Source organism: Pseudomonas sp. YuFO20 (assembly GCF_035064975.1).
Classification (GTDB): domain Bacteria; phylum Pseudomonadota; class Gammaproteobacteria; order Pseudomonadales; family Pseudomonadaceae; genus Aquipseudomonas; species Aquipseudomonas putida_AE.
The window spans coordinates 1-56,316 of the sequence record NZ_JAXDEO010000016.1; the positions used below are offsets into that span (position 1 = coordinate 1).

Annotated in this window: 55 protein-coding genes, 1 tRNA gene and 2 pseudogenes (1 of these 58 only partly in view); 24 read left to right on the plus strand and 34 right to left on the minus strand. The window is 60.3% G+C overall.

Annotated elements, in window-relative coordinates; translation table 11 throughout:
- The 5 genes from gcvP to SOP85_RS10960 form a co-directional block, all read left to right on the plus strand.
- A partial coding sequence (gene gcvP / locus SOP85_RS10940) for an aminomethyl-transferring glycine dehydrogenase (RefSeq protein ID WP_323626952.1) occupies window positions 1-2,595 on the plus strand: 2,595 nt, incomplete at its 5' end.
- Between the two features lie 212 nt (window positions 2,596-2,807).
- Complete coding sequence (locus SOP85_RS10945; protein ID WP_323626953.1) at window positions 2,808-4,184, plus strand: L-serine ammonia-lyase; 1,377 nt, start codon at window positions 2,808-2,810, stop codon at window positions 4,182-4,184.
- Between the two features lie 36 nt (window positions 4,185-4,220).
- Window positions 4,221-5,345 (plus strand): glycine cleavage system aminomethyltransferase GcvT, encoded by a 1,125-nt coding sequence (gene gcvT / locus SOP85_RS10950; protein WP_323626954.1) that lies wholly within the window; start codon window positions 4,221-4,223, stop codon window positions 5,343-5,345.
- 402 nt (window positions 5,346-5,747) lie between these two features.
- Window positions 5,748-5,960 (plus strand): cold-shock protein, encoded by a 213-nt coding sequence (locus tag SOP85_RS10955; RefSeq protein WP_003175786.1) that lies wholly within the window; start codon window positions 5,748-5,750, stop codon window positions 5,958-5,960.
- Between the two features lie 95 nt (window positions 5,961-6,055).
- The gene (locus SOP85_RS10960) at window positions 6,056-6,544 is read left to right on the plus strand and encodes an RDD family protein (protein ID WP_323607804.1); all 489 of its coding nucleotides are present in this window, start codon (window positions 6,056-6,058) and stop codon (window positions 6,542-6,544) included.
- Between the two features lie 137 nt (window positions 6,545-6,681).
- Here the strand turns inward: SOP85_RS10960 and nadA are convergent, their stop codons facing one another.
- The 19 genes from nadA to SOP85_RS11055 form a co-directional block, all read right to left on the minus strand.
- On the minus strand, window positions 6,682-7,740 hold the full coding sequence (nadA, locus tag SOP85_RS10965) for a quinolinate synthase NadA (protein ID WP_192410366.1): 1,059 nt from the start codon (window positions 7,738-7,740) through the stop codon (window positions 6,682-6,684).
- Window positions 7,741-8,004: 264 nt separating this feature from the next.
- Window positions 8,005-8,080, minus strand: a tRNA-Lys gene (locus SOP85_RS10970).
- A 63-nt stretch (window positions 8,081-8,143) separates the two neighbouring features.
- Window positions 8,144-8,836: a 7-cyano-7-deazaguanine synthase QueC gene (queC, locus tag SOP85_RS10975; protein ID WP_323626955.1), complete on the minus strand. Its 693-nt coding sequence runs from the start codon at window positions 8,834-8,836 to the stop codon at window positions 8,144-8,146.
- Between the two features lies 1 nt (window position 8,837).
- On the minus strand, window positions 8,838-9,485 hold the full coding sequence (queE, locus tag SOP85_RS10980; protein WP_056726033.1) for a 7-carboxy-7-deazaguanine synthase QueE: 648 nt from the start codon (window positions 9,483-9,485) through the stop codon (window positions 8,838-8,840).
- A gap of 167 nt (window positions 9,486-9,652) precedes the next feature.
- Window positions 9,653-10,501, minus strand: coding sequence for a tol-pal system protein YbgF (ybgF, locus tag SOP85_RS10985; protein ID WP_274074368.1), 849 nt, complete (start codon window positions 10,499-10,501; stop codon window positions 9,653-9,655).
- A 6-nt stretch (window positions 10,502-10,507) separates the two neighbouring features.
- A complete protein-coding gene (pal, locus tag SOP85_RS10990; RefSeq protein WP_003178634.1) occupies window positions 10,508-11,005 on the minus strand; it encodes a peptidoglycan-associated lipoprotein Pal in 498 nt (165 codons plus the stop codon).
- Window positions 11,006-11,057: 52 nt separating this feature from the next.
- Window positions 11,058-12,338 (minus strand): Tol-Pal system beta propeller repeat protein TolB, encoded by a 1,281-nt coding sequence (gene tolB / locus SOP85_RS10995; protein WP_406592123.1) that lies wholly within the window; start codon window positions 12,336-12,338, stop codon window positions 11,058-11,060.
- 17 nt (window positions 12,339-12,355) lie between these two features.
- Window positions 12,356-13,453, minus strand: a complete 1,098-nt coding sequence (tolA, locus tag SOP85_RS11000; protein WP_274074366.1) for a cell envelope integrity protein TolA — start codon at window positions 13,451-13,453, stop codon at window positions 12,356-12,358.
- Window positions 13,453-13,905: a protein TolR gene (tolR, locus tag SOP85_RS11005; protein WP_162279067.1), complete on the minus strand. Its 453-nt coding sequence runs from the start codon at window positions 13,903-13,905 to the stop codon at window positions 13,453-13,455. Before tolR ends, tolA begins: the two co-directional genes overlap by 1 nt.
- A gap of 24 nt (window positions 13,906-13,929) precedes the next feature.
- A complete protein-coding gene (gene tolQ, locus SOP85_RS11010) occupies window positions 13,930-14,625 on the minus strand; it encodes a protein TolQ (RefSeq protein ID WP_007995636.1) in 696 nt (231 codons plus the stop codon).
- Window positions 14,615-15,082, minus strand: a complete 468-nt coding sequence (ybgC, locus tag SOP85_RS11015) for a tol-pal system-associated acyl-CoA thioesterase (protein ID WP_274074365.1) — start codon at window positions 15,080-15,082, stop codon at window positions 14,615-14,617. The genes tolQ and ybgC overlap by 11 nt, the downstream gene beginning before the upstream one ends.
- 127 nt (window positions 15,083-15,209) lie before the next feature.
- A complete protein-coding gene (ruvB, locus tag SOP85_RS11020) occupies window positions 15,210-16,271 on the minus strand; it encodes a Holliday junction branch migration DNA helicase RuvB (protein WP_046818807.1) in 1,062 nt (353 codons plus the stop codon).
- Complete coding sequence (gene ruvA, locus SOP85_RS11025) at window positions 16,272-16,880, minus strand: Holliday junction branch migration protein RuvA (protein WP_046818808.1); 609 nt, start codon at window positions 16,878-16,880, stop codon at window positions 16,272-16,274.
- A gap of 114 nt (window positions 16,881-16,994) precedes the next feature.
- Window positions 16,995-17,519, minus strand: coding sequence for a crossover junction endodeoxyribonuclease RuvC (gene ruvC, locus SOP85_RS11030; protein WP_008015799.1), 525 nt, complete (start codon window positions 17,517-17,519; stop codon window positions 16,995-16,997).
- Window positions 17,520-17,653: 134 nt separating this feature from the next.
- Window positions 17,654-18,400: a YebC/PmpR family DNA-binding transcriptional regulator gene (locus SOP85_RS11035; protein WP_323607805.1), complete on the minus strand. Its 747-nt coding sequence runs from the start codon at window positions 18,398-18,400 to the stop codon at window positions 17,654-17,656.
- A gap of 126 nt (window positions 18,401-18,526) precedes the next feature.
- Window positions 18,527-20,302, minus strand: coding sequence for an aspartate--tRNA ligase (gene aspS / locus SOP85_RS11040; protein ID WP_274074363.1), 1,776 nt, complete (start codon window positions 20,300-20,302; stop codon window positions 18,527-18,529).
- Window positions 20,303-20,411: 109 nt separating this feature from the next.
- Window positions 20,412-20,633, minus strand: a complete 222-nt coding sequence (locus tag SOP85_RS11045; RefSeq protein WP_007977333.1) for an FmdB family zinc ribbon protein — start codon at window positions 20,631-20,633, stop codon at window positions 20,412-20,414.
- A 136-nt stretch (window positions 20,634-20,769) separates the two neighbouring features.
- Window positions 20,770-21,108 carry a ribbon-helix-helix domain-containing protein gene (locus tag SOP85_RS11050; RefSeq protein ID WP_274074362.1) on the minus strand — a complete coding sequence of 113 codons (339 nt, stop codon included), beginning with the start codon at window positions 21,106-21,108 and terminating at the stop codon, window positions 20,770-20,772.
- A gap of 255 nt (window positions 21,109-21,363) precedes the next feature.
- Window positions 21,364-21,834, minus strand: coding sequence for a Dps family protein (locus SOP85_RS11055; RefSeq protein WP_180205182.1), 471 nt, complete (start codon window positions 21,832-21,834; stop codon window positions 21,364-21,366).
- Between the two features lie 307 nt (window positions 21,835-22,141).
- Here SOP85_RS11055 and SOP85_RS11060 point away from each other — a divergent pair, with 307 nt between their 5' ends.
- The gene (locus SOP85_RS11060; RefSeq protein ID WP_274074361.1) at window positions 22,142-22,744 is read left to right on the plus strand and encodes a cold-shock protein; all 603 of its coding nucleotides are present in this window, start codon (window positions 22,142-22,144) and stop codon (window positions 22,742-22,744) included.
- Window positions 22,745-22,821: 77 nt separating this feature from the next.
- Here SOP85_RS11060 and SOP85_RS11065 read toward each other — a convergent pair whose 3' ends face one another.
- From SOP85_RS11065 to SOP85_RS11075, 3 genes are all read right to left on the minus strand, one after another.
- Window positions 22,822-23,028: a SlyX family protein gene (locus tag SOP85_RS11065; RefSeq protein WP_007977339.1), complete on the minus strand. Its 207-nt coding sequence runs from the start codon at window positions 23,026-23,028 to the stop codon at window positions 22,822-22,824.
- Window positions 23,029-23,031: 3 nt separating this feature from the next.
- Complete coding sequence (locus SOP85_RS11070; RefSeq protein WP_323607807.1) at window positions 23,032-23,457, minus strand: HIT domain-containing protein; 426 nt, start codon at window positions 23,455-23,457, stop codon at window positions 23,032-23,034.
- A gap of 140 nt (window positions 23,458-23,597) precedes the next feature.
- A complete protein-coding gene (locus tag SOP85_RS11075; protein ID WP_323626956.1) occupies window positions 23,598-23,912 on the minus strand; it encodes a hypothetical protein in 315 nt (104 codons plus the stop codon).
- 452 nt (window positions 23,913-24,364) lie between these two features.
- Here SOP85_RS11075 and SOP85_RS11080 point away from each other — a divergent pair, with 452 nt between their 5' ends.
- Complete coding sequence (locus SOP85_RS11080) at window positions 24,365-25,693, plus strand: OprD family porin (protein WP_323626957.1); 1,329 nt, start codon at window positions 24,365-24,367, stop codon at window positions 25,691-25,693.
- 203 nt (window positions 25,694-25,896) lie between these two features.
- Here the strand turns inward: SOP85_RS11080 and SOP85_RS11085 are convergent, their stop codons facing one another.
- Complete coding sequence (locus tag SOP85_RS11085; protein WP_274074357.1) at window positions 25,897-26,739, minus strand: mechanosensitive ion channel family protein; 843 nt, start codon at window positions 26,737-26,739, stop codon at window positions 25,897-25,899.
- 135 nt (window positions 26,740-26,874) lie between these two features.
- Window positions 26,875-27,360, minus strand: coding sequence for a YajQ family cyclic di-GMP-binding protein (locus SOP85_RS11090; protein WP_007990750.1), 486 nt, complete (start codon window positions 27,358-27,360; stop codon window positions 26,875-26,877).
- A 142-nt stretch (window positions 27,361-27,502) separates the two neighbouring features.
- On the opposite strand from SOP85_RS11090, the gene SOP85_RS11095 reads away from it, so the two are divergent.
- The 3 genes from SOP85_RS11095 to SOP85_RS11105 are packed head-to-tail and all read left to right on the plus strand — an operon-like array spanning window position 27,503 to window position 31,086.
- A complete protein-coding gene (locus SOP85_RS11095) occupies window positions 27,503-28,420 on the plus strand; it encodes a putative 2-dehydropantoate 2-reductase (protein ID WP_323626959.1) in 918 nt (305 codons plus the stop codon).
- Between the two features lie 45 nt (window positions 28,421-28,465).
- Complete coding sequence (locus SOP85_RS11100; RefSeq protein WP_323626960.1) at window positions 28,466-30,502, plus strand: sensor histidine kinase; 2,037 nt, start codon at window positions 28,466-28,468, stop codon at window positions 30,500-30,502.
- A gap of 2 nt (window positions 30,503-30,504) precedes the next feature.
- Window positions 30,505-31,086 carry a cob(I)yrinic acid a,c-diamide adenosyltransferase gene (locus SOP85_RS11105; protein WP_274074354.1) on the plus strand — a complete coding sequence of 194 codons (582 nt, stop codon included), beginning with the start codon at window positions 30,505-30,507 and terminating at the stop codon, window positions 31,084-31,086.
- A 117-nt stretch (window positions 31,087-31,203) separates the two neighbouring features.
- Here the strand turns inward: SOP85_RS11105 and SOP85_RS11110 are convergent, their stop codons facing one another.
- The 4 genes from SOP85_RS11110 to secA all read right to left on the minus strand — a co-directional run bounded on the left by SOP85_RS11110 (window position 31,204) and on the right by secA (window position 36,984).
- Entirely contained in the window at window positions 31,204-32,148 is a 945-nt protein-coding gene (locus SOP85_RS11110; RefSeq protein ID WP_323626961.1) for a Nudix family hydrolase, read from the minus strand.
- Window positions 32,145-32,777: a glutathione S-transferase family protein gene (locus SOP85_RS11115; protein WP_323607814.1), complete on the minus strand. Its 633-nt coding sequence runs from the start codon at window positions 32,775-32,777 to the stop codon at window positions 32,145-32,147. The genes SOP85_RS11110 and SOP85_RS11115 overlap by 4 nt, the downstream gene beginning before the upstream one ends.
- 132 nt (window positions 32,778-32,909) lie before the next feature.
- Window positions 32,910-34,127, minus strand: coding sequence for a bifunctional glutamate N-acetyltransferase/amino-acid acetyltransferase ArgJ (argJ, locus tag SOP85_RS11120; RefSeq protein WP_323626962.1), 1,218 nt, complete (start codon window positions 34,125-34,127; stop codon window positions 32,910-32,912).
- A gap of 121 nt (window positions 34,128-34,248) precedes the next feature.
- Window positions 34,249-36,984: a preprotein translocase subunit SecA gene (gene secA, locus SOP85_RS11125; protein WP_274074350.1), complete on the minus strand. Its 2,736-nt coding sequence runs from the start codon at window positions 36,982-36,984 to the stop codon at window positions 34,249-34,251.
- Window positions 36,985-37,291: 307 nt separating this feature from the next.
- On the opposite strand from secA, the gene SOP85_RS11130 reads away from it, so the two are divergent.
- A complete protein-coding gene (locus tag SOP85_RS11130; protein ID WP_274074349.1) occupies window positions 37,292-37,747 on the plus strand; it encodes a DUF721 domain-containing protein in 456 nt (151 codons plus the stop codon).
- A 126-nt stretch (window positions 37,748-37,873) separates the two neighbouring features.
- Here the strand turns inward: SOP85_RS11130 and SOP85_RS11135 are convergent, their stop codons facing one another.
- A complete protein-coding gene (locus SOP85_RS11135) occupies window positions 37,874-39,361 on the minus strand; it encodes a helicase HerA-like domain-containing protein (protein ID WP_323626963.1) in 1,488 nt (495 codons plus the stop codon).
- A 189-nt stretch (window positions 39,362-39,550) separates the two neighbouring features.
- Here SOP85_RS11135 and SOP85_RS31355 point away from each other — a divergent pair.
- From SOP85_RS31355 to SOP85_RS11155, 5 genes and pseudogenes are all read left to right on the plus strand, one after another.
- Window positions 39,551-40,582: pseudogene (locus SOP85_RS31355) on the plus strand (cache domain-containing protein); the annotation flags it as partial.
- Window positions 40,583-40,675: 93 nt separating this feature from the next.
- On the plus strand, window positions 40,676-41,440 hold the full coding sequence (locus SOP85_RS31360; RefSeq protein ID WP_406592124.1) for a methyl-accepting chemotaxis protein: 765 nt from the start codon (window positions 40,676-40,678) through the stop codon (window positions 41,438-41,440).
- Between the two features lie 187 nt (window positions 41,441-41,627).
- Window positions 41,628-42,749, plus strand: coding sequence for a glycosyltransferase family 4 protein (locus SOP85_RS11145; RefSeq protein ID WP_323626964.1), 1,122 nt, complete (start codon window positions 41,628-41,630; stop codon window positions 42,747-42,749).
- The gene (locus SOP85_RS11150) at window positions 42,742-43,518 is read left to right on the plus strand and encodes a polysaccharide deacetylase family protein (protein WP_323626965.1); all 777 of its coding nucleotides are present in this window, start codon (window positions 42,742-42,744) and stop codon (window positions 43,516-43,518) included. Before SOP85_RS11145 ends, SOP85_RS11150 begins: the two co-directional genes overlap by 8 nt.
- A complete protein-coding gene (locus SOP85_RS11155) occupies window positions 43,515-44,510 on the plus strand; it encodes a lysylphosphatidylglycerol synthase transmembrane domain-containing protein (RefSeq protein ID WP_323607820.1) in 996 nt (331 codons plus the stop codon). Before SOP85_RS11150 ends, SOP85_RS11155 begins: the two co-directional genes overlap by 4 nt.
- 78 nt (window positions 44,511-44,588) lie before the next feature.
- Here SOP85_RS11155 and SOP85_RS11160 read toward each other — a convergent pair whose 3' ends face one another.
- Both SOP85_RS11160 and purU read right to left on the minus strand, forming a co-directional pair.
- Window positions 44,589-44,765 (minus strand): hypothetical protein, encoded by a 177-nt coding sequence (locus SOP85_RS11160; protein ID WP_323626966.1) that lies wholly within the window; start codon window positions 44,763-44,765, stop codon window positions 44,589-44,591.
- 86 nt (window positions 44,766-44,851) lie between these two features.
- The gene (purU, locus tag SOP85_RS11165; protein WP_323626967.1) at window positions 44,852-45,700 is read right to left on the minus strand and encodes a formyltetrahydrofolate deformylase; all 849 of its coding nucleotides are present in this window, start codon (window positions 45,698-45,700) and stop codon (window positions 44,852-44,854) included.
- A 337-nt stretch (window positions 45,701-46,037) separates the two neighbouring features.
- Here purU and mvaT point away from each other — a divergent pair, with 337 nt between their 5' ends.
- A complete protein-coding gene (gene mvaT / locus SOP85_RS11170; RefSeq protein ID WP_008058684.1) occupies window positions 46,038-46,415 on the plus strand; it encodes a histone-like nucleoid-structuring protein MvaT in 378 nt (125 codons plus the stop codon).
- Window positions 46,416-46,510: 95 nt separating this feature from the next.
- Here the strand turns inward: mvaT and sbcB are convergent, their stop codons facing one another.
- Window positions 46,511-47,941, minus strand: coding sequence for an exodeoxyribonuclease I (sbcB, locus tag SOP85_RS11175; protein WP_323626968.1), 1,431 nt, complete (start codon window positions 47,939-47,941; stop codon window positions 46,511-46,513).
- A 184-nt stretch (window positions 47,942-48,125) separates the two neighbouring features.
- Between sbcB and SOP85_RS11180 the strand changes: the two genes are divergently transcribed.
- The 6 genes and pseudogenes from SOP85_RS11180 (at window position 48,126) to SOP85_RS11205 (ending at window position 54,846) form a co-directional block, all read left to right on the plus strand.
- Window positions 48,126-48,851 (plus strand): RDD family protein, encoded by a 726-nt coding sequence (locus SOP85_RS11180; protein ID WP_323626969.1) that lies wholly within the window; start codon window positions 48,126-48,128, stop codon window positions 48,849-48,851.
- The gene (locus tag SOP85_RS11185) at window positions 48,848-49,825 is read left to right on the plus strand and encodes a stage II sporulation protein M (protein WP_323626970.1); all 978 of its coding nucleotides are present in this window, start codon (window positions 48,848-48,850) and stop codon (window positions 49,823-49,825) included. Before SOP85_RS11180 ends, SOP85_RS11185 begins: the two co-directional genes overlap by 4 nt.
- Window positions 49,812-51,359 (plus strand): DUF4129 domain-containing protein, encoded by a 1,548-nt coding sequence (locus SOP85_RS11190; RefSeq protein WP_323626971.1) that lies wholly within the window; start codon window positions 49,812-49,814, stop codon window positions 51,357-51,359. The genes SOP85_RS11185 and SOP85_RS11190 overlap by 14 nt, the downstream gene beginning before the upstream one ends.
- Window positions 51,356-52,520 (plus strand): annotated as a pseudogene (locus tag SOP85_RS11195) (DUF4350 domain-containing protein). Before SOP85_RS11190 ends, SOP85_RS11195 begins: the two are co-directional and overlap by 4 nt.
- Complete coding sequence (locus SOP85_RS11200; RefSeq protein ID WP_323626972.1) at window positions 52,517-53,518, plus strand: AAA family ATPase; 1,002 nt, start codon at window positions 52,517-52,519, stop codon at window positions 53,516-53,518. The pseudogene SOP85_RS11195 and the gene SOP85_RS11200 overlap by 4 nt, the downstream one beginning before the upstream one ends.
- Complete coding sequence (locus SOP85_RS11205) at window positions 53,515-54,846, plus strand: DUF58 domain-containing protein (protein WP_323626973.1); 1,332 nt, start codon at window positions 53,515-53,517, stop codon at window positions 54,844-54,846. Before SOP85_RS11200 ends, SOP85_RS11205 begins: the two co-directional genes overlap by 4 nt.
- 40 nt (window positions 54,847-54,886) lie before the next feature.
- Here SOP85_RS11205 and SOP85_RS11210 read toward each other — a convergent pair whose 3' ends face one another.
- Window positions 54,887-55,246, minus strand: coding sequence for a PilZ domain-containing protein (locus SOP85_RS11210; RefSeq protein WP_274074336.1), 360 nt, complete (start codon window positions 55,244-55,246; stop codon window positions 54,887-54,889).
- A gap of 241 nt (window positions 55,247-55,487) precedes the next feature.
- Window positions 55,488-55,862, minus strand: a complete 375-nt coding sequence (locus SOP85_RS11215; protein ID WP_323626974.1) for a tetratricopeptide repeat protein — start codon at window positions 55,860-55,862, stop codon at window positions 55,488-55,490.
- A 172-nt stretch (window positions 55,863-56,034) separates the two neighbouring features.
- On the opposite strand from SOP85_RS11215, the gene pyk reads away from it, so the two are divergent.
- Window positions 56,035-56,316 carry the 5' portion of a pyruvate kinase gene (gene pyk / locus SOP85_RS11220; protein ID WP_274074334.1) on the plus strand. Its footprint extends 1,170 nt past the window's final position, so 282 of the gene's 1,452 nt are visible here — the first part of the coding sequence; its start codon is at window positions 56,035-56,037; its stop codon lies beyond the right edge, outside the window.

Here is a 56,316-nt window from a genome sequence, read left to right on the forward strand (position 1 = left end):
TACTACGGCACCCACACGCCGTCGCCGATCCTGCGCAACCTCCTGGAAAACCCGGCCTGGTACACCGCCTACACCCCGTACCAGCCGGAAATTTCCCAGGGCCGCCTCGAAGCCCTGCTGAACTTCCAGACCCTGATCAGCGACCTCACCGGCCTGCCGATCGCCAACGCCTCCCTGCTCGACGAAGCCACCGCCGCCGCCGAAGCCATGACCTTCTGCAAGCGCCTGAGCAAGAACAAGGGCAGCCACCAGTTCTTCGCCTCCGTGCATTGCCACCCGCAGACCCTCGACGTGCTGCGCACCCGTGCCGAGCCGCTGGGCATCGACGTAGTCGTTGGCGACGAGCGCGAACTGACGGACGTGACGCCGTTCTTCGGCGCCCTGCTGCAATACCCGGCGAGCAACGGTGACGTGTTCGACTACCGCGAACTGACCGAGCGCCTGCACGCCGCCAACGCCCTGGTGGCCGTGGCCGCCGACCTGCTGGCCCTGACCCTGCTGACCCCGCCGGGCGAATTCGGCGCCGACGTGGCCATCGGCAGCGCGCAACGCTTCGGCGTGCCGCTGGGCTTCGGTGGCCCGCACGCGGCCTACTTCTCCACCAAGGATGCGTTCAAGCGCGACATGCCGGGCCGCCTGGTCGGCGTCTCCGTCGACCGTTTCGGCAAGCCGGCCCTGCGCCTGGCCATGCAGACCCGCGAGCAGCACATCCGCCGCGAGAAGGCCACGTCGAACATCTGCACCGCGCAGGTGCTGCTGGCCAACATCGCCAGCATGTACGCCGTGTACCACGGTCCGAAAGGCCTGACGCAGATTGCCAACCGTGTGCATCACCTGACTGCGATCCTGGCCCAAGGCCTGAAAGCGATCGGTCTGAACGTCGAGCAAGAAAACTTCTTCGACACCCTGACGATTGCCACTGGCGCCAACACCGCCAAGCTGCACGAGCAGGCCCACGCCCAGCAGATCAACCTGCGCGTGGTCGATGGCGAGCGTCTGGGCCTGTCCCTGGATGAAACCAGCACCCAGGTCGACGTCGAGACCCTGTGGGCTCTGCTGTCCAACGGCAAAACCCTGCCGGACTTCGCCGCCCTCGCCGCTTCGGTGGTCAGCGCGATCCCGGCCACCCTGGTGCGCCAGTCGCCGATCCTCAGCCACCCGGTGTTCAACCGCTACCACTCGGAAACCGAGCTGATGCGCTACCTGCGCAAGCTCGCCGACAAGGACCTGGCCCTCGATCGCACCATGATCCCGCTGGGTTCGTGCACCATGAAACTCAACGCCGCCAGCGAAATGATCCCGGTGACCTGGGCCGAATTCGGCGCCCTGCACCCGTTCGCCCCGGCCGAACAAAGCGCCGGCTACCAGCAACTGACCGATGAATTGGAAGCGATGCTCTGCGCCGCCACCGGCTACGACTCGATCTCGCTGCAACCGAACGCCGGTTCCCAGGGTGAGTACGCCGGCCTGCTGGCCATCCGCGCCTACCACCAGAGCCGTGGCGAAGACCGTCGCGACATCTGCCTGATCCCGTCCTCGGCCCACGGCACCAACCCGGCCACTGCGCAGATGGCTGGCATGCGTGTCGTGGTCACCGCCTGCGACGCCCGCGGCAACGTCGACATCGAAGACCTGCGCGCCAAGGCCATCGAGCACCGCGAACACCTCGCTGCGCTGATGATCACCTACCCGTCGACCCACGGCGTGTTCGAGGAAGGCATCCGCGAAATCTGCGGCATCATCCACGACCACGGCGGCCAGGTGTACATCGACGGCGCCAACATGAACGCCATGGTCGGCCTGTGCGCCCCGGGCAAGTTCGGCGGCGACGTGTCGCACCTGAACCTGCACAAGACCTTCTGCATTCCTCACGGCGGTGGCGGCCCGGGCGTCGGCCCGATCGGCGTCAAGTCGCACCTGACCCCGTTCCTGCCAGGCCATGCGCAAATGGCCCGCAAGGAAGGCGCGGTCTGCGCTGCACCGTTCGGCAGCGCGAGCATTCTGCCGATCACCTGGATGTACATCCGCATGATGGGCGGCGCGGGTCTGAAGCGTGCTTCGCAGCTGGCAATCCTCAACGCCAACTACATTTCCCGTCGCCTGGAAGAGCACTACCCAGTGCTCTACACCGGCAGCAACGGCCTGGTCGCGCATGAATGCATCCTCGACCTGCGCCCATTGAAAGACAGCAGCGGCATCAGCGTCGATGACGTGGCCAAGCGCCTGATCGATTTTGGCTTCCACGCCCCGACCATGTCCTTCCCGGTGGCCGGCACCCTGATGATCGAGCCGACCGAAAGCGAATCCAAGGAAGAACTGGACCGCTTCTGCGACGCCATGATCCGCATCCGCGAAGAAATCCGCGCAGTGGAAAACGGCACGCTGGACAAGGACGACAACCCGCTGAAGAACGCCCCGCACACCGCGGCGGAAATCGTCGGCGAGTGGTCGCATCCGTACAGCCGCGAGCAAGCGGTTTACCCGGTAGCGTCGTTGATCGAAGGCAAATACTGGCCGCCGGTCGGTCGTGTGGACAACGTCTTCGGTGATCGCAACCTGGTCTGCGCCTGCCCATCGATCGAAAGCTACGCTTAAACGAATGGGGGGCGGGTTTACCCGCCCCCACTTCCACGAACACCGCTCCCCCCCTGTAGGAGCTGGCTTGCCAGCGAAGACGGAATATCAGCCGACACAACTGTTGCCTGACACACCGCCTTCGCTGCGATGCGGCGACCCGACAAGCCAGCTCCTACAGGATCTCCACAAGATTTGCGCCAATTCCTATAACAAGAAACCGGAGAACAACCATGTCGTTAAGCGTGTTCGACCTGTTCAAGATTGGCATCGGCCCCTCCAGCTCCCACACCGTCGGCCCGATGCGCGCAGCTGCGCGTTTCGCCGAAGGTCTGCGCCGTGAAGGGCTGCTGCAAGCCACCGCCTGCGTCAAGGTCGAGCTGTACGGTTCGCTCGGCGCCACCGGCAAGGGCCACGGCAGCGACAAGGCTGTGCTGCTCGGCCTGGAAGGCGAACACCCGGACACCGTGGATACCGAAACCGTCGCCGCCCGCCTGCAAGCGATTCGCGGCAATGGTCGCTTGAACCTGCTCAGCGAACACAGCATTGCGTTCAACGAGAAAGAACACCTGGCGATGATCCGCAAGCCCTTGGCCTATCACCCCAACGGCATGATCTTTCGCGCGTTCGATGTCGCCGGCCTGCAAATCCGCAGCCGCGAGTACTATTCGGTCGGCGGTGGTTTTGTCGTCGATGAAGACGCCGCTGGCGCCGACCGCATCGTCGAAGACGCCACCCCCCTGACCTTCCCGTTCAAAAGCGCCAAGGACCTGCTCAGCCACTGCACCACCTACGGCCTGTCCATCAGCCAGGTGATGCTGACCAACGAAAGTGCCTGGCGCCCGGAAGCGGAAACCCGCGCCGGCCTGCTGAAAATCTGGCAAGTGATGCAGGACTGCGTCGCCGCCGGTTGCCGCAACGAAGGCATCCTGCCCGGCGGTCTCAAGGTCAAGCGCCGGGCGGCCGCGCTGCATCGGCAACTCTGTAAAAACCCCGAATCGTCACTGCGCGATCCCCTGTCGGTACTGGACTGGGTCAACCTGTACGCCCTGGCGGTCAACGAAGAAAACGCCAACGGCGGGCGCGTGGTGACAGCCCCGACCAACGGCGCGGCCGGGATCATCCCGGCGGTGCTGCATTACTACATGCGCTTCATCCCCGGCGCGACCGATGACGGGGTGGTGCGCTTCCTGCTGACCGCTGCGGCCATCGGCATCCTGTACAAGGAAAACGCCTCGATCTCCGGCGCCGAAGTCGGCTGCCAGGGCGAAGTCGGCGTGGCCTGCTCCATGGCGGCGGGCGCCCTGTGCGAAGTGCTGGGCGGCACCGTGCAGCAAGTGGAAAACGCTGCGGAAATCGGTATGGAACACAACCTCGGGCTGACCTGTGACCCGATCGGCGGGCTGGTGCAAGTTCCTTGCATCGAGCGCAACGCCATGGGTTCGGTCAAGGCCATCAATGCCGTGCGCATGGCCCTGCGCGGCGACGGGCAGCACTTCGTGTCCCTCGACAAGGTCATCCGCACCATGCGCCAGACCGGCGCCGACATGAAAAGCAAATACAAGGAAACCGCCCGTGGCGGTTTGGCGGTCAACATTATCGAGTGCTGATGCGCGCTCATCTGCACACTTCTCCAGGAGTTGAATATGTCCACCGAACAACTGTTGAAAACACCGTTGCACGCCCTGCACATCGAACTGGGCGCGCGCATGGTGCCGTTTGCCGGCTATGACATGCCGGTGCAATACCCGCTGGGTGTGATGAAAGAACACCAGCACACCCGCGAGCAGGCCGGCCTGTTCGATGTCTCGCACATGGGCCAGATCCGCCTGACCGGCGCCAATGCCGCCAAGGCCCTGGAAACCCTGGTGCCCGTGGACATCATCGACCTGCCAGTGGGCATGCAGCGCTACGCGATGTTCACCAACGAGAGCGGCGGCATCCTCGACGACCTGATGGTCGCCAACCTGGGCAACGACGAACTGTTCCTGGTGGTCAATGCCGCGTGCAAGGACCAGGACCTGGCCCACCTGCGCAAGCACATCGGCGACCAGTGCACTATCGAGCCGCTGTTCGAAGAACGCGCCCTGCTCGCCCTGCAAGGTCCGGCCGCCGTGACCGTGCTGGCACGTCTGGCGCCAGAAGTGGCAAAGATGACCTTCATGCAGTTCGCCCGCGTGAACCTGCTGGGCGTGGACTGCTTTGTCAGCCGCTCGGGTTACACCGGTGAAGACGGTTTTGAAATCTCGGTTCCTGCCGCCAGCGCCGAAGCCCTGGCCCGAGCCCTGTTGGCCGAACCTGAAGTGGCGGCCATCGGCCTCGGCGCGCGCGACTCGCTGCGCCTGGAAGCCGGCCTGTGCCTGTACGGCCACGACATGAATACCGAGACCACCCCGATCGAAGCCAGCCTGTTGTGGGCCATCTCCAAGCCACGTCGTGCCGACGGTGCGCGCGCCGGAGGCTTCCCTGGCGCTGAAAATGTATTCGCCCAGCAACAAGGCGGTGTTACCCGCAAGCGCGTTGGCCTGCTACCGCAGGAACGCACACCGGTGCGCGAAGGCGCGGAAATCGTCAACGAAACCGGCGAGATCATCGGCAGCGTGTGCAGCGGCGGCTTCGGACCGTCCCTGGGCGGCCCGTTGGCCATGGGTTACGTCGACAACGCCTACATCGCCCTAGACACGCCGGTGTGGGCAATCGTCCGTGGGAAAAAGGTGGCTTTGCTTGTAAGCAAAATGCCATTTGTTCCACAACGCTACTATCGCGGCTGATTGACTGTTCCTATAAGTAACGCGGTTGCGCTTACACTGCACTAATGTGTAACGCAACCGCCATAAAATAGTGCATCGTTTGGATCTAAGCTTCGATTATGAACTTTGCTTATAACGATCGAAAACATTTGAACGCCGCCAGTGCATAAGCCCGGGCTAGTTGTCAGGGGTGGCAGGAACCTGAGCAAATCCGGGGCTTCCAGAGGGCTTGTTTTTTCTCCCGTAGTTGGCGTAGAGTTTGTTCACTGTGTTTGCATGGGTCGCTTGGAATCGTGACCTGGGCAGTAGCCTACAAGTTAGCTACATCCCGTTCGACGTCTTCTTACTCTCCTGCAACCAGCCCCAGTACTCTTTCATGAGAAAGAGACTGTCATTAATTTTTTGCGTCAAAGGAAATAAGAAATGTCCCAACGTCAGAGCGGTACCGTCAAGTGGTTTAACGACGAGAAAGGTTTTGGTTTTATCACTCCTGAAAGCGGTCCGGATCTGTTCGTGCATTTCCGCGCCATCCAGGGCAACGGCTTCAAGAGCCTGAAAGAAGGCCAGAAAGTGACTTTCGTCGCCGTGCAGGGCCAGAAAGGCATGCAGGCTGACGAAGTACAAGCAGAAGCCTAATCTTCTGTAACGAAAAAGCCCCTGATGGTGACATCAGGGGCTTTTTTGTGCGCGTAAATCCGTAAAATGGCTTCTTTTTGTGCCCAGAGGCTGCCATGTCGAAACACCTGCTCAAACCCCAGGGCAACTTCCCCGCCGTCGGCCTGGGTCGTCGCCTGGCAGCGATGTTCTATGACTTCCTGCTGTGCACCGCCCTGCTGATCGTCACCAGCGGTGTCTACAAGATGATCCAGATGGCGATCATCGGCGAAGAGAAAATGCGCACCCTCACCGAAGCGGGCGCGCTTGATGGCGATCCTCTGCTGTCGACGGTGCTGTTGTTCGTGCTGTTCGGCTTCTTCGCCAAGTTCTGGACTTACTCAGGCCAGACCCTGGGCATGCAGGTGTGGGGCGTGCGCGTACAGAATGCCGATGGCTCGTCCATCAGCCTGTGGCAGGCGCTGTTGCGCTTTGTGGTGTCGATCGCATCGTTGCTGTGCGTGGGCCTGGGGTTCTTCTGGTCGCTGTTCGACAAGCAGAAACGCAGCTGGCATGACATGTATTCCAATACCCAGCTGGTGCGGATCCCGAAGAAGACCAAATAATTTCCGGTAAGCACAAACCAATGTGGGAGCGGGCTTGCTCGCGAAGAGGGCGTATCAGGCAACATCAATGTCGACTGATACGCCCTCTTCGCGAGCAAGCCCGCTCCCACAGTTTTATGCGACCTGCCTGATAGATCTCAGGCGTTCCCGGCCAGCTTCATCCGCGCCGCCTGGGTGAAGTCGAGCATCCGCTTCAACGGCCGAATCGCCTGCGGAATCAACGCCGGATCGACAAAGATCTCGTTCGTCCCCTCCTTCAAGCTCTTGAGCGTGCGCTCAAGGGTGTTCATCGCCATCCAGGGGCAATGCGCGCAACTGCGGCATGCCGCGCCGTTACCGGCCGTTGGCGCCTCGATAAAGACCTTGTCCGGGCACAACTGCTGCATCTTGTAGAAGATACCGCGGTCGGTGGCGACAATCAGGGTCTTGTTCGGCAGGCTCTGTGCCGCTGCAATCAACTGACTGGTGGAGCCCACGGCATCGGCCAACTCGATCACCGAGGTCGGCGACTCCGGGTGCACCAGGATCGCCGCATCTGGATACAGCGCCTTCATGTCTTCGAGCTGCTTGGACTTGAACTCTTCGTGAACGATGCAGGCACCGTCCCACAGCAGCATGTCGGCACCGGTCTGACGCTGAATGTAGGTGCCCAGGTGCTTGTCCGGCCCCCAGATGATGGTTTCGCCGTTATCCATCAGGCTTTCGACGATTTCCAGCGCACAGCTCGACGTCACCACCCAGTCCGCGCGGGCTTTGACCGCCGCCGAGGTATTGGCGTAAACCACCACCGTACGCTCCGGATGCTGGTCGCAGAACGCGGAAAACTCATCGACCGGGCACCCGAGGTCAAGCGAGCAGGTCGCTTCCAGGGTCGGCATCAGGATGCGTTTTTCGGGGTTGAGGATCTTGGCCGTCTCGCCCATGAATTTCACCCCTGCGACCACCACGGTCTTGGCCGGGTGGGCGTTGCCGAAGCGAGCCATCTCAAGCGAGTCGGAGACACAGCCACCGGTTTCTTCGGCCAGGGCCTGAATAACCGGATCGCAATAGAAGTGAGCCACCAGCACCGCGTCCTGAGCCTTGAGCTCGGCGGCGATGGCAGCACGGTAATAGGCCTCCTCTTCGGCGGTCAGCGGCTTGGGCTGCTTGGCGTCGAGGTGGGCCTGGACCAGAAGGCGTTCGGAAATCTGCGTCATGTTCGCAAGACCTGCAGGCGCTTAAGCGCGAAAGTCGAGTATACACCCCAGCTCTGGACCCTTGAGGGTACCGCCGGGAGAGTGAGTAATCATCAGAGCTTTGAAGAGGCGCAAGGCTACAGAATATCCGCGGGATGCAAAAGATGATTCTGACCTGAGCCACGCAGTGCTGGCCGGGATCGGCGAACGCACAAATCGCAGGCAAAAAAAAACCCGGAAATCCTCACTTGCGTGGGCCTTCCGGATTTTCTAAACCGCCAAAAATGGTGGGTCGTGTGGGATTCGAACCTACGACCAATTGGTTAAAAGCCAACTGCTCTACCAACTGAGCTAACGACCCGCTGTGTGGTGGCGCGTATAATACTGATTTTTAAGGACTATTCAACACCTATTTTGAAAAAAATCAAAAATAACGTGTTGGGTCGCTGATTCCGGCCGCCGCGAAGCCTTCCGCTCGCTGGCGGCAGCTGCTGCACTTGCCGCAGGCACGGCCGTCATCGTCGGCCTGATAGCAGGAAACGGTCAGGCCATAATTCACCCCAAGCCTGGTACCCGCCTGAACGATCTGTGCCTTGCTGAGATGTTGCAGCGGCGCCTGAATGCGAAAACCCAGCCCTTCTACACCGGCCTTGGTCGCCAGATTGGCCATGCGCTCGAAAGCCTCGATGAACTCGGGACGGCAGTCCGGATAACCGGAGTAATCCACCGCGTTGACACCGCTGAAGATGTCCCGTGCACCAAGCACTTCCGCCCAGCCCAGCGCCAGGGACAAGAACACCGTGTTACGCGCAGGCACGTAAGTCACCGGAATACCTTCAGCCGCGACTTCCGGGACGTCAATGCTGGTATCGGTCAGTGCCGAGCCGCCCATGCCGTTCAGGTTCAGCCCGATCACCTTGTGTTCGACAACACCCAGGTCTTTGGCCACACGTTCAGCGGCGTGTAACTCAGCGTGAGACCGTTGGCCGTAGTCGAAGCTCATGGTGTAGCAGCTGTAGCCTTCGGCACGCGCCATGGCCACGACGGTTGCCGAGTCCAGGCCACCGGACAAGAGGATCACCGCGCGTTTTTCAGCAGTATTGAGTGGTTCAGTCATTTCAGCGCCCCGGCTCGTCATTCCAAAGATATTTATGCAGCTGCAGTTGCAAACGCACTGGCAGGTTGTCCGCCACCACCCAGTCGGCCAGGTCTCGCGCATTGAGATCATGGTGGCTTGGCGAGAACAGGACTTCACCGGCGCGCTTGTCCAGACCGTACTGGATCAGCTTGGACACGGACCAGTCATAGTCTTCCCGCGAGCAGATGACAAACTTCACCTGATCGTTGGGCGTCAGCAGCTCGATGTTTTCGTAGCGGTTGCGATGCGCTTCCTTCGACCCCGGGGTCTTCAGGTCGACGACGCGACTGACCCGGGAATCTACCGCCGAGATATCGATCGAGCCACTGGTTTCCAGTGACACTTCGTAACCGGCATCGCACAGGCGCTTGAGCAATGGAATGGCATTGGGCTGGGCCAGGGGCTCACCGCCCGTGACACAGACGTAGCGCGGGCGAAAGCCGGCGACCTGCTCGAGGATATCGTCGAGGGTGCGGATGGTTCCGCCGGTGAAGGCGTAGGCGCTGTCGCAGTATTGGCAACGCAGAGGGCAACCGGTCAGGCGCACAAAAACAGTGGGCAGGCCAGCAGTCCGCGTTTCACCCTGCAACGAGTAGAAAACTTCGGTAATTCTCAATGTGTCTTGCATAGTCGCCACGGGCGTAACAGCTAAACAGGCTGTCCGCCTCCGTCAGGCACTTCAAGAAGCCCCGGCAATGCGCAGGCCCCAAAAAGCGTGTTTCATAAAAAGGGCGTGAATTCTAACGAAAAAACCCGCGACAAGCGCGGGTTTCTTCGAAAGGGGTCAAGCAGCCCTTACATTTTTTGCAGATCACGCTGGGCCAGCTGAGCGGCAGACGTGCCCGGATACTGGGACACAACCTGTTGCAGAATGCCTTTTACCTTGTCGGGATGACCCAGGCGGCGCTCTACGTCAGCGAGCTTGTACAGCGAGTCAGGCACTTTGGCGTGCTTGGGGTACAGCTGCGAAACCTTGGCAAAGGCCTGACCTGCACCTTGCAGATCGCCTTTGGCCAGGTTCACTTCGCCCAACCAGTACTGGGCATTGCCTGAGTACTGGCTGTTCGGGTACTTGCGCAGGAATGCGGCAAAAGCCTGGCTGGCCTTGTCGAAATCCTTGGCCTTGATCAGGTCGAAGGCAGCATCGTAATAGAGCTTTTCCTTCGCCGGATCCGCCGGCTCGCTACCCGCGGCGGGTGCTTGAGCGGCTGCCGCTCCTGCACCCGCAGCTGCGCCAGCCGCTGCTGCACCGGGGGCGTTCAAGTCGCCACCGGCAGGAGAATTCTCAGGAGTCGCGGCAGGTGCAACGCCGCTTCCTATGCGCCGATCAAGATCCTGGTATCGCTCCAGGCTTTCCTGCTTCATGCGCGCTACATCATTTTGCAGTTCTTCGATCACACCCTGTTGGCGCGAGATCTGATCCTGCATTTGTTGCAGTTGGTTGAACAACTGACCCTGTGCCGAGACAGGGGTCGAAACCCCTCCCCCGGCATAGGCGCCGTTCGTACCGTAACCTGCAGGCGGATTACTGCTCCCGCTATTGTTATAGCCGGAGTCGTTGTCGACCACAGGAACCGCAGCCCACGCCGCAAGCGGCGCGAGACTGAGAGCCAGGACAGTTACAGCACGACGGCACGTTCGCATGACGAATTACTTACGCAGTTCGACGCGACGGTTTTGAGCCCAGGACTGCTCGTCGTTGCCGGTAGCAACTGGACGCTCTTCGCCGTAGGAAACCAGTTCCAGCTGAGCTGGGGAAACACCTTGCAGTACCAGGTAGCGCTGAACGGCTTTCGCACGACGCTCGCCCAGTGCCATGTTGTACTCACGAGTACCACGTTCGTCGGTGTTGCCTTCCAGAACAACGCGAGCGCCGTTTGCTTTCAGGTCCTTGGCGTGAACGTCCAGAGCGCGCATGGCTTCTGGCTTCAGGTCCGAACTGTCGTATTCGAAGTAGAAAGTGGTGATAGCGCGCAGTGCAGCTTCTTCGCTCAGGGAGCCGTCAACTGCACCAGTGTTTGCGCCGTAACCAGCGTTTGGATCTACCGCGCCTTCACCGGCATTGTCGCCGCCTTTGGACGAGCAACCTACAGCTACAGCCATGGCCAGTGCCAGCGCAGCAAATTTACCAAACTTCAGCATTTCCATCGTGAAACTCCTAATGAACCCCAGTGTGTTAAGTACAACGTAAAGCGCCGCGTCAGTTCAGGTAAGGGGACCAGGAAGGTTCTCTGACTTCGCCTTGAGCGGTAGGAAGCGGGAGCCTTACGCGTCCATTGATAGACACGAGCATCAAGACTCCCCGGCCCTGCTGGCGGGTGGCGTAGATTACCATGGTGCCGTTGGGCGCGACAGTAGGCGACTCGTCCAGAGTGCTATCAGTGAGGATTTTTACACTACCGCGCTGCAAATCCTGGGCCGCCACCTTGAAATTGGTGAAGCCATCCTGACGGTGAATCATGACAAGCGTCTTTTCATCGGCCGACAGTTTAGGGTTGGCGTTGTAGTTACCGACGAAAGTCACGCGCTCGGCACCGCCCCCACCCACACTGGTCTTGTAGATCTGCGGCTTGCCGCCACGATCGGACGTGAAGTAGATGGTCGAGCCATCCTTGCCCCAGAACGGTTCGGTGTTGATGCCAGGACCGTTGGTGACGCGGGTGATCTGACGCGAGCCCAGGTTCATCACATAGATGTCCGGGTTGCCGTCCTTGGACAGTACGAACGCCAGGCGATTGCCATCCGGCGACCAGGCTGGCGCGCCGTTCAGGCCTTCGAAGTTGGTGATCTGCTCACGGCGACCGGTGTCGATGTTCTGCATGAAAATGCGCGGACGCTTCTGCTCGAACGAGACGTAGGCGATACGCTTGCCATCGGGCGCGAAACGCGGCGACAGGATTGGCTCACGCGATTGCAGCAGGGTCACGGCACGGGCACCGTCATAGTCCGAACGCTGCAGCGTGTAACGGGTGTTCTTTTCGGAGAAGCGCTCGGCCGTCACGTACAGCAGGCGAGTCGAGAACGCACCCTTGATGCCGGTGAGTTTTTCGAACGACTGGTCGGCGATGTAGTGCGACATGTCGCGCAACTGATCGACGCTGCCCGACACGCTGCCGGTCAGCACTTGCTGCTCGGTGGCGACGTTGAACAGGGCGTATTGCACCTGCAGGCGACCGCCCGCCGGGGCAATGCTGCCGACCATCACGTACTGGGCCCCCAGCGCCTTGAAGTCACGGAAGATGATTTCGCTGGCCTGGCTAGGCTGGCTGATCATGTTCTGCTTTGGAATCGGCGAGTAGTAACCCGAGTTGCGCAGGTCGTTACCGATGATTTCCGCCATGTCGTCCGGCAGCACGCTGCCGCCCTGGTTGCCGAACGGCACGACCGCGATCGGGGTGGCCCGATCGCTGCCGCTGGTGACCAGAATGTTTTTCTCATCTGCCATCGCCATTCCTGCCATGCAGCAGATAGCGACAAGCATTCCTCGTAGAAGGTTTCTCACGGGGCTAAATCCTCAGGCGTGAATGTCATCTTGAATGAACGATACGGAGCAAAATCGCTCGGCTTCATTCCCTGCATTTCTGTCAAACGTCCAATATTCTTGACCGCCGCTACAGCAGACGCATCAAACGGACCGTCACCACTGGACTTGGCCACGCTGGCCGAAGTCACCGTACCGTCCGGCAACATGCCGATTTGCAGCACGACCGTCATGCCTTTGCGGGCCGAAGGTGGACGAGCCCAGCCTTCCGCTGCACGAAGACGAATCAAATCATCAAAACTGCCGGCGACTTCGTCACCGCGTTCATCGGCCAAGGCCTGCTGACGCTGCGGCGTATCGGAAAGCAAATCTGCCAGGGCCTGGGCCTTTTTGTCTTCGGCGGATTTACGCGCCGCGTCCTGCGATTTTTTCTTCGCAGCATCGGCAGCAGCTTTCTTCTTCGCTTCCTCGGCGACTTTCTTCTTCGCCTCTTCAGCTTCAGCTTTCTTCTTGGCGTCTTCGGCGGCTTTCTTCTTCGCGTCTTCGACGATCTTTTTCTTCGCTTCTTCAGCAGCCGCTTTCTTGGCCTCTTCTTCAGCAGCCTTCTTGGCTTCTTCTTCCGCTTTCTTCTTGGCTATATCAGCCAATTGTTTCTCTTCTGCCTTCTTGGCTTCGGCGGTCTTCTTCGCTTCGTCGGCTTTCTTGGCTTCATCGGCCTTCTTGGCCTCATCAGCCTTTTTCGCCTCTTCCGCTTTCTTCGACTCGTCGGCCTTCTTGGCTTCCTCGGCCTTTTGAGCCGCGTCTTCTTTCTTTTGTTCCGCAGCCTTTATCGCTTCCTGCTCGACCTTCTTCTGTTCCAACTGCTCGACTTCGGTCTGGCGTGCGGCGGATTTCTTCGCCTCACCCGCAATCTTCTGATTGGTCTGGGTGGTTGCCTGACTTTTCGATTTCAGCTGGTACAGGGTCGCCTGGACAATCGGCTTGGCCGGCGGCAACTCCGGAGTAAAGGCAAAACTGACAAACAGCATGCCGAACACCAGCACGTGCAAGCCAATCGCCCAGACACTAGGCCAGAAGTAGCTTTCCGAGGCGGACGGCTCTCGCTGTTGCTGCATCAGGGCGCCTCGGTAATCAAGCCAACATTACCGACGCCGGCTTTCTGCAACCCGCCCATGGCGCCCATGACGGAGCCGTAGTCGACAGTCTTGTCGCCGCGAATGAAGACCTGGGTGCGCTTGCCGTTATCGTTACCGGCGGCAATGATCTTGGTTACTGCACTGGTCATTTGCGGCAGGGTCATGGCCCTGTCCTGTTGCTTCTCGGTGTCGACTTCGCTGCCAAGGTTCCAGTAATAGGTCTTGTCAGCCTTGATCGAAATGGTCAGGACCTGGGTGTTGTTGTCCTGCGGCAAGGCTTCGCTGGAAACCTTGGGCAGATCAACTTTCACGCCCTGATTGAGCATCGGCGCGGTCACCATGAAGATGACCAGCAGTACCAGCATCACGTCGATGTAAGGCACTACGTTCATCTCGGCAACCGGCTTGCGCTTTTTGCGAGCTCGAGCGATTAAAGCCATCTGGAAATTACCTGCTTATTCTTCGCTGGTGTGCACTTTGCGGTGCAGGATCGCCTGGAATTCATCGGCGAAGGTGTAGTAACGGCCCAGCAAGGTTTCACTGCGAGCAGCAAAACGGTTGTAAGCGATAACGGCTGGAATGGCCGCGAACAGGCCGATCGCGGTGGCGATCAGGGCTTCGGCGATACCCGGGGCAACGGTGGCCAGGGTCGCTTGCTGGGCAGTTGCCAGGCCACGGAAGGAGTTCATGATGCCCCAGACCGTACCGAACAGACCGATATACGGGCTCACGGAACCGACAGTGGCGAGGAACGGCAGGCTCTGCTCGAGCTTTTCTTCTTCACGGGAAATGGCCACGCGCATGGCACGGGCCACGCCTTCCATGACCGCCTCGGGATCGACCCCAGGCTGCTGGCGCAGACGGGAGAATTCCTTGAAGCCGGCGCGGAAGATCTGCTCGACACCGGAATCCGGGTCCGGGTTGCTACCCGCCTGACGGTAGAGTTTGGACAGGTCGATACCCGACCAGAAGCGCTCTTCGAAGCTCTCCAGGGCGCGTCGACCGGCGCGCAGCAGATTGCTGCGCTGAAAGATCATGATCCATGAGGTCACCGATGCGGCTACCAGGGTCAGCATTACCAGTTGCACCACGATACTGGCATTGCTGACCAGGCTCCACATGGAGGAATGGTCGACGACGTTAGCTTCCACGCTTTATCTCCTGCTTTGAGTGTGTACCCGCGCCGCTCACGGCGGCAAAGGCCGCTCGTAGAGCTTCGGGAATGGCCCGGGGTTTCAAACTTTCAGTGCGCACACAGGCCACCAGAAACTGCCCTTCGCAGAGCAGTGCATCATCCGTGGCCCGCCTGACCTGCTGCTTGAAGCGCAGGCTGGCACGGTTCAATTCGATTACTTCAGCGCTTACCAGCAGCTCGTCGTCCAGTCGCGCCGGCGCGTGGTAGCGCGCTTCGCTGGAATGCACGACGAACAACAGGTCCTCACCGGCAAGCTTGGATTGGGCAAAGCCCAGCTCTCGTAGCCGCTCGGTTCGAGCCCGTTCCATAAACTTGAGGTAATTGACGTAATACACGATGCCGCCCGCATCGGTGTCCTCGTAATAAACGCGACAACGATGTGCGAAAGGCTCAAGCCCGTTTTGCGCGCGCATACTCTAGTGCTTACTCCTCGGGTTGCCAATCCGGCCAGGCAACTGTTTTTCAATGTTCTGCGGCTTTCGCGCAAAAGTACGGTCCTGGGACCACACATTGCCCGAAAAAATCAGCCCGCAAAGTTAATTAATCGTCCACGGCATCAAGGAACTCGTCTACCACGGGCATTTCGCCCAATCGTGACGGAATGTTTAATCCGAAATGCAGGTACGCATGCCGGGTCACTACCCGCCCCCGCGGCGTGCGCATGATGTAGCCCTGCTGGATCAGGTACGGCTCCAGCACGTCTTCAATGGTGTGACGTTCTTCGCTGATCGCCGCGGCCAGACTATCCACCCCCACCGGCCCACCATCGAACTTCTCGATCATGGTCAGCAGCAGACGCCGGTCCTGGTGATCGAAACCACGCTCGTCGACATCCAGCAGGTTCAGGGCCAGGTCGGCAATCGGCTTGGTGATGTGGCCTTTGGCGCGTACTTCGGCGAAATCCCGCACCCGACGCAACAAACGGTTGGCAATCCGCGGCGTGCCACGGGCACGGCGAGCGATTTCAAAGGCGCCCTCCGGGTCCAGCGGCAGGCCGAGGATGTTCGCCGAACGACTGACAATCGTCGACAGGTCGGCGGTGCTGTAGAACTCCAGGCGCTGGACGATGCCGAAACGGTCACGCAACGGGTTGGTCAACATGCCCGCCCGGGTGGTCGCACCGACCAGGGTGAACGGTGGCAGATCGAGCTTGATCGACCGCGCGGCCGGCCCTTCGCCGATCATGATGTCGAGTTGGAAATCCTCCATGGCCGGGTACAGCACTTCCTCGACAATCGGCGACAGGCGATGGATTTCATCGATGAACAGCACGTCGTGGGGCTCAAGATTGGTCAGCAGCGCCGCCAGGTCACCTGGACGCTCGAGGACCGGGCCTGAGGTGCTCTTGATCGACACGCCCATTTCCTGGGCGATGATATTGGCCAGGGTGGTCTTGCCCAGGCCCGGCGGGCCGAAGATCAACGTGTGGTCCAGGGACTCGTTACGCCCGCGGGCAGCCTGGATGAACAACTCCATTTGCTCGCGAACGGTCGGCTGGCCAATGTACTCGGCCAGGCTGACGGGGCGTATCGCCCGGTCCTGGACTTCCTCGCGATCACGGGGGGCACCCGTGGCGGCGATCAGACGGTCAGCTTCAATCACTTAGATCATTCCCTTCAGGGCACGACGAATCAGGTCTTCGCTGCTCAAGCCTTTCTCCTTGATCGCGGAAATCGCCTTGCTGGCTTCCTGTGGCTTGTAGCCCAGGGAGATCAGCGCGCTGACCGCGTCGTTTTCGGCGCTGTTGACCGGCGCTGGCCCGTCCGGCTGGTTCGGCACCAGGGCAAACATGGCCGGCACGGTTTCCCAGGCCTTGAAGCGATCCTTGAGCTCAACCAGCAGGCGCTCAGCGGTTTTCTTGCCCACGCCCGGCACCTTGGTCAGCGCCGAGGTATCCTGGGACTGCACGCAACGCACCAGCTCGTCGACTTCCAGGCTCGACATCAGGGCCAGGGCCAGTTTCGGCCCTACACCATTGAGACGGATCAGTTCGCGAAAAAAGTCTCGCTCGCGCTTGCCGACGAAGCCATAGAGTAACTGCGCGTCTTCGCGTACGACCAGATGGGTGTGCAGCGTCAGTGGTTCACCGACCGACGGCAGGCGATAAAGCGTGGTCATGGGCACTTCAAGCTCATACCCCAGGCCATTTACATCCAGAATCAGGTGCGGCGGCTGTTTCTCAGCCAGTGTGCCGCGTAAGCGTCCAATCACGTTACAGATCCTTGAGCGTTGGCCAGCCCTGGGCCAGCGACTGAGAGAACAAGGGTTTTGCGCCGACAACCCAGGCGCATCACCCTCATTCCAGAAAAATGATTGCTGATGCTATCAGAGACGCAGGCGCCCGCCACGACTGCGTGCGGCGCCCAGGCCATGGGGCAACAGGCTGGAGCGGGTGTGCGCATGGCAAATGGCAATGGCCAGGGCGTCGGAGGCATCGATTTGCGGTTTGCTGGTCAGCTTGAGCATGTGCATGACCATCATTTGTACCTGCTCTTTGTTGGCCGCGCCGGTGCCGACGACCGCCTGCTTGACCTGGGTGGCCGTGTATTCGGCGATCTCCAGGCTTTCTTCCGCGCCAGCCACGATGGCCGCGCCACGGGCCTGCCCCAGCTTCAGGGCGGAGTCGGCATTGCGCGCCATGAACACCTTCTCGATGCCCATGGTGACAGGATGGTAGGTCTGAATGATCTCACGCACGCCGCGGTAGACAATCTGCAGGCGCTCATGCAGCTCGCCGGCACCGGTACGGATGCAGCCGGAGGCCACGTACTCGCAGCCACGTCCGGTATCGCGTACCACGCCATAACCGGTAATGCGCGAACCGGGGTCGATACCAAGAATTAAAGTCATAACGCCTATAACGCTGATGCGAGTATCCGAGGAAATTGTAGGAGCTGGCTTGCCAGCGAAGGCGGCCTCAAGACTTGCAAAAGTTCAAGGGCCTCTTCGCTGGCAAGCCAGCTCCTACAATGAGGGCGTAGCATTCAGCTTAGTTGTGCGGCGACCGACTCTGGAATGTCCGCATTGGAGTAGACGTTCTGCACATCATCCAGGTCTTCGAGCATGTCGATCAGCTTGAGAACTTTCTCGGCGCCTTCCAGGTCCAGCTCGGCGCTGGTGGTCGGCAGCATGACGATTTCCGCGTCATCGCCCTTGAACCCAGCCGCTTCCAGCGCATTGCGCACCGCGTAGAATCCGGTGAACGAGGTGAACACGTCGATAGAGCCGTCTTCGTGGCTGACTACGTCATCGGCGTCGGCTTCCAGGGCCGCTTCGGTCAAGGCATCTTCATCGACGCCTGGCGCAAAGCTGATTTGCCCCTTGCGTTCGAAAAGATAGGCCACCGAACCGTCGGTGCCGAGGTTGCCGCCGCACTTGCTGAACGCATGGCGAACTGCCGCCGCGGTACGGTTGCGGTTGTCGGTCATGCACTCGACCATCACCGCCACGCCGCCGGGGCCGTAACCTTCGTAGGTCAGCTCTTCGACGTTGTCGGCCTCGGTCGCACCGGCACCACGGGCAATGGCGCGATCGATGATGTCGCGGCTCATGTTCGCCCCAAGGGCCTTGTCCAGCGCCAGGCGCAGACGCGGATTCGAGCCCGGCTCGCCGCCACCCTGACGGGCCGCGACGGTCAGCTCACGAATCCACTTGGTGAAGATCTTGCCTCTCTTGGCATCCTGACGTTCTTTGCGGTGCTTGATGTTCGCCCACTTGGAATGACCTGCCATAACTCGCTCCGAATTCTCTTTGAAACATTGCCCGCCACGCTGCATCGCACCGGCCGGCAAACAAAAAATCTTGAACTGCTGTAGGTATAAAGAAAGGGCGCATCCGCAGATGCGCCCTCCTGAGCCTTACTCAGCCTTTGGCGTTTCGCGCAGACGAATGTGCAGTTCGCGCAATGCCTTGGCATCGACCTGGCCCGGTGCCTGAGTCATGACGTCCGCCGCGCTCTGGGTTTTCGGGAAGGCGATCACTTCACGGATCGACTGGGCGCCGGTCATCAGCATCACCAGACGGTCCAGGCCAAAGGCCAGGCCACCGTGCGGCGGCGCGCCGTATTTCAGGGCGTCGAGCAGGAAGCCGAATTTCTCTTCCTGTTCCGCTTCGTTGATACCCAACAGACGGAACACCGACTGCTGCATCTCTTTACGGTGGATACGGATCGAACCGCCACCCAGCTCGGTACCGTTCAAGACCATGTCGTAGGCGCGGGACAGAGCGCCAGCCGGGTTGGCTTCCAGCTCTGCCGGGGTGCACTTCGGCGCGGTGAACGGGTGGTGCAAGGCGGTGAAGCTGCCGTCGTCGTTTTCTTCGAACATCGGGAAGTCGACGACCCACATTGGCGCCCACTTGCAGGTCAGCAGCTCCAGGTCGTGGCCCAGCTTGATCCGCAGCGCGCCCAGGGCTTCGCTGACGATCTTGGCTTTGTCGGCACCGAAGAACACGATATCGCCGTCGACCGCACCGACGCGATCGAGGATCACGTTGAGGTTGGCTTCAGGAATGTTCTTCACGATTGGCGACTGCAGGCCCTCGACGCCTTTGGCGCGCTCGTTGACCTTGATGTACGCCAGGCCCTTGGCACCGTAGATGCCGACGAACTTGGTGTAATCGTCGATCTGCTTGCGCGGCATGCTCGCCCCGCCTGGAACGCGCAGGGCGGCAATGCGGCATTTAGGGTCGTTGGCCGGGCCGCTGAACACCTTGAAGTCGACTTCCTTGAGCTGGTCGGCAACGTCGACCAGTTCCAGCGGGTTACGCAGGTCCGGCTTGTCGGAACCGTAGCGGCGCATGGCCTCTTCGAAGGTCATGTGCGGGAACTCGCCGAATTCCAGGCCCAGCACTTCCTTGAACAGGTTGCGGATCATTTGCTCGGTCAGGCCCATGATCTCTTTTTCATCGAGGAAGCTGGTCTCGATGTCGATCTGGGTGAATTCCGGCTGGCGATCGGCACGCAGGTCTTCGTCGCGGAAGCACTTGGCGATCTGGTAGTAACGGTCGAAACCGGCGACCATCAGCAGTTGCTTGAACAGCTGCGGCGATTGCGGCAAGGCGAAGAACGAGCCGGCGTGGGTACGGCTAGGGACCAGGTAGTCGCGAGCACCTTCAGGGGTGGCACGGGTCAGGATCGGCGTTTCGACGTCGAGGAAGCCGTTCTCGTCGAGGAAGCGACGGATGCTGGTGGTCATGCGCGAACGCAGGCGCAGCTTTTCGGCCATTTCCGGACGACGCAGGTCGAGGAAGCGATAGCGCAGGCGGGTTTCTTCGCCGACGTCGGAGAACTCGTTCAGCGGGAACGGCGGGGTTTCCGACTCGTTCAGCACTTCCAGTTCATAGCCCAGGACTTCGATCATGCCAGACGCCATGTTGGCGTTGGTGGCACCGGCCGGACGCAGGCGAACCTTGCCGGTGATCTTCACGACGTACTCGCTGCGCACGCGATCGGCGGCGGCAAAGGATTCAGCGCGGTCCGGATCGAACACCACCTGGGCCAGACCGTCACGATCACGGATATCGAGGAAAATCACCCCACCGTGGTCACGACGACGGTGGACCCATCCGCAAAGGGTAATTTCCTGGCCTTCCAGGCTTTCGTTCAGTTGGCCGCAATAATGGCTGCGCATCATGGTAGTGGTTTCACTTCTCGTAATTCGACATTCGGTTGGAGAGCTCGCGTCGATCCGCTGACGGAAGACGCAAGAACTCGCGCGTGTGGTTCAACTCAGGTCCGCAACCCTAGTCAGCTTTGTCGCCGCCGGCCAGGTTCTTCTTGGAACCGGTCTTGAAATCGGTCTCGTACCAGCCGGTGCCGCTGAGGCGGAAACCTGGCATGGACAGCATCTTCTTAAGCTCTGGCGCCTGGCACGCAGGGCAGTCGACCAACGGTGCATCGCTGATCTTTTGAATGGCTTCCAACTGATGACCACAGGAAGCACATTGGTAATCGTACATCGGCATGGGGGTTGTCTCGGCGATCAGATTGCTACCGCACACGCTGGGTTTTGCGGCAAAGAGCGGGATTATATCCATTAAATGCAGCCTGTGCAGCCGTAAGACTGCACAGATCGACACGTTGCTCCTTCATTCATCCGGTTCAAGCCATGACCGGGTAACGCCCTTCCTTGCGGCTGTGGACAACACAGACCACCCGCACCAGCCCGCTGAAATTTCTCACCCCACCATGACGCAAATGCACTTCGCGATCGACATGGGACAGCAGCGCGCTGACCGAACAGCAATTGACCCTGGCCATGTCGCCCAAGATATCCCAATACACCTGTTCAAGCCGCAAACAGGTGGCAAAGCCATTCAATCGCACCGATCGCGATTGCGGCCGGGCCAGTCCCATATCGAACTCACTGACAAATGGGTCGATTCTTATATCCCTGGCCGAACCGATCCGCCCCTCGTCTCTTGCGCCTTCATATTGCATATCGCTGACACTCCTTTGCCATGTGCGGTTTCCATAAAAGCAATTGCATGCCTATAAAAACGTGAGGGCAAAGTTATAGCCAGATGACTTTAGGACCGTCCGCGTAGGATAAGCCAACAACTGAAGGCGGATAAGGGAGAGGGTCCTAGTCGAGCGCTTTTCTCACAGCTACAAGCGAAAAATCGCTCAATCGACAGGGCGTCTATCCGAAGAAAGGCAGCGCGCGAACAACAGTGCCATCCACGCGCTGGCGTATCACTGATCCAGCAGTGCGCGGAGCATCCACGCGGTTTTCTCGTGGACCTGCATGCGCTGGGTCAGCAGGTCAGCCGTAGGTTCGTCGCTGACCTTATCCAGCAGCGGGAAGATCCCCCGGGCGGTACGCGTGACAGCCTCCTGGCCCGCCACCAGTTGCCTGATCATGTCTTCGGCAGCAGGCACACCCTCTTCTTCCTTGATTGAGGACAGGCGCGCATAAACGGAATAGGCACCCGGCGCCGGAAATCCGAGCGCGCGAATGCGCTCGGCAATCGAATCGACCGCCAAAGCCAACTCGTTATATTGCTCCTCGAACATCAAATGCAGGGTGCGGAACATGGGACCCGTCACGTTCCAATGGAAGTTATGGGTCTTCAGGTAAAGCACATAGGTGTCCGACAGCAGCCGCGAAAGTCCGTCGACGATGGACTTGCGGTCCTCTTCACTGATACCGATATCGATTGCCATGTTTTTCCCCTAAAGGTGATGAAGTTCATCCAACAGGTGCAGGACCACTCTAGCAAGCCTGTCGCCAGGCTGCAGCCCGGAGGTCCTGCCATACGCCGACAAGAGGCCCCGATGCACCGCTGGACTCCTTGATTTGAGTAGGCTGCAGCTTTGCTGTTAAATAGGCAGCGTGTCGTCAGTGCCTATTTTTTCGGGCGCGGCGCATAGGCTGATACCGGGTACGTGTCCACCGCCTCTTATTTATTCCGAAGCGAACCGTGCGCCATCAGCTCTTCCTTGTGAGCTGTCTTAACGTGAGTTAATCAAAATGTTGAAAATCGTCCACCTGCTGATAGGCGCAGCGGCTTTGCTGCTGTCCTTCATCCCTAGCCTGCGATCCGAAGCCTTACCGTACCTGCAACAACCTGAAGCGCTTTACCTGGCCTTTTTCGGCCTGCTCAACCTGACGCTTGCCCCGGTTATCCCTTACTGGAACAAAGGCCCGCGCCATCAACTGCAAAACCTGGTCAGCGCCCTGCTGGTGCTGGCTGTCGCCCTGCAAACCGTGACACTGATCGCGGAGATGCCGGTCATTGCCGGTCAGCCTGCCGTGCTGTTCAGCCTGGTCGCAGCCTTTATCGCTGTTGCCCTGCACCTGGCCATCAGCTTCTACAAATCGTCACCGGCCGCCGCTTCGCCAAGCTATGACATGAGCAACCGCGATACCGGGACCGTCAAGTGGTTCAACACCTCCAAAGGCTTCGGCTTTATTTCCCGCGACTCCGGCGATGATATTTTCGTGCACTTCCGGGCCATTCGCGGTGAAGGCCATCGCGTTCTGGTCGAAGGTCAGCGCGTCGAGTTCTCCGTCATGAATCGTGACAAAGGCCTGCAAGCCGAAGACGTCATCGCCGCCCTGCCGCGTCGCTGATAGAAAGGCAATAAAAAAACCGCGAACATGTTCGCGGTTTTTTATTGCCTGCACTTTCAGTTAAAGGGCCGCGGCGCTCAATAATGCGGTGGCGGCGCTTCTTCTTCAAAAGACTCGAACTGGCCGACCATTTCCTCTTGCCGCTTGAGCAGCGCGGCCATCTGCAGCTGCAGGCGTTCGACCACCCGCTGCTGCGCCACCAGGACATCATTCAATGCCTGGATGGTGTCATCCTGAAACGCCAGTCGGCTTTCAAGGTCGGTTACGCGCTCTTCGAGGCTCATGGCTCAACCCTCCAAAAACTTGAAATCATCGGTCAACACCAGGCGCAGCCGTTCGCGAATCGCCGCGACCTGCTCTGCACTGTAGGGCCTGGCCGGATGCTTGCCCCAGACCGGCGCCGGCCAGGCCGCGTCTTCACGCTTGCGCACGATCACATGCATGTGCAACTGGCTGACCACGTTGCCCAGGGCAGCGACGTTCAGCTTGTCCGCATCGAACGAGTCCTTGAGCAGCTCTGACAACGCGGTCGTTTCCTGCCACAGCTGCTGCTGATCGGCGACACTCAACTGAAATATCTCACTGATATCGTCCCTGCGTGGCACCAGGATGAACCAGGGGTAGTTCGAGTCATTGGACAACAGCAACCGACAAAGCGGGAAATCACCGATCGGTAGTGTGTCTTGTTGAAGTCGTGGATCTAAAGCGAACACTGCGCGTACTCCCGCCAGGTCATCATTTTTCAGCTTAGCGCCCATCCAGAGAGATCGTACGCCAGGCCACCGGACGGCAGCATACCCTGCCGGCTTCACGGCGAACCACTGCCTGGACCACTCGAGGACCTACAAAGGGCTCAAGCCCGCCCCGAGATGAGACATTTTCTGCGAAAACGCACCAACACCGAACCAGACAGCTGATAAAAAACGCCGAAATGACCAGAAAACCAAGACCTGTTCACGCCACGCAAGACGCCCGACTGTGTGAATTCAGCACAGTCATAAAAATTTTTTGCACCAAAACCGCACAGCGCGTCTACGCTGAGTGCTTCGCATATCCGCCAATTACTCACTGGCGGGGTGAACCGGTAACGCTTTTGCATGTCATGCGACTCAACAGGAGGCTGAAACACGATGCCAACCATGGCGTCAAGCCCGAAGAAAAGAAGCATGAACCCCCCGGTTTCATGAGGTTTTTACCGCATCAGGCAGCCTGTCAGAAAAAAACATCGGTGGAGTTCTGATTTGTGCACGCTTGTTGCATTGTTACCCACATCGTCTATAAGGCACCGCGGGAAGCGGGCAGCCTCAAGACCAAAAAAACAGTGGCAGGGTAGCCCGATGGAGATTCAAACGTTTCACCAGGGACTCTTTTTATCGATGCGCCAGCCCAGAAAAACAGCATTAAAAGTTGTCAGTCCGGTTGCATCGGGGCTGTAAATTTGCGACATCTAGCTAGCCGTTTACGACAGGGTCGTAAAGAAGCTGAAAGGTTAGATGCGCAAGTATCGCCAACATTGTCGGCGTGATATAAGTTTGCGCCGACACAAAAAGAAAGAGCCGCCCAGATAATAAAACAGGTGGAGCGGCAGTACTCTTCTAAAAACCAAAGGAGCAAATCACGATGCGCGTGATGAAGTGGAGCATGATCGCACTGGCTGTTGCAGCAGGCACCTCGCAGTTCGCAATGGCGTCTTCCCAGGACGAATCCAAGGGTTTCATCGACGATTCGAGCCTGAAACTCAAAACCCGTTTTGAGTACATGAACCGCGACTTCAAGAATGGTGCAAGCAACCCTAGTTCCGGCACTGCCGGCTATCGTCAGGATTCCGGTCTGAGCCAATTGCTCACCTACGAGTCGGGCTTCACTCAAGGTATCGTTGGTTTCGGCCTCGACGCCATGGCCATGGGTTCGGTCAAGCTGGACGGCGGCTCGGGCAAGCGCGGTAACGGCCTGTTCGCCAACGACAGCGATGGCAACCCGGAAAAATCCCAGGGCAAGGTAGGCGGTGCAGTGAAACTGCGTCTGTCCGACACCACCCTGAAATACGGCCAGCAATTCGTTGCCAGCCCTGTATTCGCCACCGACGACAGCCGTCTGATCCCGGAAGTTGCTACCGGCACCCTGCTGACTTCCAAGGAAATCAAAGGCCTGGAACTGAGCGCTGGTCGCTTCACCGCGCTGAGCAAGCAAACCGGCATGGCCCGTGACAGCATCGGCGGCGTGTCCGATGAAGACGGCAACCACGGCAAAGGCCTGAGCGGCGGCATCAACATCTTCGGTGCCAGCTACGCCTTCACCGACAACTTCACCGCTGCACTGGCTGCATCGGATGCTGAAGAGTACTTCAAGAAGTACTACGCAAACCTGAACCTGACCCTGCCGATCAACGACGAACAGTCACTGAACTTCGACCTCAACGCTTACAAAACCAAAGGCGACAAGCGCGGCGACACCATTGACTTCCTCGGTGACGGCGTTCTGGGCGTGGACAACAACCTGTGGTCCCTGGCAGCGGCATATAGCCTGGGCGCTCACAAGTTCACCCTGGCCTACCAGCAGTCGAGCGGCGACAACGCTTACTACTACGGCGTTGACGGCAACAGCACCATCTTCGTATCCAACTCCATTCAGATCTCCGACTTCGTGGGCCGCGAGGAGAAATCCTACCAAGCTCGCTATGACCTGAACATGGCGACCTACGGCGTTCCTGGCCTGAGCTTCATGACCCGTTACGTAATGGGTGACAACATCAAGACCAACGGTCTGGGTGAAGGTAAGGAAAACGAGTGGAACCTGGAGTCCAAGTACGTCGTACAGGAAGGTCCAGCAAAAGACCTGTCGTTCCGTGCTCGTTTCGCCAACTACCGTTCGAACGGTGCATACAGTGCCTATTCGGCTGACAACTATGACACCCGCCTGATCATCGAGTACCCGCTGAGCATCCTGTAATCAGGGTGTAACACCGGAACTCCGTAGATCAAAAACCGCCCACCTCTTCCGGTGGGCGGTTTTTTTATGCCTGCCACACAGCAAACACTGCGGCAAGCAACTTGCGCGCATAACGTTAATACTTTTTTCAATGAACCGATCAATAGTCACAAAAAAACCCAAGAGACCATTAGCCTCTTGGGTTTACGCAGTAACAAACAGACTTACTGTACCGACGCTTCCTGAACCACGCGAACTACACGCTGGGGAAATGGAATGTCAATACCCGCCGTCTTCAAACGATCACGGGACTGTTCGTTAAACATGAACATCACATCCCAGTAATCCGCTGTTTTCACCCAGACCCGCAGGGAAACAGTGATCGAACTGTCACCCAGGGTCGAAATCACTGCCTGAGGCTCCGGATCGGCCAGCACCCGCGGATCCTTGGCCAGCTCGAGCAAGACTTCACGGGCCTTTTGCAAATCCGCTTCGTAATCGACACCCACATCAAACACCACCTTGCGGGTCGGTTGACGGTTGGTGTTGGTGATGATGCCATTAGACAGGTTGCCGTTAGGCACGATGATGGTCTTGTTGTCGCCGGTGCGCAGCACGGTATGGAAGATCTGGATGCTGTCGACGGTGCCGGCAACCCCCTGGGCTTCGATCCAGTCACCGATACGGAACGGACGGAACAGCAAGATCAGCACACCGCCGGCGAAGTTCGCCAGGCTGCCCTGCAACGCCAGGCCGATGGCCAGGCCCGCCGCACCGATCGCCGCCACGAACGAGGTGGTTTCCACACCGATCATCGACGCCACGCTGACAACCAGCAGGATCTTGAGAATGATGTTCGCCAGGCTGCTGATAAACCCTTGCAGGGCAAGGTCAGCATTACGCAGGGCGATCAGGCCGCCGAGCTTTTGCGTGACCTTGTTGATCAGCCACCAGCCGATCGCCAGGGTGATCACCGCCAAGAGCACACGGCTGCCGTATTCCATGATCATCGGGATCCAGGACTGCGACACCCTGACCAGGTTGTCTACTTCAGCATTCAAATCCATCTTGGTTCTCCTGATGTGCGGCTACGCGGCACACGAAAAATAAAGCGGCAGAAAGACCGAACCCTATCCGGATCAATCGTTTCTGCCGTTGCTTGGGCCTCGGACGCCGAAAACGCCAAGAGGTTCCGCCCAAAGTCAGTCGCGGAAGTTGTTGAACTGCAGCGGCATGCCGAATTCCTTGGCGCGCAACACAGCGATGGCTTCCTGCAGGTCGTCACGCTTCTTGCCGGTGATGCGCACTTGCTCGCCCTGGATGGCCGCCTGGACCTTGAGCTTGGCGTCCTTGACGTGAGCGACGATTTTCTTCGCCAGCTCCTTGTCGATGCCTTCCTTGAGCACAGCGTCCTGCTTCATCAGCTTGCCCGATGCGAACGCGTCCTTGACCTCAAGGCACTGCACATCGATCTTGCGCTTGACCAGGGCCAGCTTGAGGATCTCAATCATCGCTTCGAGCTGGAAATCCGCTTCGGCGGTCAGGTTGACGGTCAGGTCCTTTTCCTTGAACTCGAAGCTGCCTTTGCCTTTCAGGTCATAACGACGATCGAGTTCCTTGACGGCGTTCTCGACCGCGTTGGTGACTTCGTGTTTGTCCAGTTCGGATACCACGTCGAACGACGGCATGTAATCTCTCCAATAAATAGGGCACGCTCAATCAAGAGGGAGCACGCCTGGCTTGCGGTTAAAATCCGCGCTGATTATAACGGGTCTTTCCCATCATTCACTGCGAGCCTCCCATGCGCGCCTCAAACAGAGCAAAAAGCTGATGTCCACCACCTGGCATGTTCTAGGCGCCGGTAGCCTCGGTACGTTGTGGGCCACCCGTCTGGCGCGGGCCGCAGTACCGGTGCGACTGATCCTGCGTGACGCGGCGCGGTTGCAGGCGTACGAGGCGGCAGGCGGCTTGACCCTGGTCGAACAGGGCCAGGCACAGCTCTACCCGGTGAGCGCCGAAACGGCGGACAGTACCACCCCGATCCATCGCCTGCTGGTCGCCTGCAAGGCCTATGACGCGGACCAGGCCGTGGCACAACTGTCACCGCGCCTGGCGCCCGGCGCCGAGCTGATCCTGTTGCAGAACGGCTTGGGCAGCCAGGACGCCGTGGCGGCGCAAGTGCCGCAGGCGCGCTGCATTTACGCCTCAAGCACGGAAGGCGCCTTTCGCGACGGTGACTGGCGCGTGGTCTTCGCCGGGCACGGGTTCACCTGGCTGGGCGATGCCGGGCATCCCGTCGCTCCGATCTGGCTGGACGACCTCGACGCCGCGGGCATTCCCCATGAGTGGAGCACCGAAATCCTCACCCGGTTGTGGCGCAAACTGGCCCTCAACTGCGCGATCAATCCGTTGACGGTCCTGCACGATTGCCGCAATGGCGGGTTGCAGGAGCACCACTGTGAGGTCGCCACCCTGTGTGGCGAACTGATCGAGCTGCTTGAGCGTTGCGGCCAGCCGGCAGCCGCGGAAAACCTGCAACAGGAGGTTGAACGGGTGATTCACGCGACCGCCGCCAACTACTCCTCGATGTACCAGGACGTCAGCAACCGGCGCCGCACCGAAATCAGTTACCTGCTGGGGCATGCCTGTAAAGTCGCCACCCGGCATCAACTGAACCTGCCGCACCTCAATCAGCTCGAGTCGAGGTTGATCGCACGCCTGCACAGCCTTGGATTGCCCAGCGACTGAGCAGCGGCTACGCTGGCCACTTGTTCCTTTGCAGCGATAAACCTGATGCCATTGCGCCAGCGTCTTGAAAACCTCCCTGTCGGCCAGAAACTGCTGGCCGCCCTGTTGGTGCTGTTGACCACCGTCCTGCTGGTTGCCAACCTGACCTTTATCAGCGCCGCGTACTACATCTCCCAGGAAAGCATGGCGCCCCAGGCTCTGCAGACCATCGGCCGGCTGGTCTCCAACCCGAGCCTGGTGTCCGAAGCGCTGCAGTCACCGCAAAGCGCGCAACGCCTGCTCGATGAGCTCGACAGCTATTCCCCGCTGCGGGCTGCGGCCCTGTATGACGGCAAGGGCGAGCGCCTGGCGCAGTTGCAACACGGCGATCACCTGAGCCTGCCCAAGCGTTACCGGCACATCGAATCCTGGCAAGTCACCGAGTTTCGCAGCAACCAGGTCATCACCCTGCCCCGCCCCGGCAGCGCACCCGGCCACCTTTTGCTGGTGGCCAGCAGCGAACTGCCCATGGCGTTCTATACCGGCACCCTGACCGCCAGCCTGGGCATCCTGATTTTCAGCGTGCTGCTGTGGCTGATCATCGCGCGGCAGATCAAACGCCTGATTACCCAGCCGATTCATCAGCTGGAAGAACTGTCCCGGCAAGTGACCCGGGAAGAGAACTACGCCCTGCGAGCCTCCCGGGGCAACCACGATGAAATCGGCAGCCTGGCCGAAGCGTTCAACACCATGCTCTCGCGGATCGAGGCGCGGGAGCAGCAACTCAAGCGCGCCCGTGACGACTCCCAGGCCGCCTATGACCAGGCCCAGGGCCTGGCCGAAGAAACCCGCCACACCAATCGCAAGCTGGAACTGGAGGTCCAGGTACGCAGCAAGATCGAGAAAAAACTCACGGGGTTCCAGAATTACCTCAACAGCATCATCGACTCCATGCCTTCGGCGCTGATCGCCCTCGACGAACAGCTCTACGTGACGCAGTGGAACCAGGAAGCCAGCGCCCTTTCCGGCACGCGACTGGACGAAGCCCTGAACCAGCCGATCTTCCTCGCCTTCGAACCGCTCAAGCCTTTCCTGCCGCAGCTCAAGCAAACCGTCGAGCAGCACACGGTGGCCAAGATCGAGCGCGTGACCTGGGTCAAGGACGATGAACCGCGCCACTACGCCCTGACCTTTTATCCGCTGATGGGGGGTGCCGGGCGAGGCGTGGTGATCCGCATCGACGACATCACCCAGCGCCTGTCCCTTGAGGAAATGATGGTGCAGTCGGAAAAAATGCTTTCCGTCGGTGGCCTCGCCGCCGGCATGGCCCACGAAATCAACAACCCCCTCGGTGCAATCCTGCACAACGTGCAGAATATCCGCCGTCGGCTGTCCCCTGAACTACCGAAGAACCTGGAACAGGCCGAGCAGGTCGGCATCGAGCTGTCGACCGTCAACCAGTACCTGCAAGCGCGGGAAGTACCGCAGCTGCTCGACGGCATCCAGCAGGCCGGTGCACGGGCGGCTAAAATCGTCACGCACATGCTCAGTTTCAGTCGCCGCAGCACCCGACAAATGGCCCCGTGCGACCTGCCGGCGCTGATCGATCAGGCGGTGGAAATCGCCGGAAACGACTTCGACCTGGCCATCGGTTTCGACTTCAAGGGCCAGGCGATCATTCGCCAGTTCGACCCGGCGCTGGGGCCTGTACCCGGTACCGCCAACGAATTGGAACAGGTGCTGCTCAACCTGCTGAAAAACGCCGCGCAAGCCATCCACTTGCGTGAAGACGACCGTGAACCCGGGCGAATCATCCTGCGCACCCGGCTCAATCCACCCTGGGCGGAAATCCAGGTCGAGGACAACGGCATCGGCATGAGCGAAAGCGTGCGCAAGCGCACCTTCGAACCGTTTTTCACCACCAAGGAAATCGGCCAGGGCACCGGCCTCGGCTTGTCGGTCTCGTACTTCATCATCACCAACAACCACAAGGGCCAGATGGAAGTGCAATCGACCCTGGGCCAAGGCACCTGCTTTACCCTGCGCCTGCCATTGGCGAGCACCCCGCTCGTCTCTCATGAACTCAACCAGCTATCGAGGTAACCATGGGCTTTCGCCTGTCGAAGATTTACACCCGCACCGGCGACAAAGGCGAAACCGGCCTGGGCGACGGTCGCCGCGTGCCCAAGGACCACCCACGGATCGAGGCCATTGGCGAGGTGGATACGCTGAACAGTCAGGTCGGCGTATTACTGGCCGGACTGGCGGCAGAAAGTGCCCGGTATCCGGGGTTGCAGGAAGTAATCGAGGTATTGGCGCCTTGTCAGCACCGGTTGTTTGACCTCGGCGGTGAGCTGGCGATGCCGGAGTATCAGGCGTTGAACGCCGGTGAAATCGAGCGCCTGGAGGCGGCGATTGATGTGTGGAATGAAGAGCTGGGGCCGCTGGAGAATTTCATCTTGCCGGGTGGTTCGGCGTTGATTGCCCAGGCCCATGTCTGCCGGAGCCTGGCGCGCGGTGCCGAGCGCCGCTGTCAGCATTTGAATGCGCTTGAGCCGTTGGCCGGGGTGGGTTTGGCGTATATCAATCGGTTGTCGGATTTGTTGTTTGTGGTGGCGCGGGTGATTGCCCGGCGGCAGGGGGTTGCGGAGATTTTGTGGCAGCCGGCGGCTAAACCTGAAGTTTAGTCGGCGTCTGTCAGACCCTCATCGCCAGCAGGCTAGCTCCCACAGTGGATTTGTGGCGCACACAAAACCTGTGGGAGCTAGCCTGCTGGCGATGAGGCCCTCTGCTTCATAGGAAAATCAGGCTTCAGGCCAGAACGCCCGAATCCCCGCCACACCTTGGGCACCGGCAGCCCATGCCTTATGAACTTCCGCCGGACCAACGCCGCCCAGCAGAAACACCGGCTTGCTGAAGCCTTCGATCAAGCTCGAAGCCTGCTCCCAACCCAGCGGCTGCGCGCCTGGATGAGTCAGGGTCGGCTGCACCGGCGACAAGGTCACGAAGTCGACGCCCATCTCCTCGGCCAACGCCAATTCCTCGGCGTTATGACAGGACGCGGCCAACCAGCGCGATGCGGGCAGCGGTCGACCGGCGGCCGCGTACTTGCGCAACTGCGCCGAGGTGATGTGCCAACCGGCGGAAGGAAAATCCCCCAACCACTCGAACGGCCCCTTGATCATCAACTGCGCCTTGCCAGCACACAGCCCTGCCGCATCCACGGCCAGGTCGCGGTACTTGGGGTCATAACCATTCGGCGCGCGCAACTGGATCAGCTTGATACCACCCGCGATGGCTTTCTGGATACCCCGCAGCAAGGCCGGGGTTTCCAGGTCTTCCGGGGTAATCAGGTATTGCTCGGGCAAGCGGGCAGCCGCCACGATTGGCCGGTTGGCTTCAGGGAATTCGTAACCCGACAGGTCACGCGCCGACACCCAGGCCAATGGCTGGCCTTCGGCGCCGTGCGGCTCGCCGGTGAACGCCGAGACTTCCCAGACATCCAGCAACACCTGTTTGTCCGGGTAATCATGGCGGACCTTGATCAGCGGGCGCGCCGCGCCGACCACAATACCCAGTTCTTCCTGCAGCTCACGGGCCAAGGCGCTTTCAACCGACTCGTCGGCCTCGACCTTGCCACCGGGAAACTCCCACAGGCCGCCTTGGTGCTGAGTGTCGGCACGCCGGGCGATAAGGATCTTGCCGCTGTCATCACGGATGACGGCGGCCGCTACGTGTACTCGTTTCACCGCTCGATTTCCTCCAGTCCGGCCTTCTGCCAGGCCTTGAAGGCTGGCCATTGGTAGATGGTTTGAACATAGGCTTCGTCAGCCTCGGGCAGCTTCACCTGATAGGTGCGCAGGCGCACGGCAATCGGTGCGAAGAATGCATCGGCCAGGGTTACGCGGCCAAACAGGTACGGACCACTTTCGGTCGCGGCGGCGCGGCACTCGGCCCACAGGGCGGACATGCGCTCGATGTCGGCCTGGACATCCGCCGGTGTCGGTGTCAGCGGTGCATCATGGCTCAAATCAAACGGCATGTTGCCGCGCATCGCGAAGAAACCGCTGTGCATCTGCGCACACGCCGAACGCGCCTGGGCGCGAGCGCCAACGTCCTTGGGCCAGAGGCCAGCGTCGGGAAACTGTTCCGCCAGGTATTCGGCAATCGCCAGGGAATCGGCGATGGTGCCATGCTCGGTCTTCAACAGCGGGACCTTGCCGGTCGGCGAGTGTTTGAGCAGGCGTTCGCGGGTGTCCGGCTGGTTCAGCTTGATCAGTTCTTCGGTGTAGGGGGCGCCGGCCAGATCAAGGGCCAGGGCGCCGCGCAGGGACCAGGAGGAAAGCAGTTTGTCGCCGATGATCAGGTGCAGGCTCATGTTCAAGCGTCCTTAAGCTAAAGGGATGCCTGTAGGAGCTGGCTTGCCAGCGATAACGGTAGCGGCCTCAACACATCTATCGGGGCAGAGGACGCCTTCGCCGGCAAGCCGGCTCCTACAGTTTCTGCAACGTTACGTACGGTACTCGGCGTTGATCTTCACGTATTCGTGGGACAGGTCGGTGGTCCAGATGGTTTCGCTGCAATCACCGCGACCCAGCTCGATACGGATGGTGATTTCTTCCTGTTGCATCACCGCCGCGCCCTGGGCTTCGGTGTAGGTCGCAGCGCGGGCGCCATGGCTGGCGATGCACACTTCACCGAGGAACACATCGATCTTGCTCACGTCCAGGTTCGGCACGCCGGCACGACCGACAGCCGCGAGGATGCGACCCCAGTTCGGGTCGGACGCGAACAGTGCGGTCTTGATCAATGGCGAGTGGGCCACGGTGTAGCCAACGTCCAGGCATTCCTGGTGATTGCCGCCGCCGTTGACTTCAACGGTGACGAATTTGGTCGCGCCTTCGCCGTCGCGAACGATCGCCTGGGCCACTTCCATGCACACTTCGAACACCGCTTGCTTGAGCTTGGCGAACAACTCGCCTTCGGCACGGGTGATTTCCGGCAGTGCCGCCTGACCAGTGGCGATCAGCATGCAGCAGTCGTTGGTCGAGGTGTCGCCGTCGATGGTGATGCGGTTGAACGACTTGTTGGCGCCGTCCAGCATCAGGTTCTGCAACACGTCGCGGGCGACCTTGGCGTCGGTAGCGATGTAACCGAGCATGGTCGCCATGTTGGGACGAATCATGCCCGCACCCTTGCTGATGCCGGTGACGGTGATGGTCACGCCGTCATGCTGGAACTGGCGGCTGGCACCCTTTGGCAGGGTGTCGGTGGTCATGATGCCGGTGGCAGCAGCTTCCCAGTTGTTCTCCGACAGATCGTCGAGGGCGGCTTGCAGTGCACCTTCGATTTTCTCGACCGGCAGTGGTTCGCCGATTACCCCGGTGGAGTACGGCAGCACCAGGCTGGCATCGACACCGGTCAGCTCGGCCAGTTTGGCGCAAGTACGCTCGGCCGCGGCCAGGCCCGGCTCACCGGTACCGGCGTTGGCATTGCCGGTATTGGTCAACAGGTAACGCACCGGGCCTTGCACGCGCTGCTTCGCCAGGATCACCGGGGCTGCGCAGAAGGCGTTCAGGGTGAATACGCCCGCCACCGTGGAGCCTTCGGCACAACGCATGACCACAACATCCTTGCGGCCCGGGCGCTTGATACCGGCCGAGGCGATACCGAGTTCAAAACCGGCAACCGGGTGCAACGTTGGCAAAGGACCAAGACCAACAGCCATGAATGCGTTCCTCTATAGATGATGTCTGCACCGCTTCAGCAAAAGCGGGGGTTGAAATGGCAAAACGCCGCGACGGCATGAGCCGGTCGCGGCGCGGGTATTTCAGCGTATGAAACGGGGGTTACTGGATCTGCCCGTGGCAATGCTTGAATTTCTTGCCCGAACCGCAGTAGCACAGCTCGTTACGGCCCAGCTTCTGCTCGTTGCGAACCGGGGCGGTGGCCAGAGCCACATCGACCTCTTCACCCACCTGCTCCGGCTGCTCCAGGCCAGGGGCCTCTTCATGCAGGAACTGCATGCGAGCGGCCAGTGCTTCGGCTTCCTGACGCAGGCGCTGCTCTTCTTCGATCGGATCTTCGCGACGAACCTGAACGTGCGACAGCACACGGATCGAGTCGCGCTTGATCGAATCCAGCAGCTCGGAGAACAGCGTGAACGACTCGCGCTTGTACTCCTGCTTCGGGTTCTTCTGCGCATAACCACGCAGGTGGATGCCGTGGCGCAGGTGATCCATGGTCGACAGGTGGTCTTTCCACAGGTCGTCCAGCACGCGCAGAACGATTTGCTTCTCGAAGGTGCGCAGCGCTTCGGCGCCTGCCTGGTCTTCTTTCTCGTTGTACGCGGCGATCAGCTCCTGCATCAGTTTCTCGCGCAGGGTTTCCTCGTACAGGTGATCGTCTTCGTCGAGCCACTGCTGGATCGGCAGTTTCACGCCGAAATCGCTTTCCAGGGCCGCTTCCAGACCCGCCACGTCCCACTGCTCTGGCAGCGATTGCGGTGGAATGTGTGCGCTGACGGTAGCGTTGAGCACGTCCTGACGGAAGTCGGCAATGGTTTCACCGATGTTGTCAGCGGCCAGCAACGTGTTACGCATGTGATAGATCACTTTACGCTGTTCGTTGTTGACGTCGTCGAACTCGAGCAGTTGCTTGCGAATGTCGAAGTTGCGGCCTTCGACCTTGCGCTGGGCCTTTTCGATGGCGTTCGTCACCATACGGTGCTCGATCGCTTCGCCAGGCTGCATGCCCAGGGCCTTCATGAAGTTCTTCACCCGGTCAGAGGCGAAGATGCGCATCAGGCTGTCTTCCAGCGACAGGTAGAAACGGCTGGAACCGGCGTCGCCCTGACGACCGGCACGACCACGCAACTGGTTGTCGATACGGCGCGATTCGTGACGCTCGGACGCGATCACCTGCAAACCACCCGATTCGAGCACCTGCTGGTGACGTTTCTGCCAGTCGGCCTTGATCTGGGCAATCTGCTCAGGGGTCGGGTTTTCCAGGGTCGCGACTTCCACTTCCCAGTTGCCGCCCAACAGGATGTCGGTACCGCGACCGGCCATGTTGGTGGCGATGGTCAGCGCACCCGGGCGACCGGCCTGGGCAATGATCTCGGCTTCCTTTTCGTGGAACTTGGCGTTCAGGACCTTGTGTTCGATGCCTTCCTTGTTGAGCAGGTCGGACATGCGCTCCGAGGTTTCGATGGTCGCGGTACCCACCAGCACCGGACGGCCCGCGGCCATGCTTTCCTTGATGTCAGTGACGATGGCCGCGTATTTCTCGTCGGCGGTCAGGAACACCAGGTCGTTGTAGTCTTTACGGGCCAGCGGCTTGTTCGTCGGAATGACAATGACCTGCAGGCCATAGATCTGATGGAACTCGAACGCTTCGGTGTCGGCCGTACCGGTCATGCCGGACAGTTTGTTGTACAGACGGAAGTAGTTCTGGAACGTGGTCGATGCCAGGGTCTGGCTTTCGGCCTGGATGTTCAGGTTTTCCTTGGCTTCGATGGCCTGGTGCAGGCCTTCGGACAAACGACGGCCCGGCATGGTACGACCGGTGTGTTCATCGACCAGTACGACCTGGCCGTCCTGCACGATGTATTCGACGTTGCGATGGAACAGCTTGTGCGCGCGCAGGCCGGCATACACGTGAGTCAGCAGGCTCAGGTTGTGCGCCGAGTACAGGCTCTCGCCTTCGGCCAGCAGGCCAAGGCGGGTCAGCGAATCTTCGACGAACTGGTGACCGGCTTCGTTGAGTTCGACCTGACGGGTCTTCTCGTCCACGGTGTAGTGGCCAGCCTTGGTGACTTCGCCCTCGACTTCTTCGACGTGCAACTCCAGCTGCGGGATCAGTTTGTTGATCTCGATGTACAGCTTGGAGCTGTCCTCGGCCTGACCGGAAATGATCAGCGGGGTACGGGCTTCGTCGATGAGGATGGAGTCGACTTCGTCGATCACGGCAAAATTGAGTTCGCGCTGGAATTTTTCTTCCATGCTGAACGCCATGTTGTCGCGCAGGTAGTCGAAACCGAATTCGTTGTTGGTGCCGTAGGTGATATCGGCGGCATAGGCCACGCGCTTCTCTTCCGGCGGCTGGAACGGCGTGACCACGCCGACCGTCAGGCCGAGGAATTCGTAGAGCGGACGCATCCAGTTGGCGTCACGACGGGCCAGGTAGTCGTTCACCGTCACAACGTGCACGCCCTTACCGGACAGTGCGTTGAGGTAAACGCCCAGCGTTGCCACCAGGGTCTTGCCTTCACCGGTACGCATCTCGGCGATCTTGCCTTCATGCAAGGTCATGCCACCGATCAGCTGGACATCGAAGTGGCGCATGCCCATGACGCGCTTGCCGGCTTCACGGGCGACCGCGAAGGCTTCCGGCAGCAGCTTGTCGAGGGTTTCCCCTTTGGCGAAGCGGGCCTTGAACTCATCTGTCTTGGCACGCAATTGATCGTCCGAAAGGGCCACCATTTGCTCTTCGAAGGCATTGACGAATTGCACCGTCTTGAGCATGCGCTTGACTTCACGCTCGTTCTTGCTTCCAAAAAGTTTCTTTAACAAAGGCGCAAACATATCGGCAGGATCTTCCACACTAAAGGGATGGAGGGCGGCCCCGTGAGTCGCCCGAGCAGCCCTCATGGCCGCATGCGAACGAGCATTCTACCCGGAAACGGTGGTGAGGAAAGTGGCGTTGTTCCACGATGCTGGCACAGCGTTGTAACGGGGCTCACTTAAAATAAGGGCAAATCGCTGAACTTCAAGCCATTCACGGCAGAAGTTACTCGTTGATTTAATGGGTAAAGCGCGCGCAAAGCAATGGGTCGGGCGCATCCGCTGCTTTCTGCTACCATGGCGGCTCTGTTACTTCAGGTGTCTGATCATGGCATTTCGCCCTCTTACGGCCAGAGCACCCGCCGTCCTGCTTCGCGAAGCCAAGCCTCTGAAGGCCATTCTCGGCCACGCTCAACGCCTGGGTCATTTGCAACGTTTGCTCGAAAGCCAGCTGCAACCCGCCGCGCGCGCCCATTGCCACGTGGCGTCCTGGCGTGAAGGCAGTTTGTTGCTGATTGTCACCGACGGTCATTGGGCCACTCGTCTGCGCTACCAGCAAAAGCGCCTGCAACGGCAACTGCAGATGTTCGACGAGTTCGCCAATCTCACGCGAATCCTGTTCAAGGTCCAGCCGCCCACCGTTCAGCAAGGTGCAGCGGGGCATACCATGGATTTGTCCTTTGATGCGGCCGCGACCATCCAGGCCACGGCTGACGGGATCAGCGATCCGAATCTGCGGGCGGCGCTGGAGCGGTTGGCGGCGCACGCCAAGTCCAAGGAATGACATAGAACATATGTGGGAGCGGGCTTGCTCGCAAATGCGGTGTGTCATTCGACGAAAATGTTGACTGGTGCACCGCATTCGCGAGCAAGCCCGCTCCCACATTGACTGTGCCCACTCAAGATGGATTTATCGGCTTTTTTTGCCGCCTAATAATGAACCCATCAGTCCGCGCACCAATTGCCGGCCCAACTGGTTGGCCGCCTGGCGCATCGCCGATTTCAGTGCCTGCCCCGCCGCCGTGCCGAGGAACTCTCCGGCCTGTTCGGTGAAACTCGGCTCCTGGGCCGCCGGTTTACCCGGCGCCGCCTCGGGTTCCGGCGCCAGGCCCTTGCGCCCCATCAACACTTCATAAGCCGATTCGCGATCGATCGGTTTGTCATACCGCCCTTTGAACGGCGAGCCGCCGATCAGCACGGTGCGTTCGGTGTCACCCAATGGCCCGATCCGCGATTGCGGTGGCGCCACCAGCACGCGCTGGACCATCTCCGGTGTGCCCTTGTCCTGCAAGGTGCCCACCAGTGCCTCGCCGATGCCCAGCTCGGTGAGCACCGACAGGGCGTCGAACGCCGGATTGGGTCGGAAGCCGTCGGCCACCGCCCGCAGGGATTTCTGCTCCTTGGCGGTGAACGCGCGCAGGCCGTGCTGGATGCGCAGACCCAGCTGTGCCAGCACGTCGTCCGGCAAGTCACCGGGTGACTGGGTGACGAAATACACCCCCACGCCTTTGGAGCGAATCAGCCGCACCACTTGCTCCAGACGCTCCTGCAACGCCTTGGGCGTGCCGGCGAACAACAGGTGCGCCTCGTCGAAAAACAGCGCCAGCAGCGGTTTTTCGGCATCGCCGCGCTCCGGCAGTTGCTCGAACAGTTCGGCCAACAGCCACAGCAGGAAGGTCGCGTAGACCTTCGGTGCTTCATGCACCAGGCGACTGGCATCGAGCAAGTGAATGCGTCCGCGGCCATCGGCGGTCGGTTGCAGGATGTCCTCGAGTTGCAGGGCCGGCTCACCGAACAGCGCTTCAGCGCCCTGCTGCTCCAGGGTTGCCAGGCGCCGTAACAGGGCCTGGCTGGAGCCGGTGGTCATCAGCGCCGCGTCATCACCGAGCAGTTCGGGGTTGTCCTTGAGGTGATTGAGCAGCGCCTTGAGATCCTTCAGGTCCAGCAGCAACAGGCCTTCACGGTCGGCAACCTTGAACGCGGCATACAGCGCCGACTGCTGGCTGTCGGTCAGTTCCAGCAGGCTGCCCAACAGCAGCGGCCCCATTTCGCTCAATGTCGTGCGCAATGGATGACCGGACTGCCCATGAATGTCCCACAGGGTCACCGGATACGCCGCAGGCTTGTAGTTCAGCCATGGCATGCCGGTTATCCGCTCGGCGATCTTGCCCTGGGGGTTGCCGGCCGCGCCCAGGCCGCACAGGTCACCCTTGATGTCGGCGGCAAACACCGCCACGCCGGCATCACTGAAGGCTTCGGCCATACGTTGCAAGGTGACAGTCTTGCCGGTCCCGGTCGCGCCTGCGATCAAACCGTGGCGGTTCGCCAGGCGCATGGCCTGCGCGATCGGCTGCCCCGCGAGGTCGGCGCCGATAACAAGTTGCAATGAATCAGGCATTTGGTCACCCATGGTTAATCTTTGGTCCTACACGGCCGATAGAAATAACGACAAAGCAGACAGACACAAATTTGTCGGACATTTCCCTTAAGGAGCGACGGAAATATCTCTTGCTTTCAACATTGCCCATCGTGCGTCCCTTTATAAAAGCACGCGCAGGACATTAAGACCTTAGCGGAACCCCAAGCCATGAACAAAAATCTACGCTTCAGCCATAAAATCCTGCTTGCCGCCGCCCTCATCGTCATTGCCACTTTCGCCTCATTCACCCTGTATAACGACTATTTACAGCGCAATGCCATCCGCGAAGACCTGGACAACTATCTCAACGAGATGGGCGACGTCACCGCCAGCAACATCCAGACCTGGCTGACCGGTCGTATCCTGCTGATCGAGAACCTCGCGCAAAACATTGCCATCAACCCGGAACCCGCCAACGTTGCCACCCTGCTGGAACAGAAAGCACTGACATCGACGTTCATGGCGTCCTACCTGGGTGACGCCACCGGACACTTCACCATCCGTCCGGACGCGAAGATGCCGGACGGCTTCGACCCACGGGTTCGCCCTTGGTACAAGGGGGCGCAAAACAGCAGCACGCCGACCCTGACCGAACCCTATGTCGACGCGGCGACCGGTCAGACCATCATTTCCCTGGCCATGCCCTCGACCAAAGCCGGGCAAGGCGTCGGCGTGGTGGGCGGCGACCTGAGCCTGCAAACCTTGATCGACACCCTCAGCGCCCGGGATTTCGACGGCATGGGCTACGCCTTCCTGATCAGTGCCGACGGCAAGATCCTGGTCCACCCGGACAAGGCCCTGGTCATGAAGTCCCTGGGCGAGGCGTACCCGCAAAACACCCCGCGCATCAGCCGCGACTTCAGTGAAATCGTGGTCGACGGCAAGACCCGCATCGTCACCTTTACCCCGATCAAGGGCCTGCCGTCGGTCAACTGGTACATCGGCCTGTCGGTGGACAAGGACAAGGCCTTCTCGATGCTCAGCGAGTTCCGCGCCTCGGCGGTGGTTGCCACGGTGATCGCCGTCGCCATCATCATTGCCCTGCTGGGCATGTTGATTCGCCTGCTCATTCAGCCGCTGCACGTCATGACCCGGGCCATGGCCGACATCGCCGACGGCGAAGGCGACCTGACCAAGCGCCTGGTGATCCAGAACAACGACGAGTTCGGCAGCCTCGGCACCGCGTTCAACCGTTTCGTGGAACGTATCCACGGTTCGATCCGTGAAGTGTCCTCGGCCACCGGCCAGGTCAACGAAGTGGCGTTGCGCGTGGTCGCCGCCTCGAACTCCTCGATGTACAACTCCGATCAGCAAGCCTCGCGCACCAGCAGCGTGGCCGCGGCGATCAACCAGCTCGGTGCCGCCACCCAGGAGATCGCCCGCAATGCCGCGCACGCGTCGAGCCAGGCCAGCGATGCCCGTAACCTGGCCGAAGATGGCCAGCAAGTGGTGGACCGCAGTATTGCCGCGATGAATAAACTGTCGAACATGCTCAGCGCCTCGAGCAGCAACATCGAATCGCTCAACAGCAAAACCGTGAACATCGGGCAGATTCTCGAAGTGATCACCAGCATTTCCCAGCAGACCAACCTGCTGGCGCTCAACGCCGCCATCGAAGCGGCGCGGGCCGGTGAAGCCGGGCGTGGGTTTGCCGTGGTGGCCGATGAAGTGCGTAACCTGGCGCATCGCACCCAGGAATCGGCGCAGCAGGTGCAGACCATGATCGAAGAACTGCAGGTCGGCGCTCGCGAGTCGGTCAGTACCATGAGCGACAGCCAGCGCCACAGTCAGGACAGCGTGGAAATTGCCAACCTGGCCGGCGAGCGCCTGAGCAGCGTGACCCAACGCATCGGCGAAATCGATGGCATGAACCAGTCGGTGGCAACCGCGACCGAGGAACAGACCGCGGTGGTCGAGTCGATCAACGTCGACATCACCGAAATCAACACGCTGAACCAGGAGGGCGTGGAAAACCTGCAATCGACGTTGCGCGCCTGTTCGGACCTTGAGCAACAGGCCGCACGGTTGAAGCAGTTGGTGGGCAGCTTCCGTATCTAGCGTCTGAAAGGGCCTTTTCGCGGGCAAGCCCGCTCCTACAAGATCGCGTGATTCTGTAGGAGCGGGCTTGCCCGCGAAGGCAATCGCCCAAACTCCGCGAATCCTCGCTGACACCCCACCCGCTGAACACCAACCGAACATCTATTCTTCAATAAGGTCAACCAAGGGAGAACAACGGACCGGAGGGATGTTCATCGTGCATATCGCTGACATAACCATGTTCTACGCCCCTGCCAGCGGTGGCGTGCGCACTTATCTGGATGCCAAGCATCATCGCCTGTGCATCCGGCCAGGCATTCGCCACAGCGTGCTGATACCGGGGGCTGTCCTCAGCGAAAAGGATGGCATCTACACGGTTCCGGCACCCGCCCTGCCCTTCGGCAAAGGTTATCGCTTCCCGCTGCGTCTCGCGCCCTGGCGCAATGTCCTGCAGGATCTGCAACCCGAGCTGATTGAAGTCGGCGACCCTTACCTCACCGCATGGGCGGCCTTGGACGCGCGCCGCCAACTGGACGTGCCGGTAATCGGTTTTTATCACTCCGACCTGCCGCTGCTGGCCAGCAATCGCATGGGCAACTGGGTCACGCCAAACGTCGAGGCCTATGTCAGCAAGCTCTACGGCAACTTCGACCGGGTGCTGGCGCCGAGTCAGGTCATGGCCAACAAACTGATCGGGCTGGGGGTGAAGAATGTTTTCGTGCAGCCCCTGGGGGTCGATCTCCAGATGTTTCATCCCAATGCACGGGATACCGGTCTTCGGACCGAGCTGGGCCTGGACGAAAACACCCATCTTTTGATCTTTGCCGGGCGTGGTTCCAAGGAGAAGAACCTGCCGGTGCTGCTCGAATGCATGAAACGCCTGGGCCGACGCTACCACCTGCTGCTGGTCGGTTCGTCGATGCCGACCTCGGTGCCGGGCAACGTCACGGTTGTCGACAAATTCTGCCCGGCTGCACAAGTTGCCCGTCTGATGGCCAGCGCCGATGCACTGCTGCACGCTGGCGACCAGGAAACCTTTGGCCTGGTGATCCTCGAAGCCATGGCCTGCGGCATCCCGGTGGTGGCGGTGGCAGCCGGCGCGTTCGAGGAAATCATCAACGATCAATGTGGCCTGTTGTGTGCCCCCAACGATCCGTTGGCCATGGCCAACGCGGTGCGCGAGCTGTTCAGCCAGGGCAGCGCTGCCCTCGGCCAGCAAGCCCGTCGCCATGTCGAACGGCATTACGCATGGGACGCCGTAGTCAACAGTCTGCTCGGTCACTATCACGCCGTCCTCGGCAGCCAATGGCCGCGAGCCGCCAATGCTTGAACCCACGGAGGCACCCGGCCTGCTGTTGGTACTGCACGATGTCGCGCCACCGACCTGGGCCGATTACCAACCCTTTGTCGAAGCCGTCGATGCACTCGGCGACGTGCCAATCACCTGGCTGGTGGTGCCGGACTTCCACAAACACAACGACCTGCAAGCCCACCCGGCATTTCGTCGTCAGCTCGGCGCACGGCTCGAGCGCGGCGATGAACTGGTGCTGCACGGTTACTTTCACTGCGATGACGGTCCGAGGGCGAGCAATCCCCGCGACTGGTTCATGCGCCGGATCTACACCCACGAAGGCGAGTTCTACAGTTTGTCTCGCGAGGCCGCCCTCACCCGCCTGCGCGCCGGCATAGAAATGTTCCAGCGATACGATTGGCCGCTGCAGGGCTTCGTCGCGCCTGCCTGGTTGATGAGCGAGGGCACGCGCCAGGCCTTGAGCCAATTGCCGCTCAATTACACCAGCGACGCGCAGCATCTTTATCGCTTGCCGGAATTCGCTGCGATCGATGCCCCAGGACTGGTCTGGAGTGCACGCAGCGCCTGGCGTCGTGGCATGTCGAAACTGCTCAGCCAGCAACTCGAACAACGCTGGCGAACCGCACCGGTCATTCGCCTGGGCCTGCACCCGGTGGACATGCGTCACGAGTTCTCACGCACGTACTGGTTGCAAACCCTCAAGCGCCTGCTCGATGAGGGCCGCGTGCCCATGACCAAGGCCCGTTGGCTGGCCTTGCACAGCCAGCGCATGGGGCGAGCGGCATGAGTCGCTCGATTCTGCTGTGCATCGGCCTGCTCGCCGCGGTGCTGATTCCCTGGCTGCTGGGCGGCAGCGAAACCTGGTCACGGCTCAATGACTTTCCGCTGAGCAGCTTGCTGGTCATGTTCGGCATGATCCTGCTGTGTTGGCTGGTCAATACGATGCGCCTGCGCCTGTTGCTGGGGGATCAGCGCAACAGGGTCGGCACGCTAAAAAGCCTCGGCGTGGTGATGGCCGCCGAATTCGCCTATTGCGCCACGCCGGGTGGCAGCGGCGGGCCACTGACCATCATGGCGTTGCTGGCGCGCAACGGCGTGCGACCGGCCAGGGGCAGCGCGGTATTTGCCATGGATCAACTGAGCGATCTGTTGTTTTTCCTCTGCGCATTGAGCGCAATCCTGATTTACGCCCTGTTCCAGCATCTCAGCCAGCACATGGCGTGGTTGCTGACCGTCAGTGCCCTGTCGATGTTCGGTGGCCTGGTCAGTTGCGTGGTGGTGGCGCGCTATCATCGCCTGCTGATTCGTTTGGGCGGCCGACTGCTGGCGCGCCTCAACGTCGAGCCCTCGAGCCGTATGCGCTGGGCACGAAAACTCCTGCACTTCCTGGCGGCGTTCACCGACACCCTGAAGCTGCCCCTGCAGACGCTGGTCATTGTGTTTGGCTTGACGTGCGTGCATTGGATCCTGCGTTACAGCGTGTTGTACCTGGCACTGCGCGGGCTCGGCGCTGAATTGCAGTGGGCCTGGAGTTTTCTGATCCAGATGGTTTCATTGAGTGCAGGGCAGTTCAGCCTGTTGCCAGGCGGTGCGGGGGCTGCTGAATTGACGTCGGCGGCACTGTTGGCGCCCATGGTCGGCAAATCCACGGCGGCGGCGGCCATTCTGATCTGGCGGGCGGTGACGTTTTACTTCTATCTGCTGGCCGGCGGGCCGGTATTTCTGTTGATGCTCGGACGCCCGCTGCTCAAGAAGCTGATGAAGTTCAAGCAGGCCTGAAAGCAAAAGATCGCAGCCTTCGGCAGCTCCTACAAGGATCGTATTCCCCTGTAGGAGCTGCCGAAGGCTGCGATCTTTTCAGGCGTCCCCAAGTTTATCGTCGGGCTCTTCCTGCAACTGCTCCCACAACTCGGCTGCCCCAGGAAACGCCGTGCCATTTTCAGAGCTCATCTCATCAGGGTCGTAACGGCTCAAACAACCCTCGCCCAAAGTGGCGGGTGCCTTGGAAGTGGCTTTGTCCAGTGGATCGGCCATGGTCATGTCCTCGGTTCAAAAACGGCGAAGGGCCTACAGCGATTGAACGCCCAGGCCCTTCGAATTTCAACCGTGACGAGCGCTGATCAGAACACCACGGTTTTGTTGCCGTGTACCAGCACCCGGTCTTCCAGGTGGTAGCGCAGGCCACGGGCCAGCACCATTTTCTCGACGTCACGGCCGAAACGCACCATGTCTTCGATGCTGTCGCTGTGGCTGACCCGCACCACGTCCTGCTCGATGATCGGGCCGGCGTCCAGTTCTTCGGTCACATAGTGGCAGGTAGCACCGATCAGCTTCACCCCGCGCAGGGAAGCCTGGTGGTACGGCTTGGCACCGACGAACGACGGCAGGAAGCTATGGTGGATGTTGATGACCTTGTGCGCATATTCACGGCACAGCTCAGGCGGCAGGATCTGCATGTAGCGGGCCAGTACAACCACTTCGGCATCGTGCTGCTTGACCAGGCGCGAGACCTCGGCGAATGCCGGCTCCTTGTCCTGGGGATTGACCGGTACGTGGAAGTACGGGATGCCGTGCCATTCGACCATGCTGCGCAGGTCGTCATGGTTGGAAATCACGCAGGCGATTTCACAATCCAGCTCATCGCTGTGCCAGCGATGCAACAAGTCGGCGAGGCAGTGGGACTCGCGGCTGGCCATCAGCACCACACGCTTCTTCTGCTCGGTATCGGTGATACGCCAGTCCATCGAGAATTCTTCGGCAATCGGCGCAAAGGCCTCGCGCAAGGCCTCGATACCGAAAGGCAGCGAGTCGGCACGAATTTCGTGACGCATGAAGAACCAGCCACTCAGATTGTCCGAGTGGTGGCTCGCTTCAGTGATCCAGCCGTTGTGTGACGCCAGAAAGTTACTGACTTTGGCAACGATGCCGACGCGGTCCGGGCAAGAAATCACCAGCCGAAAAGTGCGCATGAGGGGGAAACTCCAGAACTTCGCAAAGTCGGCCATTCTAACGATTGCGCAGCAAATCTGCAGTATTGATCACGTGTTGCCTTGGCCGATGGCTTGCGCCAGGGTTCCCACGCCACCGGGTTGACGCCCGCCACACTGTACTTGGCCCATCGACAAGCAGCGGTTTGTAAATATGTGTAGCACAAGCATTGAACTATTTAACTGCGTATCCAATGCGTGCTGACTTCACTGGATTTTAATTAAATAAACTCCAGTTTAATGTTTACTTGATGATACACCCTGACTATTATTGCCGCACTGTCACCTGCCATCCAGCGTTCTACATAAGGTAGTAATCATGTCCTTGATCAACGAATACCGTGCCACCGAAGAAGCTATCAAAGAGCTGCAAGCCCGTTTGAAGAACCTGTCCCAAGACGACAAACTGCAGACCGAGCTGGAATTCGAAGGCAAACTGCGCACCCTGATGGGCGAATATTCCAAGTCCCTGCGCGACATCATCGCGCTGCTGGATCCAGAAGCCAAAACCAAAGCCCCACGTGGCGGCGCAGTAAAAACTACCGGCACCAAGCGTGCTCGCAAAGTTAAACAATACAAAAACCCGCACAACGGCGAAGTCATCGAAACCAAAGGTGGCAACCACAAGACTCTGAAAGAGTGGAAAGCCAAGTGGGGCGGCGACGTGGTTGAAGGCTGGGCTACCCTGCTGGGCTGATCCTGCGCGCTTGCCGCGAATCGATTGCGAAAAAAAACGCCAGCCTGCGCTGGCGTTTTTTATGCCCGGAATTTAACCCTTGGACATTTTCGATTTCAAAGATTCAAACGTTTGCGTAAAACCTGAACATAGTCCTGCCAATCATTGAGCACCGCCTGCTGCATCGATGTCGCTGTAAGGGCCTGTTGGGCTGCGGCCTCTACGAAACTATCCAGCGTATTGGGCGCGCCGTATTCAGGCACTGACAAACGTTTCTGGCAGAATATTCGCCAGCGTTCCTGCTCATCGAGACTCAAGGTATCGGGAAAGTTACGTGCTCGATATCGAAACAACAGCTCGGGCAAACGTTCATCATCGAAAGGCCATTGCTGTTGTGCCAATTGCAGCGGATCGACTGTTCTGACTTGCTCGCAGAGACGCCGATCACGGTCGCCGATAAATCCGTCGTATAACTGTTGTTCCGGATCCTCGCTCAAGGAGAAATCTTCACGGGCATAAATCGCCAGAACTTTAGCTTGCCAATCTTGCTGCGCGTCACTTAGTCGCAGTGCTCGTGCCTGGTAAAGCGCAACATCCATTCCCAGGCGCAGCTGATCTTCCGGACGAAGTACCGATAAAGGCGCCACCACGGGGCATTTATTGACGTGGATAAGCTTGAGCGGTACTGGCAACTCCCCCTCTGCCAGCTCTTCGTGACGGGTATACAAGCGCTGACGCAAGGTTTCGGCATCGAGATCGAGCAAGCCCTGCGGGTCGAGGTGCAGGTCGCAGACGATCAGTGCGTTCTTGTTGCGCGGGTGCCAGGCCAGGGGCAACACCACGCCGACATAGTTGCGCGCCGCAGAAAAGCGTCCCGACACATGCACCATGGGCTGCAGCAGCCGTACCTGGTCCAATACCTTTTGCTTGCTGCGAAGTTGAAATAACCACTCATACAATTTCGGCTGTTTTTCCCGGATCAGCCGCGCCAGGGCGATCGTGGCGCGAACGTCCGACAGTGCTTCGTGGGCATTGCCATGATCGATGCCGTTGGCGGCGGTCAGGCGCTCAAGCTTGAGCGTCACCCGCCCCTCAGCGTCCGTCGGCCAGACAAGGCCATCGGGGCGCAAGGCATAGGCCGCGCGCACGACGTCGATCAGGTCCCAGCGGCTGTTACCGCCCTGCCATTCCCGCGCATAAGGGTCGAAAAAATTTCGGTACAGGCTGTAGCGGGTCATCTCATCGTCGAAGCGCAACGTGTTGTAGCCCGCGCCGCACGTACCTGGCGCGGCCAGTTGGGCATGGACCCGGGTCATGAAGTCGGCTTCGCTCAACCCGTGCTCGGCCAGTTGGGTGGGCGTGATGCCAGTAATTGCGCAAGCCGCGGGATGCGGCAGGATGTCGTCGCTGGGCCGGCAGAAGAGGTTGACCGGCTCGTCGATTTCATTGAGGTCGAAGTCAGTACGCAGCCCCGCCATTTGCAGCGGGCGGTCGCAACGGGGATTGATGCCCGTCGTTTCGTAGTCGTACCAGAAGATGGAAGTCACGGGCTATTCCTGAACTGAAGATTGGCCAAGTCTAGGCGTTCCCGTCCCGCTCCGGCCAGCAATCCTGCCATTCAATCATCCCCGGTTACTCAATGTGCAATACATAGTTATGTCGTTTTGACCGGCGAGGCTGCTAGCATCCGGTACAGAGACAAACCGATCAGGCCACACCATCAGGTTGCCCATGCTCGACGTCACAGCACTGCCACGGAAAGCAACGCTGCCCCCGCCACTGGACACGCGGTATCAGGTCGAAACGCCCGAAGGCATCGACTTGCCACTGCGCCCGGCCGGGTTGATGGTGCGCGCCCTGGCATTTTCCATCGACCTGGTCTTGCGCGGGTTGATCCTGGGCCTGTTGTTCATCGTCCTGGCGATGCTCGGAAAACTCGGTGCCGGCCTGGTTTCGCTCCTGCTGTTCGGCGTGAGCTGGTGGTACATGGTGCTGTTCGAAGTCTTCAACCAGGGCTGTTCGCCGGGCAAACAATGGATGGGCTTGCGCGTCATCCAGGACGATGGCACGCCTGTTGGCTGGTCCGCGTCACTGTTGCGTAACCTGCTGCGATTTGTCGACATGTTGCCGTTCGGCTACTTCCTCGGCGCCATCAGTTGCCTGCAACACCCCAACTTCAAGCGCCTCGGTGACCTGGCCGCCGGTACACTGGTGATCTACCGCGAACAACTGCTCACCCGCCCGCAACTGCCCCCCGCGCAACCCCGTCGCCCGCCCTTTGCCCTGACACTGTCCGAGCAACGCGCCATCCTCGGGTTCGCCGAACGCCAGGCCGGACTGTCCGACGCCCGGGTCAACGAGTTGGCAACGATCCTCGCGCGCCCCTTGCAGGTTACGCCACCCCGGGCCGTCGCCGAACTCAACGGCATCGCCCACGGCTTGTTGGGTCCGGCATGAAACAAAGCCTTTTCGAACATCGGCACATGGCCGAATGGGAGCAGTTTTCCCTCATGCTGGACAGGCTGGAGCGTGGCAGGAAAGCCGATGGGGCCGTTCAATTTCCAGCCGATTATCGGCGCATGTGCCATCACCTGGCGCTGGCCCGCGAGCGTGGTTACAGCAGCTTCCTGATCGACTCGTTGCAGCAACAGGTGTTGCGCGGACATCAACAACTGTATCGGCATCGCAGCCAGCTCGGAAACAATGCGCTGGGTTTCATCCTGGCCGGCTTCCCGCGGCTGGTACGCGAACAATGGCGCTTCGTGCTCGCCGCCAGCCTGCTGTTTTTCGGTAGCCTGATTGCGTTTGCAGGGCTGGTGTATCTGTTTCCGGACCTGGTCTATAACCTGATACCGGCCGACCAGGTCAGCGACATGCAAAGCATGTACGACCCCGAGGCCGGTCACTTGGGGCGCTCGATGGAGCGGGCGGCCAGTGAAGACTGGGCGATGTTCGGCTACTACATCATGCACAACATCGGGATCGCCTTTCAGACGTTCGCCAGCGGCTTGCTGTTTGGCCTGGGCAGCGCGTTTTTCCTGGTCTTCAACGGCTTGATGATCGGCGCGGTGGCCGGGCACCTGACGCATATTGGCTATGGCCAAACCTTCTGGTCATTCGTGGTGGGGCACGGTGCCTTTGAACTGACGGCCATTGCCCTGGCGGGTGCCGCCGGCCTGCAACTGGGCTGGGCGTTGATCGCACCGGGCCCCCTGCCTCGTGGCGAAGCCTTGCGCCTGGCCGCCCGCAAAAGCGTGCTGCTGATTTGCGGCGTGATGCTGTTTCTACTGATTGCGGCATTTATCGAAGCCTACTGGTCGTCGATGACGGCCCCGGCGCCCCTGACCAAATATCTGGTCGGTGCGGCCCTCTGGGTGCTGGTGGCGGTTTACCTGTTATTCGCCGGAAGGACCCGCCATGCGCCTGAGTGACACCACCGTGGTCATTCGTCCCAGACCCACCTTCGAAGCCATGGACCTCGGCGTGCTGCTGAGCCAGCGCCACCGACGCCTGCTGATGACCAGTTGGGCGATTGTCACCTTGCCGGTTTTCGCCTTGCTGACATGGTTGCTGTGGGATTCGCCGACACTCGCCGTGTTCATCTTCTGGTGGCTGAAGCCGGCCTTCGAACGCTTGCCGCTGTACATCCTCTCCAAAGCCATCTTTGGCGAAACGCCCACCCTCAAACAGGCACTTTACCAATGGCCACGGTTGCTCAAGCCGCAACTGCTGGCCAGCCTGACCTGGCGCCGCCTGAGCCTGAGCCGCAGCTTCCTGCTGCCCGTGTTGCAGCTCGAAGGCCTGGGCGCAGAGGCACGCCAGCAGCGATTGCAAGTGTTGTTGCAGCGCGACGCCGGCGCGGCACGCTGGCTGACCGTGATCGGTGTGCTCCTGGAAAGCGCGTTATGGATTGGCTTGATGGTGCTGTTCTACCTGCTGCTGCCACCACAGGTCGCACTCGACTGGAGCTGGCAGTCGCTGATCAGCGCCGCGACGCAGGATTGGCACTGGCTGGAACACCTGTCCAACGGGTTCTACGCCCTGGTGCTGGTGGTGTGGGAACCGGTCTACGTGGCCGCAGGCTTCAGCCTGTATCTGAACCGGCGCACCGCGCTCGAGGCCTGGGATATCGAGCTGGTGTTTCGCCGACTGTCCCAGCGTTTGAGCGGCACAACCCTTGCCCTGTTGCTGGCAGTGTCCTTGCTGTTGCCCATCGCACCCACTGTCCTGGCGGTCGAACAGGCCCCGGCGGCGCCAGACAGCCCGCGCCTGCTGGAGCAATCCCTGACCAGCCAGGCGTCCCGGGACAGCATCAAGGCGATCCTCGATCAGCCACCATTCAAGAACCGGGAAACCGTCACCCGCTATCGATTCGGCGAAAACCAGGCCGGCGACGAAAGCGCGGACGACGACAACATGCCTCAATGGCTAAAGAGGCTGCTGCAGATGTTTGACCAGCAGCACTTCGGCGCCTTGGCCACGCTGATCGAAGTCACGCTGTGGGCCGTGCTGCTCAGCGCTATCGGGGTACTGATCTGGCACTACCGAGAGTGGTTGCAGGCGTTCGTCAGCCGACGCCCGCGCCCCGTCGAAAAAGCCCCACGCGCGCTTCCTGCGCAGGCCTTCGGCCTGGACCTTGACCGCGAAACCCTCCCGCCCGACATCGCGGCCAGTGCCGAAAACCTCTGGCAGAGCAACCCGCGCGCAGCCCTTGGCTTGCTTTATCGCGCCCTGCTCAGCCGCTTGTTGCACGACTTCGACCTCCCGCTCAAAGCCGCCGACACCGAAGGCCAGGTCCTGGAACGCATCGAGCAACTGCAGCAACCGGACCTGTTGGCCTTCAGCAAAGACCTGACCGCGCACTGGCAAAACATGGCCTATGGGCACCAACTGCCGCCCGCCCATGCGCAGCGCCAACTGTGTGACGCCTGGCGTGGTGTATTTGGCCCGGGAGCCGCCCGTTGAATCGGCGCACCTGGCCGATCATCGGCGCGCTGAGCGCTGTGCTGCTGGGCGCGCTGACGATTTATCTGTACCTGAAGGCAACGCCCTACCCGGTCGAAATCGACCACGGCCCGGCGCCGGAGGCCCTGGCTAATCCCTACCTGGCCGCCGAGCATTTCCTGCGCAAACAGGGCTTGAGTGTCAGCCATGCCAACAGCCTCGATATCCTGCCGAGCCTCACGCCAAAGCATCACAGCCTGTTGTTGCTCGGTGACCGCTACAACATGACGCCCAGGCAGATCGATCAGGTGCTGGACTGGACCCGGGCTGGCGGGCGCCTGCTGTTCGTTGCACAGTCGTTATGGGATGAACAGACCGGGCAAAGCAATGACCTGTTGCTTGATCGGGTGCAACTGCAGCAATCGCTGAGCAAAGACCTCAAGGACCCGCCACCCGGTACGCCTGGCGACCCCTTCGCGCAATTGACCAAACTCTATCTGGAAAATGAGGACGCACCGGCCTACGCCGGCTTCGATACCGCGTTCCATCTCGAAGATCCGAAGAACCTCGCCCAGGCCTGGGCCAACAGTGGCAAGGCCACCCATATGATGCAGCTGAACCACGGACTCGGTTCGATCATCGTGGTGACCGACGCCGATCTGTGGAAAACCCCGGCGATCGATCAATACGACAATGCCTGGCTGCTCTGGTACCTGACTGTCGATACCGCTGTGACCCTGCTGTTCAACACAGAACACGACAGCCTGCCGACATTGCTGCTGCGCCATTTCCCCCAGGCGCTGGTCGCCTTGATCGCCCTGGTCGGACTGGCTTTCTGGCACTTCGGCGTGCGCCAGGGCCCTCTGCAGCAACCACAACCGAAAGCCCGGCACCAATGGCAGGAACATCTGCGCGCCAGCGCCGATTTCATGTTGCGCCACAATGGCCAGGACAGCCTGCTGCAAGCCTTGCGGCAAGACATACTGTGCCGTGTGAGACATCGCCATCCTGGCTACGAACGACTCGATGCCACCGAACAATGGCGGGTGCTCGCCCGCCTGGGCGGGCAACCCGAGAGCACCGTCAGCCAAGCCATGAGCCCGCGGCCGAAGCAGCGGCTTTCCAGTGCTGAATTCAGGCCGCCAGGTCGCCCGTCTGCAAATTTTGAGGAATGCGTTATGAGTCAACCGACCGAGCCCGATGCAATCAACCACGCCACTGCGCAACGCCAGCGCGCCAGCCAGCTGGCCCAGGCCGTGCGCCATGAATTGCAAAAAGCCGTGATCGGACAGGACACTGTCATCGACGACGTGCTGACCGCCCTGCTTGCCGGCGGCCACGTATTGCTCGAAGGCGTGCCGGGCCTGGGCAAGACGTTGCTGGTCAGGGCGCTGGCCCGCTGTTTCGGCGGCGAGTTCGCGCGTATCCAGTTCACCCCGGACCTGATGCCCAGCGATGTCACCGGGCATGCGGTGTATGATTTGCAGACCGAGCAATTCAAACTGCGCAAAGGTCCGTTGTTCACCAACCTGTTGCTGGCCGACGAGATCAACCGCGCCCCGGCAAAAACCCAGGCAGCGCTGCTCGAAGCCATGCAGGAACGCCAGGTCACCCTCGAAGGCCGCGCCCTGCCGATCGCTCAGCCGTTCATGGTGCTCGCCACGCAAAACCCCATCGAACAGGAAGGCACTTACCCGCTGCCGGAAGCCGAACTCGATCGCTTCATGCTCAAGGTGCGCATGGACTACCCCGACGCCGAGCAGGAGCTGGACATGGTGCGTCAGGTCAGCCGCTCTACCCGTGCCGACATGCTCGATGTGCAACCGCTGCGCACCGTGCTGCAAGCCAAGGACGTGCTGGTCCTGCAACGCATAACCAGTCATTTGCCGTTGGACGAACAAGTCCTCGATTACGCCGTGCGCCTGGCCCGCACCACCCGCAGCTGGCCCGGCCTGACCCTCGGCGCCGGGCCTCGTGCGTCCATCGCGCTGGTACGCTGCGCACGGGCACGAGCCTTGTTGCGCGGCGGCGAGTTCGTGATACCAGATGACATAAAAGGCTGCGCTCTGGCGGTGTTGCGCCATCGCGTGCGCATCGCGCCGGAGCTGGATATCGAAGGGCTGGACGTCGATCACGTGCTGCAGCAACTGCTCGATCAAGTACCGGCGCCACGGCTGTGAAACCTTCGCGCCTGCTGCTGATCTGGCTCGCGATCCTGCTGGTCATCGGCATCGTGCCGGGCACATTGCGGGCGCTGGACATGGCTGTTCCCCCAACGCTGTTCTCGATCAACTGGGGCTTGCTGCTGGCGCTACTGGCCCTGGCCATAATCGACGCGATCCGCCTGCAACGCCTGCCCTCACCCCGCGTACAACGACAAATGCCCGGCAGCCTGGCCCTCGGCCGCTGGAGCGAAGTACGGCTGCAAGTCGAGCACGACTTTGCCCTGCCACTGAACATCCAGATCCATGACCACGTACCCGATGGCCTGAGCTTCGAGAACCTGCCCCTGTCGGTCGAACTGCAACCCGGCCAGCACAGCCACGTCGGCTATCGCCTGCGACCCCTCAAGCGCGGTCACTTCACCTTCGATCACTGCGAAATCAACCTGCCGAGCCCGCTGGGCCTGTGGTCCGGCAAGCGCCTGCTGCACGTGACGGACAGCACCCGCGTCTACCCGGACTTCGCCCGACTCTACGGCGGCCAACTGCTGGCGGTGGACAACTGGCTCAGCCAACTCGGCGTGCGCCAGCGCCAACGACGTGGCCTGGGCCTGGAGTTTCATCAGCTACGGGAATTTCGCGAAGGCGACAGCCTTCGCCAGATCGACTGGAAGGCCACCGCGCGCCAACGCACACCGATTGCCCGGGAGTACCAGGACGAGCGTGATCAACAGATCATCTTCATGCTCGATTGCGGTCGTCGCATGCGCAGCCAGGACGGTGAGCTGGCGCATTTCGATCACGCGCTCAACGCCTGCCTGTTGCTGAGCTACGTCGCGCTGCGTCAGGGGGATGCAGTGGGCCTCAGCACCTTTGCCAGCGATCACCCGCGCCACCTCGCCCCGGTGAAAGGCGCTGGCCAGCTCAACGTGCTGCTCAACACGGTCTACGACCTGAACAGCACCCAACACAACGCCGATTATCAAGCGGCTGCCACCCAGCTACTGGCTCGGCAGAAACGCCGGGCGCTGGTGCTGCTGATGACCAACCTGCGCGATGAAGACGATGAAGAACTGCTGACGGCCGTCAAGCGATTGAGCAAACAGCATCAGGTGCTGGTCGCCAGCTTGCGGGAAAGTGTCCTCGAGACTACACGCCTGTTGCCGGTGCAAACCTTGTCGGAGGCGCTGAGCTATTGCGGGACCGTTGAATACCTGAATTCACGCGCAGCACTCCATGAGCGTTTGAACGCCCATGGAGTACAGGTAGTGGACATGCAACCCGAGGCGTTGGGGCCAGCATTGGTCACGCGTTACCTGAACTGGAAAAAAGCAGGAATGATTTAGAGGTCTCCCTGTTCCAGAACACAGCAAAATATTTGCTGTATCAGGCCGAAGCCGGCAACGGCTGAAAACTGAAGTATCGCTTCAATGCCTGCACCAACTGCCCATACTCCGGCGGTGCCCGTTGCAGGCTGAACCCGGCGTCGTAATGGTGGGGCGTTGCGTCCTCGTGGCACCACAGGCAACACGCCTGCAAATCGATGACCTGCATACCCCCGTCGCTCGCGGGGATTTTCAGGCGCAAACCGAAATCGGCACCGATCATCATCGGCAACTGACTGACGAGCATCAGCCCGTCTGCGGAGACGTTGCCCAGAAAGCCGATCGGCTTGTCGGTGACGCTGTTGAACACTCTCAGAAAATACGGCAGTTGATGCCGCTCGATACGGCGGTCAGTGAACATGCGCAATTCGCCCAGCAAGGCCCTTAAGCAGGGCCGCACTAATGCTTCGGAACGGGCCTGCCTGCGGTTGAATCAGACATGGGCGCGCTCTCCCCGCTCCTGGTGCGACAGTCCATGAACCGCTGCCGCTTACTCCTGCCGATCACGGGTGTTACGTCGGTTTGAAGGCAAGGCTTTCAAACCGCTTTATTCGACTATAGCTCACCGTCGTCGCTGAGCCAGCGCTGAATGGGTAACGTAATCAGAAGCGGGTAGGACGCACCGCCGCCGCACTGCGCAGCGGATAGTGACCCAGCGCCTGCAAGGTTTCCAGGCGCGCCTGGGCGCGGTAGGCGTATTCGCTTTGCGGGTACGACGCGATGATGAACTGGTAGGTTTGCGCCGCATCGACAAACAGCTTCTGCCGTTCCAGGCACAGACCGCGCAGCATCGACACTTCCGGCCACACATAAGGCCGCGCGCGGCTGGCGCGTTCGACCTTGGACAGCTCGAGCGTCACCTGCTCGCAATTGCCCCGGTCATAAGCGCTGTAGGCAAGGTTCAAATGATGGTTCATCGACCAACGGGTGCAGCCCACGACACTGAGGGCAAGGACGGTTATGAGCACGAATCGCATGGGAGTTCTCCTGACTTGAGCTCTGTATCGACCCATGGGCGAAAATCTTCAGGCGAGCGGTCAGCAAAAGTGTTCGGTTCAATAAACAAACGAATAAGTAGTGCACATGAACAATGACTACACCCCAAGAGCATAGTAGCCTCACTCAGCGCTTGAACTCAGGAGTCTTTGCATGTCCGTCCGTCGTACCAAAATCGTCGCCACCCTTGGCCCGGCCAGTAACTCGCCGGAAGTCCTCGAACAACTGATCCTGGCTGGCCTGGACGTCGCCCGCCTGAACTTCTCCCATGGCACCCCCGATGAGCACAAGGCTCGCGCGAAGCTGGTGCGTGACCTGGCAGCCAAGCACGGCCGCTTCGTTGCCCTGCTGGGTGACCTGCAAGGCCCGAAAATCCGTATCGCCAAATTCGCCAACAAGAAGATCGAGCTGAAGATCGGTGATCAATTCACCTTC

Bases quoted from the DNA above. Each gene is read 5' to 3' on its own strand.
- SOP85_RS10945 (WP_323626953.1), top strand. From the start codon at position 2,808: ATGTCGTTAAGCGTGTTCGACCTGTTCAAGATTGGCATCGGCCCCTCC.
- gcvT (WP_323626954.1), top strand. From the start codon at position 4,221: ATGTCCACCGAACAACTGTTGAAAACACCGTTGCACGCCCTGCACATC.
- SOP85_RS10955 (WP_003175786.1), top strand. From the start codon at position 5,748: ATGTCCCAACGTCAGAGCGGTACCGTCAAGTGGTTTAACGACGAGAAA.
- SOP85_RS10960 (WP_323607804.1), top strand. From the start codon at position 6,056: ATGTCGAAACACCTGCTCAAACCCCAGGGCAACTTCCCCGCCGTCGGC.
- nadA (WP_192410366.1), bottom strand. From the start codon at position 7,740: ATGACGCAGATTTCCGAACGCCTTCTGGTCCAGGCCCACCTCGACGCC.
- queC (WP_323626955.1), bottom strand. From the start codon at position 8,836: ATGACTGAACCACTCAATACTGCTGAAAAACGCGCGGTGATCCTCTTG.
- queE (WP_056726033.1), bottom strand. From the start codon at position 9,485: ATGCAAGACACATTGAGAATTACCGAAGTTTTCTACTCGTTGCAGGGT.
- ybgF (WP_274074368.1), bottom strand. From the start codon at position 10,501: ATGCGAACGTGCCGTCGTGCTGTAACTGTCCTGGCTCTCAGTCTCGCG.
- pal (WP_003178634.1), bottom strand. From the start codon at position 11,005: ATGGAAATGCTGAAGTTTGGTAAATTTGCTGCGCTGGCACTGGCCATG.
- tolB (WP_406592123.1), bottom strand. From the start codon at position 12,338: ATGCTTGTCGCTATCTGCTGCATGGCAGGAATGGCGATGGCAGATGAG.
- tolA (WP_274074366.1), bottom strand. From the start codon at position 13,453: ATGCAGCAACAGCGAGAGCCGTCCGCCTCGGAAAGCTACTTCTGGCCT.
- ybgC (WP_274074365.1), bottom strand. From the start codon at position 15,082: ATGCGCGCGCAAAACGGGCTTGAGCCTTTCGCACATCGTTGTCGCGTT.
- ruvC (WP_008015799.1), bottom strand. From the start codon at position 17,519: ATGACTTTAATTCTTGGTATCGACCCCGGTTCGCGCATTACCGGTTAT.
- SOP85_RS11035 (WP_323607805.1), bottom strand. From the start codon at position 18,400: ATGGCAGGTCATTCCAAGTGGGCGAACATCAAGCACCGCAAAGAACGT.
- aspS (WP_274074363.1), bottom strand. From the start codon at position 20,302: ATGATGCGCAGCCATTATTGCGGCCAACTGAACGAAAGCCTGGAAGGC.
- SOP85_RS11045 (WP_007977333.1), bottom strand. From the start codon at position 20,633: ATGCCGATGTACGATTACCAATGTGCTTCCTGTGGTCATCAGTTGGAA.
- SOP85_RS11050 (WP_274074362.1), bottom strand. From the start codon at position 21,108: ATGCAATATGAAGGCGCAAGAGACGAGGGGCGGATCGGTTCGGCCAGG.
- SOP85_RS11055 (WP_180205182.1), bottom strand. From the start codon at position 21,834: ATGGCAATCGATATCGGTATCAGTGAAGAGGACCGCAAGTCCATCGTC.
- SOP85_RS11060 (WP_274074361.1), top strand. From the start codon at position 22,142: ATGTTGAAAATCGTCCACCTGCTGATAGGCGCAGCGGCTTTGCTGCTG.
- SOP85_RS11065 (WP_007977339.1), bottom strand. From the start codon at position 23,028: ATGAGCCTCGAAGAGCGCGTAACCGACCTTGAAAGCCGACTGGCGTTT.
- SOP85_RS11075 (WP_323626956.1), bottom strand. From the start codon at position 23,912: ATGCTTCTTTTCTTCGGGCTTGACGCCATGGTTGGCATCGTGTTTCAG.
- SOP85_RS11080 (WP_323626957.1), top strand. From the start codon at position 24,365: ATGCGCGTGATGAAGTGGAGCATGATCGCACTGGCTGTTGCAGCAGGC.
- SOP85_RS11085 (WP_274074357.1), bottom strand. From the start codon at position 26,739: ATGGATTTGAATGCTGAAGTAGACAACCTGGTCAGGGTGTCGCAGTCC.
- SOP85_RS11090 (WP_007990750.1), bottom strand. From the start codon at position 27,360: ATGCCGTCGTTCGACGTGGTATCCGAACTGGACAAACACGAAGTCACC.
- SOP85_RS11095 (WP_323626959.1), top strand. From the start codon at position 27,503: ATGTCCACCACCTGGCATGTTCTAGGCGCCGGTAGCCTCGGTACGTTG.
- SOP85_RS11100 (WP_323626960.1), top strand. From the start codon at position 28,466: ATGCCATTGCGCCAGCGTCTTGAAAACCTCCCTGTCGGCCAGAAACTG.
- SOP85_RS11105 (WP_274074354.1), top strand. From the start codon at position 30,505: ATGGGCTTTCGCCTGTCGAAGATTTACACCCGCACCGGCGACAAAGGC.
- SOP85_RS11115 (WP_323607814.1), bottom strand. From the start codon at position 32,777: ATGAGCCTGCACCTGATCATCGGCGACAAACTGCTTTCCTCCTGGTCC.
- argJ (WP_323626962.1), bottom strand. From the start codon at position 34,127: ATGGCTGTTGGTCTTGGTCCTTTGCCAACGTTGCACCCGGTTGCCGGT.
- secA (WP_274074350.1), bottom strand. From the start codon at position 36,984: ATGTTTGCGCCTTTGTTAAAGAAACTTTTTGGAAGCAAGAACGAGCGT.
- SOP85_RS11130 (WP_274074349.1), top strand. From the start codon at position 37,292: ATGGCATTTCGCCCTCTTACGGCCAGAGCACCCGCCGTCCTGCTTCGC.
- SOP85_RS11135 (WP_323626963.1), bottom strand. From the start codon at position 39,361: ATGCCTGATTCATTGCAACTTGTTATCGGCGCCGACCTCGCGGGGCAG.
- SOP85_RS31360 (WP_406592124.1), top strand. From the start codon at position 40,676: ATGTACAACTCCGATCAGCAAGCCTCGCGCACCAGCAGCGTGGCCGCG.
- SOP85_RS11145 (WP_323626964.1), top strand. From the start codon at position 41,628: ATGTTCATCGTGCATATCGCTGACATAACCATGTTCTACGCCCCTGCC.
- SOP85_RS11150 (WP_323626965.1), top strand. From the start codon at position 42,742: ATGCTTGAACCCACGGAGGCACCCGGCCTGCTGTTGGTACTGCACGAT.
- SOP85_RS11155 (WP_323607820.1), top strand. From the start codon at position 43,515: ATGAGTCGCTCGATTCTGCTGTGCATCGGCCTGCTCGCCGCGGTGCTG.
- SOP85_RS11160 (WP_323626966.1), bottom strand. From the start codon at position 44,765: ATGGCCGATCCACTGGACAAAGCCACTTCCAAGGCACCCGCCACTTTG.
- purU (WP_323626967.1), bottom strand. From the start codon at position 45,700: ATGCGCACTTTTCGGCTGGTGATTTCTTGCCCGGACCGCGTCGGCATC.
- mvaT (WP_008058684.1), top strand. From the start codon at position 46,038: ATGTCCTTGATCAACGAATACCGTGCCACCGAAGAAGCTATCAAAGAG.
- SOP85_RS11180 (WP_323626969.1), top strand. From the start codon at position 48,126: ATGCTCGACGTCACAGCACTGCCACGGAAAGCAACGCTGCCCCCGCCA.
- SOP85_RS11185 (WP_323626970.1), top strand. From the start codon at position 48,848: ATGAAACAAAGCCTTTTCGAACATCGGCACATGGCCGAATGGGAGCAG.
- SOP85_RS11190 (WP_323626971.1), top strand. From the start codon at position 49,812: ATGCGCCTGAGTGACACCACCGTGGTCATTCGTCCCAGACCCACCTTC.
- SOP85_RS11200 (WP_323626972.1), top strand. From the start codon at position 52,517: ATGAGTCAACCGACCGAGCCCGATGCAATCAACCACGCCACTGCGCAA.
- SOP85_RS11210 (WP_274074336.1), bottom strand. From the start codon at position 55,246: ATGTTCACTGACCGCCGTATCGAGCGGCATCAACTGCCGTATTTTCTG.
- SOP85_RS11215 (WP_323626974.1), bottom strand. From the start codon at position 55,862: ATGCGATTCGTGCTCATAACCGTCCTTGCCCTCAGTGTCGTGGGCTGC.